General features: G+C 39.7%; 53 protein-coding genes and 1 pseudogene (1 of these 54 only partly in view). 43 read left to right on the plus strand and 11 right to left on the minus strand.

The window, feature by feature from the left end; genetic code table 11:
* From KHA99_RS20660 to KHA99_RS20690, 7 genes are all read left to right on the plus strand, one after another.
* Positions 1–546 carry the 3' portion of an ABC transporter permease gene (locus KHA99_RS20660; protein WP_213119367.1) on the plus strand. It extends 357 nt beyond the left edge of the window, so only the last 546 of its 903 coding nucleotides appear in the window; its start codon lies beyond the left edge, outside the window; its stop codon occupies positions 544–546.
* A 49-nt stretch (positions 547–595) separates the two neighbouring features.
* A complete protein-coding gene (locus KHA99_RS20665) occupies positions 596–1,597 on the plus strand; it encodes an ABC transporter ATP-binding protein (RefSeq protein WP_213119368.1) in 1,002 nt (333 codons plus the stop codon).
* Positions 1,587–2,642: an ABC transporter ATP-binding protein gene (locus KHA99_RS20670; RefSeq protein WP_213119369.1), complete on the plus strand. Its 1,056-nt coding sequence runs from the start codon at positions 1,587–1,589 to the stop codon at positions 2,640–2,642. Before KHA99_RS20665 ends, KHA99_RS20670 begins: the two co-directional genes overlap by 11 nt.
* The gene (locus tag KHA99_RS20675; protein WP_307852113.1) at positions 2,624–4,003 is read left to right on the plus strand and encodes an amidohydrolase; all 1,380 of its coding nucleotides are present in this window, start codon (positions 2,624–2,626) and stop codon (positions 4,001–4,003) included. The genes KHA99_RS20670 and KHA99_RS20675 overlap by 19 nt, the downstream gene beginning before the upstream one ends.
* Positions 4,004–4,038: 35 nt before the next feature.
* Positions 4,039–5,397: a CapA family protein gene (locus KHA99_RS20680; protein ID WP_213119370.1), complete on the plus strand. Its 1,359-nt coding sequence runs from the start codon at positions 4,039–4,041 to the stop codon at positions 5,395–5,397.
* A gap of 15 nt (positions 5,398–5,412) precedes the next feature.
* Positions 5,413–6,873, plus strand: coding sequence for a M20 family metallopeptidase (locus KHA99_RS20685; RefSeq protein ID WP_372447622.1), 1,461 nt, complete (start codon positions 5,413–5,415; stop codon positions 6,871–6,873).
* 172 nt (positions 6,874–7,045) lie between these two features.
* Positions 7,046–8,269, plus strand: coding sequence for a threonine synthase (locus tag KHA99_RS20690; RefSeq protein ID WP_213119372.1), 1,224 nt, complete (start codon positions 7,046–7,048; stop codon positions 8,267–8,269).
* Positions 8,270–8,292: 23 nt separating this feature from the next.
* Here the strand turns inward: KHA99_RS20690 and KHA99_RS20695 are convergent, their stop codons facing one another.
* On the minus strand, positions 8,293–9,189 hold the full coding sequence (locus KHA99_RS20695) for a LysR family transcriptional regulator (protein WP_213119373.1): 897 nt from the start codon (positions 9,187–9,189) through the stop codon (positions 8,293–8,295).
* A gap of 128 nt (positions 9,190–9,317) precedes the next feature.
* On the opposite strand from KHA99_RS20695, the gene KHA99_RS20700 reads away from it, so the two are divergent.
* The 4 genes from KHA99_RS20700 (at position 9,318) to KHA99_RS20715 (ending at position 15,369) form a co-directional block, all read left to right on the plus strand.
* Positions 9,318–10,889, plus strand: a complete 1,572-nt coding sequence (locus KHA99_RS20700) for an ABC transporter substrate-binding protein (RefSeq protein WP_249366794.1) — start codon at positions 9,318–9,320, stop codon at positions 10,887–10,889.
* A 108-nt stretch (positions 10,890–10,997) separates the two neighbouring features.
* Positions 10,998–12,800 (plus strand): S9 family peptidase, encoded by a 1,803-nt coding sequence (locus KHA99_RS20705; protein WP_213119375.1) that lies wholly within the window; start codon positions 10,998–11,000, stop codon positions 12,798–12,800.
* A 12-nt stretch (positions 12,801–12,812) separates the two neighbouring features.
* Positions 12,813–14,153 (plus strand): M20/M25/M40 family metallo-hydrolase, encoded by a 1,341-nt coding sequence (locus KHA99_RS20710; RefSeq protein WP_249366795.1) that lies wholly within the window; start codon positions 12,813–12,815, stop codon positions 14,151–14,153.
* Between the two features lie 46 nt (positions 14,154–14,199).
* Entirely contained in the window at positions 14,200–15,369 is a 1,170-nt protein-coding gene (locus KHA99_RS20715) for a M20 family metallopeptidase (protein WP_249366796.1), read from the plus strand.
* A gap of 408 nt (positions 15,370–15,777) precedes the next feature.
* Here KHA99_RS20715 and KHA99_RS20720 read toward each other — a convergent pair whose 3' ends face one another.
* Positions 15,778–15,939 (minus strand): hypothetical protein, encoded by a 162-nt coding sequence (locus tag KHA99_RS20720; protein ID WP_213119377.1) that lies wholly within the window; start codon positions 15,937–15,939, stop codon positions 15,778–15,780.
* Positions 15,940–16,451: 512 nt separating this feature from the next.
* Here KHA99_RS20720 and KHA99_RS20725 point away from each other — a divergent pair.
* Together KHA99_RS20725 and KHA99_RS20730 are read left to right on the plus strand one after the other, a co-directional pair.
* Positions 16,452–16,604, plus strand: coding sequence for a Fur-regulated basic protein FbpA (locus KHA99_RS20725; protein ID WP_213119378.1), 153 nt, complete (start codon positions 16,452–16,454; stop codon positions 16,602–16,604).
* 783 nt (positions 16,605–17,387) lie between these two features.
* A complete protein-coding gene (locus tag KHA99_RS20730) occupies positions 17,388–17,591 on the plus strand; it encodes a zinc ribbon domain-containing protein (protein ID WP_213119379.1) in 204 nt (67 codons plus the stop codon).
* A gap of 151 nt (positions 17,592–17,742) precedes the next feature.
* Here the strand turns inward: KHA99_RS20730 and KHA99_RS20735 are convergent, their stop codons facing one another.
* Positions 17,743–18,321: a hypothetical protein gene (locus tag KHA99_RS20735; protein WP_213119380.1), complete on the minus strand. Its 579-nt coding sequence runs from the start codon at positions 18,319–18,321 to the stop codon at positions 17,743–17,745.
* Between the two features lie 338 nt (positions 18,322–18,659).
* Here KHA99_RS20735 and KHA99_RS20740 point away from each other — a divergent pair, with 338 nt between their 5' ends.
* The 8 genes from KHA99_RS20740 (at position 18,660) to KHA99_RS20775 (ending at position 22,021) form a co-directional block, all read left to right on the plus strand.
* Positions 18,660–18,908 carry a hypothetical protein gene (locus KHA99_RS20740; RefSeq protein WP_213119381.1) on the plus strand — a complete coding sequence of 83 codons (249 nt, stop codon included), beginning with the start codon at positions 18,660–18,662 and terminating at the stop codon, positions 18,906–18,908.
* A 107-nt stretch (positions 18,909–19,015) separates the two neighbouring features.
* Complete coding sequence (locus tag KHA99_RS20745; RefSeq protein ID WP_213119382.1) at positions 19,016–19,528, plus strand: hypothetical protein; 513 nt, start codon at positions 19,016–19,018, stop codon at positions 19,526–19,528.
* 230 nt (positions 19,529–19,758) lie between these two features.
* Positions 19,759–20,292, plus strand: coding sequence for a spore germination protein (locus tag KHA99_RS20750; protein ID WP_213119383.1), 534 nt, complete (start codon positions 19,759–19,761; stop codon positions 20,290–20,292).
* Positions 20,293–20,320: 28 nt separating this feature from the next.
* Positions 20,321–20,566 carry a hypothetical protein gene (locus KHA99_RS20755; protein ID WP_213119384.1) on the plus strand — a complete coding sequence of 82 codons (246 nt, stop codon included), beginning with the start codon at positions 20,321–20,323 and terminating at the stop codon, positions 20,564–20,566.
* Between the two features lie 125 nt (positions 20,567–20,691).
* Positions 20,692–21,075 carry an Hsp20/alpha crystallin family protein gene (locus KHA99_RS20760; protein ID WP_213119385.1) on the plus strand — a complete coding sequence of 128 codons (384 nt, stop codon included), beginning with the start codon at positions 20,692–20,694 and terminating at the stop codon, positions 21,073–21,075.
* A gap of 14 nt (positions 21,076–21,089) precedes the next feature.
* Positions 21,090–21,272 carry a hypothetical protein gene (locus KHA99_RS20765; protein ID WP_213119386.1) on the plus strand — a complete coding sequence of 61 codons (183 nt, stop codon included), beginning with the start codon at positions 21,090–21,092 and terminating at the stop codon, positions 21,270–21,272.
* A 16-nt stretch (positions 21,273–21,288) separates the two neighbouring features.
* The gene (locus KHA99_RS20770; protein ID WP_213119387.1) at positions 21,289–21,642 is read left to right on the plus strand and encodes a hypothetical protein; all 354 of its coding nucleotides are present in this window, start codon (positions 21,289–21,291) and stop codon (positions 21,640–21,642) included.
* Between the two features lie 16 nt (positions 21,643–21,658).
* On the plus strand, positions 21,659–22,021 hold the full coding sequence (locus KHA99_RS20775) for a hypothetical protein (RefSeq protein ID WP_249366797.1): 363 nt from the start codon (positions 21,659–21,661) through the stop codon (positions 22,019–22,021).
* Between the two features lie 226 nt (positions 22,022–22,247).
* Here the strand turns inward: KHA99_RS20775 and KHA99_RS20780 are convergent, their stop codons facing one another.
* On the minus strand, positions 22,248–24,506 hold the full coding sequence (locus tag KHA99_RS20780; RefSeq protein ID WP_213119388.1) for a beta-glucosidase: 2,259 nt from the start codon (positions 24,504–24,506) through the stop codon (positions 22,248–22,250).
* A 315-nt stretch (positions 24,507–24,821) separates the two neighbouring features.
* On the opposite strand from KHA99_RS20780, the gene KHA99_RS20785 reads away from it, so the two are divergent.
* Both KHA99_RS20785 and KHA99_RS20790 read left to right on the plus strand, forming a co-directional pair.
* A complete protein-coding gene (locus tag KHA99_RS20785) occupies positions 24,822–25,826 on the plus strand; it encodes a DUF3231 family protein (RefSeq protein ID WP_213119389.1) in 1,005 nt (334 codons plus the stop codon).
* A 220-nt stretch (positions 25,827–26,046) separates the two neighbouring features.
* Positions 26,047–26,481 (plus strand): CBS domain-containing protein, encoded by a 435-nt coding sequence (locus KHA99_RS20790; RefSeq protein WP_213119390.1) that lies wholly within the window; start codon positions 26,047–26,049, stop codon positions 26,479–26,481.
* A 227-nt stretch (positions 26,482–26,708) separates the two neighbouring features.
* Here KHA99_RS20790 and KHA99_RS20795 read toward each other — a convergent pair whose 3' ends face one another.
* On the minus strand, positions 26,709–26,846 hold the full coding sequence (locus KHA99_RS20795; protein ID WP_213119391.1) for a hypothetical protein: 138 nt from the start codon (positions 26,844–26,846) through the stop codon (positions 26,709–26,711).
* Between the two features lie 434 nt (positions 26,847–27,280).
* Between KHA99_RS20795 and KHA99_RS20800 the strand changes: the two genes are divergently transcribed.
* Complete coding sequence (locus KHA99_RS20800) at positions 27,281–27,841, plus strand: hypothetical protein (RefSeq protein ID WP_213119392.1); 561 nt, start codon at positions 27,281–27,283, stop codon at positions 27,839–27,841.
* Between the two features lie 366 nt (positions 27,842–28,207).
* Positions 28,208–29,185 (plus strand): M20/M25/M40 family metallo-hydrolase, encoded by a 978-nt coding sequence (locus KHA99_RS20805; RefSeq protein WP_307852115.1) that lies wholly within the window; start codon positions 28,208–28,210, stop codon positions 29,183–29,185.
* A gap of 708 nt (positions 29,186–29,893) precedes the next feature.
* Here the strand turns inward: KHA99_RS20805 and KHA99_RS20810 are convergent.
* Both KHA99_RS20810 and KHA99_RS20815 read right to left on the minus strand, forming a co-directional pair.
* Positions 29,894–30,115 (minus strand): YdbC family protein, encoded by a 222-nt coding sequence (locus KHA99_RS20810; protein ID WP_213119393.1) that lies wholly within the window; start codon positions 30,113–30,115, stop codon positions 29,894–29,896.
* 227 nt (positions 30,116–30,342) lie between these two features.
* Entirely contained in the window at positions 30,343–30,639 is a 297-nt protein-coding gene (locus KHA99_RS20815; RefSeq protein ID WP_213119394.1) for a hypothetical protein, read from the minus strand.
* A gap of 318 nt (positions 30,640–30,957) precedes the next feature.
* Between KHA99_RS20815 and KHA99_RS20820 the strand changes: the two are divergent.
* Positions 30,958–31,725: pseudogene (locus tag KHA99_RS20820) on the plus strand (SDR family oxidoreductase).
* Positions 31,726–31,802: 77 nt separating this feature from the next.
* On the opposite strand, the gene KHA99_RS20830 reads toward KHA99_RS20820, so the two are convergent.
* Positions 31,803–33,119 (minus strand): neutral/alkaline non-lysosomal ceramidase N-terminal domain-containing protein, encoded by a 1,317-nt coding sequence (locus tag KHA99_RS20830; protein WP_213119397.1) that lies wholly within the window; start codon positions 33,117–33,119, stop codon positions 31,803–31,805.
* A 312-nt stretch (positions 33,120–33,431) separates the two neighbouring features.
* On the opposite strand from KHA99_RS20830, the gene KHA99_RS20835 reads away from it, so the two are divergent.
* The 13 genes from KHA99_RS20835 (at position 33,432) to KHA99_RS20895 (ending at position 51,559) form a co-directional block, all read left to right on the plus strand.
* Complete coding sequence (locus tag KHA99_RS20835) at positions 33,432–34,838, plus strand: alpha/beta hydrolase domain-containing protein (RefSeq protein WP_213119398.1); 1,407 nt, start codon at positions 33,432–33,434, stop codon at positions 34,836–34,838.
* A 662-nt stretch (positions 34,839–35,500) separates the two neighbouring features.
* Positions 35,501–36,307, plus strand: coding sequence for an IclR family transcriptional regulator (locus tag KHA99_RS20840; protein WP_213119399.1), 807 nt, complete (start codon positions 35,501–35,503; stop codon positions 36,305–36,307).
* 262 nt (positions 36,308–36,569) lie between these two features.
* Positions 36,570–37,310 (plus strand): 3-oxoacyl-ACP reductase FabG, encoded by a 741-nt coding sequence (gene fabG / locus KHA99_RS20845; RefSeq protein ID WP_213119400.1) that lies wholly within the window; start codon positions 36,570–36,572, stop codon positions 37,308–37,310.
* Positions 37,311–37,429: 119 nt separating this feature from the next.
* Positions 37,430–38,596: an acyl-CoA dehydrogenase family protein gene (locus KHA99_RS20850; RefSeq protein WP_213119401.1), complete on the plus strand. Its 1,167-nt coding sequence runs from the start codon at positions 37,430–37,432 to the stop codon at positions 38,594–38,596.
* Positions 38,596–39,768, plus strand: a complete 1,173-nt coding sequence (locus KHA99_RS20855; RefSeq protein WP_213119402.1) for an acyl-CoA dehydrogenase family protein — start codon at positions 38,596–38,598, stop codon at positions 39,766–39,768. The genes KHA99_RS20850 and KHA99_RS20855 overlap by 1 nt, the downstream gene beginning before the upstream one ends.
* A gap of 69 nt (positions 39,769–39,837) precedes the next feature.
* On the plus strand, positions 39,838–41,007 hold the full coding sequence (locus KHA99_RS20860) for an acetyl-CoA acetyltransferase (protein ID WP_213119403.1): 1,170 nt from the start codon (positions 39,838–39,840) through the stop codon (positions 41,005–41,007).
* A 2-nt stretch (positions 41,008–41,009) separates the two neighbouring features.
* Complete coding sequence (locus KHA99_RS20865) at positions 41,010–41,414, plus strand: Zn-ribbon domain-containing OB-fold protein (protein ID WP_213119404.1); 405 nt, start codon at positions 41,010–41,012, stop codon at positions 41,412–41,414.
* 382 nt (positions 41,415–41,796) lie between these two features.
* On the plus strand, positions 41,797–42,987 hold the full coding sequence (locus tag KHA99_RS20870; RefSeq protein WP_213119405.1) for a TAXI family TRAP transporter solute-binding subunit: 1,191 nt from the start codon (positions 41,797–41,799) through the stop codon (positions 42,985–42,987).
* Positions 42,988–43,105: 118 nt separating this feature from the next.
* Complete coding sequence (locus tag KHA99_RS20875) at positions 43,106–45,013, plus strand: TRAP transporter permease (protein ID WP_213119406.1); 1,908 nt, start codon at positions 43,106–43,108, stop codon at positions 45,011–45,013.
* A 3-nt stretch (positions 45,014–45,016) separates the two neighbouring features.
* Positions 45,017–47,167 carry an acetate--CoA ligase family protein gene (locus tag KHA99_RS20880; RefSeq protein ID WP_213119407.1) on the plus strand — a complete coding sequence of 717 codons (2,151 nt, stop codon included), beginning with the start codon at positions 45,017–45,019 and terminating at the stop codon, positions 47,165–47,167.
* Positions 47,168–47,244: 77 nt separating this feature from the next.
* Positions 47,245–48,015 carry a citryl-CoA lyase gene (locus KHA99_RS20885; protein WP_213119408.1) on the plus strand — a complete coding sequence of 257 codons (771 nt, stop codon included), beginning with the start codon at positions 47,245–47,247 and terminating at the stop codon, positions 48,013–48,015.
* Positions 48,016–48,125: 110 nt separating this feature from the next.
* Positions 48,126–49,937, plus strand: a complete 1,812-nt coding sequence (locus KHA99_RS20890) for an acyl-CoA dehydrogenase family protein (RefSeq protein WP_213119409.1) — start codon at positions 48,126–48,128, stop codon at positions 49,935–49,937.
* A gap of 227 nt (positions 49,938–50,164) precedes the next feature.
* Positions 50,165–51,559 (plus strand): hypothetical protein, encoded by a 1,395-nt coding sequence (locus KHA99_RS20895; RefSeq protein ID WP_213119410.1) that lies wholly within the window; start codon positions 50,165–50,167, stop codon positions 51,557–51,559.
* A 239-nt stretch (positions 51,560–51,798) separates the two neighbouring features.
* Here KHA99_RS20895 and KHA99_RS20900 read toward each other — a convergent pair whose 3' ends face one another.
* From KHA99_RS20900 to KHA99_RS20910, 3 genes are all read right to left on the minus strand, one after another.
* Positions 51,799–52,671 carry a LysM peptidoglycan-binding domain-containing protein gene (locus tag KHA99_RS20900; protein WP_213119411.1) on the minus strand — a complete coding sequence of 291 codons (873 nt, stop codon included), beginning with the start codon at positions 52,669–52,671 and terminating at the stop codon, positions 51,799–51,801.
* Positions 52,672–52,901: 230 nt separating this feature from the next.
* Positions 52,902–53,384, minus strand: coding sequence for a hypothetical protein (locus KHA99_RS20905; RefSeq protein ID WP_213119412.1), 483 nt, complete (start codon positions 53,382–53,384; stop codon positions 52,902–52,904).
* Positions 53,385–53,929: 545 nt separating this feature from the next.
* The gene (locus KHA99_RS20910) at positions 53,930–54,418 is read right to left on the minus strand and encodes a LysM peptidoglycan-binding domain-containing protein (RefSeq protein WP_213119413.1); all 489 of its coding nucleotides are present in this window, start codon (positions 54,416–54,418) and stop codon (positions 53,930–53,932) included.
* Between the two features lie 562 nt (positions 54,419–54,980).
* On the opposite strand from KHA99_RS20910, the gene KHA99_RS20915 reads away from it, so the two are divergent.
* The 4 genes from KHA99_RS20915 (at position 54,981) to KHA99_RS20930 (ending at position 57,275) form a co-directional block, all read left to right on the plus strand.
* On the plus strand, positions 54,981–55,412 hold the full coding sequence (locus tag KHA99_RS20915; protein ID WP_213119414.1) for a hypothetical protein: 432 nt from the start codon (positions 54,981–54,983) through the stop codon (positions 55,410–55,412).
* Positions 55,358–56,056, plus strand: coding sequence for an adenosylcobinamide amidohydrolase (locus KHA99_RS20920; RefSeq protein WP_213119415.1), 699 nt, complete (start codon positions 55,358–55,360; stop codon positions 56,054–56,056). The genes KHA99_RS20915 and KHA99_RS20920 overlap by 55 nt, the downstream gene beginning before the upstream one ends.
* Positions 56,056–56,325: a cobalamin biosynthesis protein gene (locus tag KHA99_RS20925; protein ID WP_213119416.1), complete on the plus strand. Its 270-nt coding sequence runs from the start codon at positions 56,056–56,058 to the stop codon at positions 56,323–56,325. Before KHA99_RS20920 ends, KHA99_RS20925 begins: the two co-directional genes overlap by 1 nt.
* Positions 56,326–56,417: 92 nt before the next feature.
* Entirely contained in the window at positions 56,418–57,275 is an 858-nt protein-coding gene (locus KHA99_RS20930) for a GHMP family kinase ATP-binding protein (protein ID WP_213119417.1), read from the plus strand.
* Positions 57,276–57,671: the final 396 nt, after the last annotated feature.

Genomic DNA, 57,671 nt, shown 5'->3' on the forward strand with positions numbered 1-57,671 from the left:
TATTCCGCTTATTATAAGGTGTTAGATCATGTTTTAATGAGGATTTGTGATGGATTAATGGCTTTTCCTGCTATTTTATTAGCAATCGCATTAATGGCAGCATTAGGAACGAAAATTGATAATGTCATTATTGCATTGGCCGCAGTATTTACCCCTTATGTTGCTCGGGTAGTACGTTCAGCAGCTTTAGTAGTAAGAGAACAAACCTATATTGAAGCGATGAAGGCACAAGGGGCTTCCTCCATGAGAATTATTTGGGGGCATATAGCACCTAATACTCTATCCCCATTAATTGTCTACTCTACCTTTATCTTCGCTGATGCGATTATTATTGAAGCCGGTTTGAGCTTTTTAGGTGTGGGTGTTCCGGCACCGGATCCAAGCTGGGGCAACATCCTTTTTGATGGCAAATTGGTTATTTTTAATGCTTGGTGGATGACCTTTTTCCCAGGGGTGGCCATTATTTTAAGTGTATTAGGCTTGAACCTGTTTGGTGATGGGTTGAGAGACTTGTTAGACCCGCATACAAACCATGCCAAGAAATAATCGAACAATCTGGGTTTGAAAAGCTAGTTTTGAAAGGAGGATACGAATAATGGGCGACCACTTATTAGAAGTAAACAACCTTAAAACTCATTTCCGAACTGAAAGAGGGAAGGTTACAGCAGTTGATGGTATTTCCTTTCATGTCGATCGTGGTGAAGTGTTAGCCATTGTTGGGGAATCTGGATGCGGAAAGAGTGTGACAGCACAGTCGATTTTACGATTGTTTGAAGAAAAAGGGGTAACGTCTTACGATGGTGAGATTAATTTTGAAGGAAAAAACCTTTTAAAAATATCGGATTCTGAAATGAGGAAGATTAGGGGAAATGACATTTCTATGATCTTTCAAGATCCCTTAAGTTCTCTCAATCCTGTTTTTACGATTGGAGATCAAATCATGGAGCCGATTATGCTCCATCAGAAACTATCGAAGAAAGAAGCCTACGAACGAGCGATTGAAATGTTGAAATTAATTGGCATTCCAGCACCTGAACAAAGGGTTCATGAATATCCTCATCAAATTTCAGGCGGGATGCGGCAGCGGGTCATGATTGCCATTGCCCTTGCTTGTCAGCCCAAACTGTTGATAGCAGACGAACCGACCACCGCATTGGACGTGACGATCCAATCGCAAATTTTGGAACTCATTGACAGTCTGAGACAGAAATTAGATATGGGAATTATGCTGATTACCCATGATTTGGGTGTGGTGGCCCAGCATTGTACACGCGTAGCCGTTATGTATTTAGGGGAAGTCGTGGAAGAAGGAGATGTGGAATCCTTATTCGAAAATCCGCTTCATCCATATACACAAGGGTTAATCAGCTCGATACCTCAGCTTTTTGGAAATCGAAATAAAAAACTCTCCATTATTAAAGGAATGGTTCCATCCCTTAATGAAATTCCAAAGGGATGCAGATTCGCTCCAAGGTGCCCCTTTGCAGATGCAAAATGCATGAATGAAAAGCCAGAATTAGAAACGCTGGATCACAATAAAAGAATTAAGTGCTGGCATCATCAAACAATAAAGGGGGCTGTATCGAATGCAACATGAAGCATTGAAACTGGACAGTGACCATGGGAACGGTTCTTATGGAACCGCCGCCTTTGAAGCCCGGCCAATAATAGGGAATGCAAGAGAGAAGCTTCTTGATATTAAAGGAATCAAAAAATACTTCCCCGTGAAAAATACGATCGGGGTCACCAAAAAATATGTGAAAGCAGTCGATGATGTGACCTTTCATTTATATGAAGGAGAGACATATGGATTGGTGGGCGAGTCTGGCTGCGGTAAAAGTACTCTTGGTCGTACGATTTTACGGTTGACTGACCCGACGGATGGCGAGGTGTTTTTTGGAGGAACTGACATTTTTAAACTATCAAACTCAGAGTTTAGGAAACAACGGCAAAATTTACAAATGGTGTTTCAGGACCCGTATTCCTCGTTGAATCCCCGAAAAAGAATTGGAGACAGTATCGCTGAACCGATGGTGATTCACAATATCGGCACCAGTCAAGAACGGATGGAAAGGGTCTTCGACATTCTTGAAAAGGTAGGCTTACATGCAGACACTTATTATCGCTTTCCCCATGAATTTTCTGGCGGTCAGCGGCAAAGGATTGGGCTGGCGCGTGCATTAGTAGTGAACCCAAAGCTTGTCATCTGTGATGAACCAGTCTCGGCACTGGATGTATCCATTCAATCACAGATCATTAATCTTCTCGAAGATTTACAGGAAGAATTTGGGCTGACCTACTTATTTGTAGCACATGACTTAAGTGTAGTAAGACATATTTCCGATCGAATTGGTGTCATGTACTTGGGGAAAATGGTCGAGGAAGCCGAAACAGATGAACTTTTTGCCAATCCGCTTCATCCGTATACTAAAGCTTTGTTATCTTCCATTCCGCATCCAAATCCAAAAATAAAACAAGAAAAGATTATTTTAAAAGGAGAAATTCCTTCTCCTATTAATCCTCCTTCAGGGTGCAACTTTCATACTCGCTGTCCTTTAGCAACGGACATCTGTAAACAAGCCGTTCCAAAAAGAGTAGAGAAGAGACCAGGACATTTTGTGGCATGCCATTTAGCAGAGTAATCGCAACTAAAAAATTATCTGAAACGGGTGATGAAATGAACGCAGAGATGAATGGTTTAATAGAAGAAATTTTTTCTGAGATGGTGGAATGGAGAAGAGATTTTCATAAACATGCCGAATCGGGCTGGCTTGAGTTCCGCACGTCTTCATTAGTTGCAGAAAAGCTGGAAGAATGGGGATATGAAGTGAAGATTGGGAAACAAGTCATTGACACCCAGGCAAGAATGGGTGTCCCTCCAGAAGAGATTTTACGGCAGCATGAGCAACGGGCGCTGGTGCAAGGAGCGAATGAAAAATGGCTGGAACATGTAAAAGGCGGCCATACCGGTGTGGTTGGTATTCTGGATACCAAGCGCCCTGGTCCAACAATTGGCCTGCGATTTGATATGGATGCGCTAGATTTAGTGGAGGCCAACGTTCCTGAACATGTACCTGCTGCAATGGGATTTCGTTCGGTGAATGAAGGAATGATGCATGCATGCGGCCATGATGCCCATACTTCAATCGGATTAGGGTTGGCGAAATTATTTTCGCAAATTCGGGATCAGCTTTCAGGGAAAATTAAGCTGATTTTTCAGCCGGCAGAAGAGGGCGTCCGCGGAGCAAAATCAATGGTGGCTGCTGGTGTTCTAGATGATGTGGACGTTTTCCTTGCCAATCATATTGGCACCGGTGTGCCGCTGGGAGAGTATGTGTGCGCCAATAACGGCTACCTATCCACCACGAAAATCGATGTCACCTTTACTGGAGTCGCATCCCATGCAGGCAAATGTCCGGAAGAAGGCAGAAATGCCTTACTTGCTGCGGCATCGGCGGTGCTTAACTTACACGGAATTTCCCGCCATGGCGACGGTAATTCACGTATCAACGTCGGTGTTTTAAACGCAGGAACAGGAAGAAATATTATTCCGTCCTCTGCAAAGCTTAAGATTGAAACCCGAGGTGATACCCCTGAAGTGAATGAATATATCTTAGCCAATGCTATCAATATTCTTAAAGGAACAGCAATGGCACATCAGGTGGAGGTAAACATTGACATCGTCGGGGAAGCCAAATCAGTAGATTGTAGTCAGGAATTGGCAGAATTTGTTCAAGAATCCATTCATACTATAGAAGAAATCAGTCAAGTTCATTTGCTTTCAAATGAAAGTTCTGGTTCTGAAGATGCAACCTACATGATGGAAAAGGTCAAAAGCAACGGGGGATTGGCAACATACGGTGTCGTCGGAACAACCCTTGCAGCCGGTCATCATAATGAAAAATTTGATATTGATGAACTTGGTATGAAGATTGGCGTAAAGGCATTAGCCCAAGTGGTATTAAACTCTACTAAACTCAATATTAAAAAGGCATTAGTATAAGTTTTTTCCTAACTAAGGATAAGGGGTGTCAAACGATGAAGAGTACGATTTCATTTGCAGCCACCGGTGATTATCTACCTACACGACGAATTCCAAGTTATCAGGAAGAAAGTTTTCAAGCGATTGAAAAAGTGATCAAGCAAGCGGATGGAAGAATCACAAATCTTGAAATTAGTATTTTGCAAAATGAAGGTACCCCTGGAGCCATTCCAGGCGGTACTCACATCCGAACGACACCCGATCGTTTAGACGATCTAAAAGCCTATGGTTTTAATCTAGTTGGCACTGCAAACAACCATGCCTTTGACTATGGATATGACGGACTCGAAGCAACGAACCGTCATCTGGATGAAGCAGGCATACTCCATACAGGAACCGGAGAGAACTTATATGAAGCAGGAAAGCCGATTTTCCTGGATACAACCGCTGGCCGTATTGGATTTATTTCCGTTTCGGTTGTTTCTCATTTAACCCACATGGCCACAGAACAAAGGCATAATATCAAAGGAAGACCTGGAATTAATGGTCTTCGCCATGTTCGTAAACATATGATTAGCTCTGAAGAACTCGCGGTGTTAAAGAACATTGCCGATAAAACAGAGGTAAATGCCTTCACCCAAATGTCCATCAATGAAGCCTTCATTCTGCCATTTCCTGAAGGGATTGTACCTTTTGGAAGAGATCAATACGGTTACCCGATGTTATTTGAAGTCGGGGAGGAACAGGGCCTTGTAACTGAACCTAATGAAAAAGACATGCAGCGTATTGAAGGGGTTATCGATGATGCACTAAGACAAGCGGATTATGTACTGGTTAACTTTCATGCCCATGAAATGAAGGGGACGAATAAACGAATCGGAGCTGATTTTGTAGGAAAAGCTGCGAAACGATTTATTGATGCCGGTGCCCATAGTGTCATTGGCCATGGGCCGCATACATTGAGGGGAATTGAAATATACAAGGGAAGACCGATTTTTCATAGTCTAGGAAACTTTATTTTTCAAAATGAAACCCTGGATGCCCTGCCGCAGGATTTTTATGATAACCATAATATTCCGAACGAATATGGCGTGATGAAGGCAATGGACAAGAAATCCCATAACGGTACAAAAGGATTATTGAGTATACCGGAAATGATGGAGTCTGTCCTTCCCTTCTGGACCATGAAAGACGGAGAGTTAGTCGAAATAATCTTATATCCGATTGAACTCTCTCATGGAAAGAAGCGCCATCAAAATGGATTCCCGGAAATTACAAAGAATGAATCCATACTCAAAAGGCTTCAAGATTTATCGGAACCGTTTGGTACCAACATCATCATCGAAGATGGAATTGGCCGGATTTATGGGCAAGCAACCGCTGAGAGAGAGAAAGCAGAAGTGAAATTTGTCTAGAAAAATTAGCGGTAAATGGAGGGAGAAGTGGTTTTGAAGCAAGTTGATTGGGTCAACGAATATATCGACCAAACACAGGAGAAATGGAAGAAAATCAGTGGCTTTATCTGGGAAAATCCTGAAACAAGATTTCAGGAATACATCTCCAGTAAGTATCTATGTGAGCAGTTAGAGAAAGAGGGATTTAAGGTAACAAGCGGTGTTGTAGGAATCGAAACAGCTTTTATCGGTGAATTTGGTGAAGGGAAACCAGTAATAGGTTTCTTAGGAGAGTATGACGCATTATCCGGATTGAGCCAAACATGTGATGTAGACTTTCAGGAAGCCGTTCAGCCTGGTGGCAATGGGCATGGTTGTGGTCATAATTTATTAGGGACCGGTGCTTTAGCAGCAGCTTCCGCATTGAAAAAATATATCGAGGAGAATCAATTAAAAGGAACGGTTCGCTTCTATGGCTGTCCTGGTGAGGAAGGCGGATCAGGAAAAACCTTTATGGCCCGTGAAGGGGTATTTGAAGATGTGGATTTTGCATTGACATGGCACCCAAATAGCCGTACCGGTGTTCAGGGGTGCAGTTCATTAGCCAACATCCAAGTCTATTTTAAGTTTAAGGGTAGAAGCGCTCATGCCGCAGCCACTCCCCATCTAGGAAGAAGTGCTTTGGATGCCGTGGAACTCATGAATATTGGGGCTAATTATATGCGTGAACATGTCAGCCAAGAAGCACGGATCCACTATGCCATCACCAACTCTGGCGGTATTTCACCAAATGTGGTTCAGTCAGAGGCTGAGGTACTATACCTTGTGCGTGATCAGAATATGAACAAAACCAAGAAAATCTATGACCGACTATGTAAGATTGCTAAAGGGGCCGCTTTAATGACGGAGACTGAGGTTGAAATTCATTTTGATAAAGCTTGCTCCAACTATAATCCAAATTATACGTTAGGTAAAGTATTGGAACAATCTCTTCAAGAGGTGGGGATGCCTTCCTATTCGACAGAAGAATATCAATTTGCCAAGCAGATTTGGAATACATTAACGGATGCGGAAAAACAAAATGGTGAGTATTTCCAGGCAGTTAGTTCTAAAAGATTCCCGATTCATCCTGAAGGTCCCTTCCTATCTGCTGAGCCTATTCCTTTTGACGGAAAGGGATTCCTCTCCGGCTCCACTGATGTAGGCGATGTAAGCTGGATTACGCCAACGGCCCAATGTATGTATACGACTTCTGCTTTGGGGACAGTGCTTCACAGCTGGCAAATGGTCACCCAAGGAAAGTCTTCCATTTCCCACAAAGGGTTGCTGCAGGTTTCTAAAGCATTGGCGTTAACAGCCATTAAAGCATTGGAAAATCAGGAAATCATCGAGCAAGCCAAAAAGGAATTACAAGCACAACTGGCGGAACACCCATACCAATGTCCGATTCCGTCTGGAGTAATTCCTACTATATTAAAGGAAAGTCTATTAGTGTAAAGTTGTGGGGCTGCTTAATGATAAGTTAAGCGGCCCTCCTTTATAGCTGGTAGCCAGTTAGAAATGATGTCATTAAATTTCTAAATGATTTCCATTAATATTATTAATTTCAGTTATCAAAAACAATCAAGTATGATGTTTTACAAGAACGATAGAGACTGGAGTGAGCCCTATGAAATACAGTTACATATCTCATTTATATTGTCCCAAATGCAGCAACACTTTTTCACACGAACAGAAAAATCAGTTATGTACCTGTGGATCACCGTTATTAGTGGAATACGATTTAGAACAACTAGGCAAGGAACTTTCCAAAGAAGATTTAGTTGGTAGAGTATCCAGCTTGTGGAGGTATCATGAACTGCTTCCTGTTGGTGATGAGAGTGATGTCGTTACATTAGGTGAAGGGATGACTCCGCTTATTAAGATGCCTGCTATGGGTGAAGATATGAAAATAGCAAACTTGTGGATGAAAGACGAGGGAATCATACCGACGGGAACATTTAAAGCTCGTGGAGCAGCAGTAGGAGTATCCAAAGCAAAAGAGTTAGGTGTAACAGAACTTGCCATGCCTACCAATGGAAATGCGGGAGCTGCTTGGTCACTTTATGCGGCAAGAGGAGGAATCCAATCTACCATCGTTATGCCAATTGATGCACCCAAAATTACTAGAAATGAATCAGCGATCTCGGGTTCAAACTTATATCTTGTTGATGGACTAATCAGTGATGCAGGAAAAATTGTGGCGCAGTCGGTTGCAGAACATGGTTTATTCGATGCATCGACCTTAAAGGAACCATACCGGATTGAAGGTAAAAAGACGATGGGACTCGAGATCGCCGAACAAATGGATTGGAAGCTGCCCGACGTCATTTTATATCCAACAGGCGGCGGCGTAGGGATTATTGGTATTTATAAGGCACTTACTGAACTGAAAAAGTTGGGCTGGGTGGAAGGAGAACTTCCTCGCCTGGTCGCTGTTCAAGCAGAAGGCTGTGCCCCGATCGTTAAAGCATGGGAGGAAGGAAGGTCAGAATCAGAGTTCTGGAATGATTCTAAGACGGTTGCATTCGGAATTAATGTTCCAAAAGCATTGGGTGACTTTTTAGTCCTTGAAGCCATTTATCAAACAAATGGTTGTGCTGTTGCGATTGAGGATGAGGCGCTTTTGGCGGAACAAAAGACCCTGGCCAGCCTCGAGGGAGCATTCGTTTGCCCCGAGGGAGCTGCAACGTTTGTCGCAGCTCGCAGATTAAGAGAACAAGGCTGGATTAAAGAGCAAGAGATCGTTGTTGCCCTGAATACCGGAATGGGAATTAAGTATCCCGACACCATTACCGTTGAGGTGCCGATCTTACAAAAAGGGGACACAATTAAGAAGAGTATTAAATCATAAGCAAATCATGCTGATAACTAAAATTAAACGAAAATGTCTAAGGTTGAGTAGTTTTCTAGGAAGGATAAAAATAAACTAACGGATCTAGGTTGAAGGTCGGTCTTAGGGATGACATAGCAAAAATTACGAATCATCGGGTTGTTCTTGATTCTTAAGGTATGTAAGGATTTGAGTTCCATTTCTTTACGAATGGTATGAATGGATAAAATAGAAATTCCTAAACCGGCTTCAACCGATTCTTTAATAATCTGAGAGCTTCCAAAGGAGCGAATTTCGCTAGGTGCGAAGTTATTTTCTGAGAAAAGTTGATTGATAGCCTGACGGGTCGCAGAACCTTTCTCCCGAATAATCCATGTTTCATCTTTTAAGTCATGCAGTTCCACTTCTTGTTTTAATGCAAGTGGATGCTTAGGTGAGACAATCAGGACCATTTCATCTTGGGCAAATGGTTGAATATGCAATTTAGGATTCTCTACTATACCTTCAACAATGCCTAAATCCAATTCGCCACGAAGCAGCTGTGAAATAATACGATGGGAGTTCCGAATGGCGATATTAGGCTTAATAAGTGGAAATTCCTCTGTAAATTCTGAAATGATTCTCGGAAGTAAATATTCCCCAAATGTATAGCTGGAACCAATCGTAAGAATCCCGCTTGCTGAATGAGTCATTTCATCGATTAACCGATTCATTCGGTCATATAGAGATAGAATTTGCTTTGCATGCTGATACAAGATTTCCCCAGCCTTTGTTAATCGCACATATTTATTACTTCGGTCAAGCAACTTTAACTCATATTGTTTCTCCAGTACTTTAATGGATAAAGTAACAGCTGATTGAGAAATATGTAGTGCTTCGGCTGCACGCGTAAAGTTTTTTTTCTCGGCAACTGTAACAAAAGTGAGAAGATGATAATCCATTTTTACCTCCTTAAGTCTTATTATTATGAAAATTTACAGAATTTACATCCTATTAAGAATGTTACAATAACGATTTTATGATAGGAATAGGTAAAAGGTTCTATAACCATAAATTTGAAAGGATGAAGATGGTGAAAAAATTTTCAATTCTCATGGTGGTTTTATTGGTTTTACTGGCTGGCTGCAGCAGTGGAACTACGAGTAAAACGACGAAAAAAACGGCTTCTGACGAACAAACAGGCGGAGTTTTAAAGATTGCACTGAATGCCCAGCCTCCAACACTAGACACTCATTTAACGACACAAACCGTTGCCCTCGAGGTTACCAGAAATATTTATGAGACATTGGTTACCCAAAATGCAAAGCAGCAGCCAGTTCCGATGTTAGCCGAGTCAATTGATAAGAGTGACGATGGTTTAATTTACACGTTTCACTTAAGGAAGGGTGTTAAATTCCATAATGGGAAGGAAATGAAGGCTGAGGATGTGACGGCATCGATGAATCGATGGCTGAAACTGTCATCCCGGGCAAAATTACTGTTAAGCGGTGCAAATTTCGAGTCGAAGGATGATTATACCGTAGAACTAAAATTACAATCGGTTGCTTCAGATGTGTTAGATATTATGGCAGGACGTGGTCAATTTCCAGCCATTATGCCAAAGGAAATCATTGAATCTGCTGGAAAAGATGGCGTAACCGAATATATCGGGACCGGTCCTTTCGAATATGTTGAATGGAAACAAGATCAATATATTCGATTAAAACGCTTTGATGATTACGCAGCTGTCGATGAGGAACCCAGTGGTATTGCCGGAAGAAAAACGGCCTATGTCGATGAAGTCTATTATTATATTGTAACGGACCCGTCAACTAGAATGGCCGGAGTCCAAACGGGCCAGTATGATATTGCGACCTACATGCCTTATGACAATTATGAACAGTTGAAAAGTGATAAAAATCTAAAAACCTATGTATCTTTTGATGGAGGTACATTAAATGTATCCTACAACAAAAAGCATGGATTGTTCACGAACCAAAAAATCAGGGATGCTGTCAATACTGCATTAGATTTGAACGCTATCATGCTTGCAAGCTTTGGACATAAGGATTTATTCAAATTAAGTCCAGGTTATATGAGCACGGAACAAGTAGACTGGGCCACTGGCGCAGGAAAAGAGTCTTATAATCTTGCCGATCCTAATACGGCCAAAACCAAGCTAAAGGAAGCTGGTTATAAGGGAGAGGAAATCACCCTGTATTCTACACGAGATTACGATTATATGTATAACTCGGCGGTTGTGATGAAAGAGGAGTTAGAACAAATTGGGATGAAGGTGAAGCTGGAAATATTTGACTGGCCGACTCTTATCGAAATAAGGGAGAATCCAGATAACTGGGATATCATGGTTGTGGGAACAGGATATGTCACCACTCCATCACAGTTATTGGTGGTGAATCCGGATTACGTTGGCTGGACCAATGACCAAAAGATTACGGACTTGCTTGCTAAGATTAGAACTTCAGCTTCACAAGAAGAAGCGAAAGGGCTCTGGGAAGAATTACAAACCTACATGTGGGATGACTATTTGCCGTTTACTCTATTTGGGCATTATTCAACCATCATGACTACCAGCAACAAACTTGAAGGCTTTACTCCTTTCCAAGGAGCTATTCCTTGGAACGTAAAAAAGAAACAGTAGAAGCTCCATAAGAGAAATACTCCTCCCAATTATCCATGGCTGATTAGCGGGTGGAGTATTTCTTTAACGGAAATATCCATCATTCCATGATTATTAGGAGGAACCGTAATGAATAATCAAAACATCTTGGATGACTTTTTAAATGTACCTTCAGCCTTTAAATCACAATTCATTCCTGGTAAGGGGACATTTACATTTGTTTCTAATTTGACAGGCCTTCCGCAAGTTTGGACTCTTGATCAGGAGCAAAAGCCAGTGCCATACGTAAGCATGGAAGAGCGTACGCTTGGGATTTATCATGCACCTAACGGAAAAATGACAGTTATTGGAATGGACTGGAAGGGGAATGAAAAACAGCAGTTATACCTATACCGCGAAGGGAGTTCATCGGTAGAACCATTGGTTCAATCGCCAGAGCATTTTCACTATGTAGGAGGGTGGTCACCAGATAATAAGTATGTTTCCTTTACGAGCAACCGCCGTCAACCAGGCTATTTCGATGTATTTATCGTAGACTTTGAAACAAAGGAATCAAAGACGGTCTTTCAATACGACGGAAATTGCGATGTGCTTAGCTGGATTGATAATGAAAATATATTAATCAGCATTACGGAATCCAACCTTGACAATGCCATCTACCGATTCAATCTGAAGACACAGGAAAAAACCAGAATCGGAAATGACAAACAAGCAGCTGGTTACAAAAATGTAGTAATGAAAAAAAACGGAGATGGAGGCTATCTGTTAACAAATTTTGGAGCAGAGACCTATTATATAAGCAGCTTTTCTTTTGCCGCCCCCGAGAAATTAAAGAAACTTGTCCATTGGCCTGAATGGGATATTGAAGAAATCAAGAAGTCTCCTGAGGAACAAAGACTGGCCTTAACGGTAAACGAAGCGGGCTACTTGCGCTTATGGTTGTATGAACCTCATTCGAATAAAAAAGAAGAAATTACTGGGTTTCCTGCAGGTGTGATTGAATCCATTTCCTGGATGAATAATGAGGAGTTTATCTTTACATTGAAGACACCTTCTATGCCGGGAGACATCTGGAAATATTCGATATCCTCTAGAAGCGTTAAACGATTAACGAATATCAGTGAATCTGATACAGTTTCTCGCCACTCTGTTGAACCCCAATTATGTTCTTTTACCTCTTTTGATCAATTGGAGGTTCCTTACTTTTTCTATAATCAAGAGAATGAAAAAAATAAGCCTGCTGTTATTTATGTTCACGGTGGACCGGAAGGACAGACGAAAGCAGAATTTAACCCTGTGATTCAGTATTTGGCCAGTCAAGGCTTTGCGGTGGCAGCACCTAATGTCCGTGGCAGCAGCGGATATGGCAGGACCTATATTCAACTGGACGATGCCCGTAAAAGAATGGAATCTGTCAAAGACCTTGTATGGCTGGTGAAGGATTTAATAGAAACCCATCAAGTCGACCCGGACAACATTGGTATTATGGGACGAAGTTATGGTGGATTTATGGTATTGGCAGCGATTACTCATTATCCTGATGTATGGGCAGCTGGCGTTGATATTGTGGGAATCTCGAATTTACGAACCTTGTTAACCAATACAGGTGCATGGAGGCGCAGGCTAAGAGAGTGTGAATATGGTTTTCTAGATCAAGACAGTGATTTCTTTGATGAAATTGCTCCTTTACATCATGCCCATAAAATAAAGGTTCCGTTGTTGGTATTCCACGGACTGAATGATACTCGTGTACCAGTCAGTGAATCAGAGCAGCTTGTGACGGATATGAAAGCACGGGGTCAAGAAGTGGAACTAACGGTTTTCGATAATGAAGGACATCAGACTGAAAAACGAGCAAATCACATTGTGATGCATCAAAATACCATTGAATTTTTTCTCAAGCATTTAACAAAATCAACCATGGAAAAGTAAGGGGGCGTTCTTTTGATAGAAGATATCTATCAATATATTGAAGATCATAAAGAAATGTATTTGGATTGGTTAATGGAAATTTGCAGGCAGCCAAGTGTTGCTGCTCAAAACCGTGGTACTGAAGAAACCGTTAATCTAGTAGAACAGTACTTACAGCGATTATCCTTTGCAGTAGAAAACATACCAACGTCGGGAAATCCCATTGTTTATGGAGAATTAAATTCCGGCAAAGACAGAACCCTTACTTTCTATAATCATTATGATGTTCAGCCGGAGGATCCAATTGAATTATGGGAAAGTCCGCCTTTTTCTCCAGAGATTCGAGACGGAAAATTATTCGCACGAGGGACGGCTGATAACAAAGGGACCTTACTTTCAAGAATATGTGCCATTCATGCTTATCAGCAGGTATATAAGGAGTTGCCAATCAATATTAAATTTATTATTGAAGGGGAAGAAGAGATTGGCAGTCCTCATCTTTCCGAATTTACCGAAAAGCATCCTGATAAATTAACAACGGACGGATGCATTTGGGAAAATGGCTTTAAAAGTACCGATGGGAGGCTGCAGATCACACTTGGATGTAAAGGAATGCTCTATGTAGAATTGCATGCAAAAGGGGCAAATGTAGATCTGCATTCAGCAAAGGCAGCGATTGTCACAAACCCTGCTTGGAGATTGGTATGGGCATTAAGTACGTTGAAGAATGAACAGGAAGAAATCTTAATAGACGGTTTTTACGATCGGATTCAAGAGATGACCATTGAGGAAAAAGAATTAACAGAGTCCATCGATTATAAAGAAAAGGAAGAATTAGAGCAGCTTGGACTCAAATCATATTTAAATAACTTAACAGGTTTCAATCTCAAAGAAAAACTAATCTTTCAACCTACTTGTACGATTTGTGGAATGGAATCAGGGTATACCGAACAAGGAGCAAAAACGGTATTACCCTCTGTGGCAAAAGCAAAAATTGATTTCCGGTTAGTATCCGAACAAGATCCTGATGAAATTTTGCAGCTGTTAAGGAAACACTTGGATAAACATGGATTTGAGGATATTGAAATCGTCCGCTTGAAAGGGCAGCGGGCTGCTTTGACAAAATTGAATGACGCTCTTGTTCAGAAAGTGGTCAGCAGTGCAGAGAAATTCTTCGAAAAGAAGCCGCAAGTCATGAGGTCACAGGCAGGTACTGGTCCAATGTATACCCTTTGTCAAAAGTTTGGTATTCCAGCAGTAGGATTTGGAGTTGGTCATGCTGGCTCTCACAATCATGCTCCCAATGAGAATATTTATATCGATGACTTTATCGAAGGAATCAAATTTGCTGCACTAGTCATCCATGAATTTTAAATGATGCTTGCTTTTTATTGGTAATAAAATGTTAGGAGTGGAGAAGTTGAAAGATATAGATAATGAGAAGATGGAGGACATGCTGAATCTTTTAGAGAAGCTGGTGAATATGGATAGCGGCAGTTATTTTAAGCAAGGGATTGATGAAATAGGTGCTGTTTTATCAAAAGAATATGAATCAATCGGTTTTGATGTACATGTCCATCCCCATGAGGAACGAGGAAATAATCTGGTGATCAGGCACCCTGATGCCATCGATCCCAAAGTAATGATTGTCGCCCATATGGATACTGTTTTTCAAAGAGGGACGGCAGAAAAGCGGCCTTTTAAGATAGAGGGGAATTATGCTTATGGACCTGGTGTCGTCGATATGAAGGCAAGCTTGGTTTCTGTCCTATTTGCCATGAAATCATTGGTTGAGAGGCAAGATGATGCGTATAAGAATGTTGAAATTGTTCTCAATAGTGACGAAGAAATCGGCTCGAGACACTCAAGATCTCTTATCGAACAGATAGGAAAAGATAAAGAGTATGCCCTTATTATGGAAGCGGCAGGGAAAGATGGTTCGATTGTAACGCAGCGAAAGGGCGGAGCAAGGTACAAAATTAAAGTAGAAGGTGTGCCTGCTCATTCAGGATCTGAGCATGAAAAGGGCCGCAGCGCGATTGAAGAAATCGCTTATAAAACCATAAAATTGCATAAAATCACTGATTATAAGAAAGGCATCACCGTTAATGTTGGATTGTTAAAAGGAGGAACTTCCGCCAATACAATCGCCCCCATTGCGGAAGCTGAAGTGGATGTAAGGATCACAAAATTGGAGCAAATAAAAGAAGTGGAGCAGAAAATGAAAGAGATTTGCTCTGAACCTAACATCAAAGGGACAAAAATCAAACTAGCAGGCCAGTTAAATCGGCCTCCAATGGTGAAGACCAAGAAATCGATTGAATTGATTGGTTTAGTGCAGGACATTGGGAATGAAATGGGGATTGAAATTAAAGAGTCATTTAGAGGAGGATGTTCAGATGGCTCCTTCACCAGCTCAATGGGCATCGCAACTGTCGATGGGCTAGGACCAAAAGGCGGGAACGGCCATAGGGATGATGAGTACTTAGACATTTCATCATTACCTGAACGAACGGCGTTGCTGGCAGAAACCATCAGCAGATTGACCCATATGCACCGGACTACACAATTTAAGGAAAAACAAAAATAATCCACCTTTGAGGTAACGATTTGGATATTCCTAATATTTTACTAGATTAAACACTCACAAATGTTGTACTTCAACGTTTGTGGGTGTTTGTTTTGTACGAAAAGCTGATAAAGGTAAGAAGTGATTTTAGAGGCTTCCTCATTTTAGAGGAATATTGGATAATACTATAGAATGAACAATTATTAATGTTTATATACAATAATTTTATTATGTAAACTCAATAGAAGCTATACAATTAAATATCTTAAAGGTAAGATCTAACGAATGGATGACAAGGTAAAATTCTTCAAGTAAACCCATCATATGAGGAACTTTCAGGTTAATTATCCGAAGGGGGCTCTTCTAATGAAATTTTAAACACTTTTATACTACAATTTCAAATTAGAATGCAAAAAAGCTGAGAATCAGTTAATTCTCCGCTTTATTGCATTCTAGTATTATTTTTAAGGCCTCAATGAGCCCAGGGAGTTTTTCATAATTTGGTTGATCGTTATTATTTATGATCTCATTGATCCTGTTTTGGATTCGGGTCTCTGCCTCCTCTATAGTAAACAGAACAACTATCTCCATAGTCCACTTCCACCTCGAATCTTTACAGTAATATATGTGAAAAAATTGAAAGTGCTTGGACTTTTCCCCATTTTAAACGTAGGGGCAAAGTTTAAGTATGAACTACTGCTTGATTACAAGTCTTTCTTTTTTTAAAGAGAGTTAACAATTCAGTTAAGAGTTAATAATTCCAGATAAATCGACATATTTTTGATAGATTGCTTGTCTATAATGACAACAGTCAAGGGGAACGGAGTAGAGAAAATAACTTACTCGAAAGGAGGAATTAGTGATAGGAGCTTAAATCAGTACAGTTTAAAAAAACGAGAATTTAAAAAATAAACACAAGGCGGAAGCCAAATAAATTAAAAAATAATAGAAAGGGTTGAAACTTTATGAAAAATCGATTCAGAAGACAAAAAAGGAAATTTATAAAGGATTCTTTGGCTAATAAACTTACAGGGAACATAAAATACCATGCCTCAAACCTAATCATGATTGCCAGCTTCTTCTATAAATAGAGGTGATATAAAATGGGAAATTTACTACGAAAAGCTGTTCAGTTAAAAAAGAAGCATTTAATTAACAAGCTCATTAAACAAGGAATCTATAAAAAAAATAACAAGCATCTTTATGAGTTGACATTGAATGAACTTGAAAAAGAGGTTAAATTTTATGGGCACTAATGACCTTGTGCGTTCTGTAGGCTATGCGGAACCAATATAAAAACCATACCAATCGAGAACAAAGTACAATAATCCATTAATAAATAATCCGTTCCAAACGTGATTGGGGCGGATTATTTTTATTATCAACGGTTTGCATTAAAATGATATTTAATGTTAGAGCATGATCGGTAAAGTGATAGATGAACGTTGATCTATTACGAATGTTTTATGATAATACACTGCAGACTGGTTCGAAAGCAACTATATGGAATAGAGTTCTAAACTTTTTGCTTAGTTTTTAATATCATTTATTACTCGTAAAACAAGGATATATAGAAAATACAGCCCCAAGTAAGCGCCTGTCATAAGGAAAAAGGGATTTAGAAATACTCCATGAATATTGGTCATAAAGACTTTATCATCTTTGATAATCTCAAAGATAGCGATTGAAGAAATATTTCCAAAAATAAGTGCCGATAGGATTGCTGTTAAATCAAATATGACCTTTATTATGGACCATTTTCTTTGAAGTACAACCATTATTATAGGGAGTACAATACTTCCGATAATGAAAAGGAGCTTCATCAGTATCACCTCGCTTATCATTCTTTACGAAATAAAAGGGGATTAAACATACTTAGTAAATAGGTGAAAAGTAAAGCCTCCCAGCGGATTCTTTATTGATCCATATAGAGCAAGGAATGGCTGCAGGACAATACTCTATAAATCCACTGAAACCTTTTCAAGTTACCTTCGTATTATAGGGAAACTAAATTGGTTATTTGTGGGAGGAGAACATGTATGTCTGAAAAAGGCTGTATAAAATGCGGAAGCAAAGATGCAGGAACAAAGGAAGTGGCGATGACGGGAACAGGTTTATCGAAAATCTTAGATATTCAACACAATACCTTTATAGTCGTGTATTGTAAAAAATGTGGTTACTCGGAATTCTATAATAAGCAATCTTCTAAAACGTCCAATATATTAGATTTATTCTTTGGCTAATAAAACATTAACTATAATTTTATTATGTAAATTAAATCGAAGATATTCATTAAATATCTTAAAGGCAGGATTCAAGGGTCAGTCCCCCAGTGCACTAAAGCTTTAACGTACTGGGGGACTGACCCCATTTTACGTTTTTATGAAAAAAAATTTAGTGGTCCAATTTCGACTGTCTTGCCGCATAAAACCTTACAAAAAACTTCGTCAGCCCATAGGCAATCATTGTAATAACAATATCTATAAAAAATAGATGAACAATCGTAAATCCCTTATAGATGGAAACTAGACCCATCCACTTCTCAATAGGTGCAAAAACAAAAGCAAGTATGGCACTTAGTCCAGTAGTCCATATAATGAAAGGTTTATCTTGATTCAGGCAATATTGATAGACAAGCATAAAGGAAACAGGGATAAGGGATGCTGTAATTCCTAACGCTTGTGGCAAGAATGGCGTTAGGAAATAGCGATGGTCTACATAACCTTGTCTTATAAGTATGAGGTCTGTATATGTCCATAACATATGTACTGTGTAGCCAAAGAAAAGAATTTCAAGACTTCTATTTCGGTTAAGTTGAATTAGAAGCACAATCAGTGGAACAAGCAAGAAGAGTAGGATGACCCAGAATTGCCAGTTTCCCCAGTCAGAATGCTCATGCCAAAAAGAATGCATTAAAGACGAAACCTGCTCATTCTTATTGTTTATTTCTTTCCAATATTGTTTAACTGACATGCTATCAACCCCTCTATACGCAAAAAACCACCGATATTCGAGTTATAGAATAATCCCTTTTATATTTCCAATTCTTCCTTAGTTATCACCTGTTATTAAAATTGCCAAGCACTTTATTTTTATACAAAAATAAGGTAATACCAATGAGCACCTCTTAATTTAATAATTTTTATACAAATTAATGTAAGCAAGAGTTTCTTGTTCAGGTGAACTGTATTCGCAGATCCATTCTTTTGCTGCTGTTTTGGTGTATTTTTGAGATGTCGATTTTATGTTCCACACTTTATGGTATGAACATAAAATAATTAACAGTAACGGGAGAATAGGAGGGAATTTGGGTGGCTTCAGTTGTTAACGTAGGAATATTAAACATAAATTCTCCTCAACCTAGTTCCGCCATTTTTGTTGGTGAAGGTATTGTAAATGGGATGGATGCTAACAGGAAATACAATTTAAATTCAGGGGGAATTTACGGTATTAACACCATTAATGCCGGAAATATAAATAGTGTCGCGGATAGTTTTGAAATTATAGATGGGGTTATCTTTGATCAAGATATTAAGCCGATCATTGCAACGAATATATAAGCAAACAGTAAGACGCGGCTTTTTAGGTGAGTGCACAATCCAAGATTCATGAACATAAATTAAAGCATAAAACCTCATTCATAATGAACTAAAGTGGTGAACCATAAATGGGTAAAACTACAGATTTTACTTTTGCAGGTAACATTCATGTCCAAACAATGGAGAGACAGTGTGGTATTTTTATAGGGGAGCAAAATACTGCAATCGGCTGGAGTGCTCATGGCAAGCAAAACAGTGTGTTCGGAAGTATTGGCGGACAATCTAATTTGCTGCTTTGCAATACTTCCATCCTAATTGATCCTGACATAGTTGATACACCAATTGATGATCGGGACATTCATATTGCCCTCGAGAATTCAAGTGATGAAAACAACTTAACAAATCTTAATCTTAATAGTGTAAACGTCAATTCGATGCAGCCAGGAAGCTCGGTATTCGTTGGCAAGGGTCATGTTAATGGGATTGATGCTAATCAAAAAGAAAATACCAATCACGGTAATTTAAATGGGAATAATATTCAGCTAATGGGGAATATCAATTTAACTAATGATCAAGATACTATAGATGCAGTCATGGATGATCGTGATATCAAAATCGCAATCATTGAAAAAGAATTATGATTTAACCCTTTTTTCCTACAAAGCATTCCAAGAAACCTTCCGTTTGATTCCTACCGGAAGGTTTTTTATTATTTAAATCCCATGCGAGTAATATTTCGTGTTACCACATATTGTATGCCATCAGAATGGTGAAGAACCAAGACATATATCTAATCATATTTTATTATTAAAAACTTTTTCCAAAAACGGCACTTGCCCTTTTGAAGAAAAATGTGTGTGGGAGGCTAAGGATGCAAAAAAGACGCGTGACTAATCTTATAATCAAGGGAATTAATGTAAATTCCCTTGATACAGCATCGGGAATATTTGTCGGAATAAATACTGTGAATAACTGGTCCTCTCATCACAAAAATAATCACGGTTTTGGCATAGTGTATCATTCACAAGTCGCCGAAACGTTTAGCTTAGTGGTTGATAATGATGTCATTGACAGCCCCATGGAGAGTCATGCAGTGACTTACATGGATGGAAGGAAAGATATACAACCAATTGACGCCCCAACCGAAAATCATACAGTCACTCTCATGGACGGACAGCCAGAGGGGCCGAAACAAATTGATATTAAGGAAATAAACGTAAACAGTTTATTTACAAATGCAGCAGTTTCAGTTGGAGATAACTTCCTAAATGGATGGAGTGCCCATAGGAAAACAAATGAGGGAACAGGGAGAACGGCAGGAATTAGTCAGCTAACATCCAATACCAATATCGTGATTGATAATGATGTGATTGACTCTCCAATAAGCGATAAGTTTCAGAAATAAAAATCCCACTGAAATTGAGGTGAGAGATTTGGCGATTAGTATAGTAATTGGAGCCATTAATGTAAATCATCAAGATACAAACTCTGACGTATCAGTTGGGGAAAACCAATTAACCGGTTGGTCAGCTCACAGAAAGACGAACAACGGATTTGCTCAGCAAAGTGGTATTATTACTAATATACAAAATTTCAACCCGATTATTGATAATGATGTAAATGATGGAAATATGATTGATCCAGATGTTATACCTGGTGCTCAGGCGCAGGTACTTTAAGTTTAAATTTAAAGTATCTGCCCATTTTTATTTATTACAGATTTATTGGCCTTTTAGGCATGACCTTTCTAAACAGAACATAATGATATATATAAGACTAGCCGTAGTAGGGAGGTTTTCAATGGGTGATAAAGCCTCATTTGCGTTCTAACGTCAAACAGATGTTAGGAGAGGATTTCTCCGAATTATTGCAGGAAATCTCACCATTTGTGGAACCAAGGATGGATGTATACAAATTAAACCAGAACTTCATACTTTCCATTGAGCTCGCCGGGGCCAGGAAAGAGGACTTGTCTGTAAAACGAATGAATCGTATCTTAACAATTGAAGGAAACATTAACAAAGATTATATAGATGATGATATGAAAGTAATCAGCAGCGAACGGTTTTACGGTTTTTTTCGAAGGGAGATAACGATTCCAGAAGAGTGTCATTTGGAACAACTTCAGGCCATCTTTGATAGGGGAATTTTATTAATAACAATCCCTTTTTTAAAAAAAGAAAAATAATAGGGAGATCGATCATGACATCCATTAAATACGGTTCATTAAAAATTAACGAGATAAAAGATTCTTCAGGATTATTGGTGGGAACAAACATCATAAAGGGAAGAAAAAACGAAGTTGTGACGAACGAAGGGTTCGGGACCATAAAAGGAAATAATAAGGTCAAATCAAATGCAGGATTGATAGAAAAACACTCTTAAAAGGGAATGGAGATTGATGGACCAAGAAAATCTACTAAAAAAACTTGATGAATTGTTCCAAAAGATCAGCACACTTGAGAAATCCCTCCACGATAAAAACAACCCATCCGTCATTGTTAAAATGGACGTGAAGGATCTTCATCTACAAGAATTAAACATTGATGAACTAGCATTCCAGCTTGAAAAGTTGGATATTAAAGAGTTGAGCGGCATGTTGAATCTTGGAAATACGTTCTCTCCCAACGTCAATCGCAAGCAGCTTCCTAAAAATCCGGCTGTTCAAAAGAATCTACAAGAAGGACAAATAGATAAAAGGGATGACATTCAAATAAACATAAATGGAAAGCCAGTGTCTTATACCATGAATTAGGGAAAGGATGTTGATATTGAAACGTTTTTCCCCCGCTTTTTTTATTGGATCGATTTCAATTGGAACGGTAGAGGGTGCATCCTGTGTTAATCTTGGAAACAATCTTCCAAGCGGTTTTGTCAATTATAAAAAACAAAACCAAGGATTTGGCTCGATAACCGGTGATCATAACGATATCCACGAAATTATAGCATCAATCGATGAGAATGCGATTAGTGATATATTCCATTATGATTTATTGGAACAACAACAAAATGGACAGGCATTAGATAAAATTCAACAAGAGATGTTAAATTCAGAACTTCATATTGAAGAAGTGAATGATGAGAATGAGGAAAATAGTAATAATGCTGTCAAAGATGATACCAATTCCATCTGATTCAGAATCTTGGAGTCAGCCCCTCGAAAGCAGTGGATTTCACAATTGAAATCGCACTGCTTTGAGCATTTTTACGAGTGATTATTGTAAACAGACATATTGGTAGAACTTCAATTATAGTTATAAATGCCTGGTTTCATGGAAAAGTCATAGCTATCAGATTTAAACAAAAAAGAAGCTGGCGAAAAACAGAAGGTTTCGCCAGCTTCTTTACTTATTGACTACCCTATTTACTATGGCCCGCTGGAGTCCGGACGTTGATGGAATCTGTCAAAGTAATGTTGTCAGAAGAGTTGCCAACGTACACTTTATACTCGCCATCTAATGTTTTCCAAGTATCAGCATTGGACTCCCAGATGGACAGCGGGTGGTTGCTTGCTGCTGGGTCAATGGTAACCGTCACACGTTTCTTTTCACCTGGTTTGAGCCAGACTTTTTCAAATCCAACAAGACGTTTAGGCGGCTCATTCGCCACTTTAGGCAGACCTAAGTATACTTGCGGCACTTCCGCACCCGCTACTTTACCGGTATTTTCTACAAAGAAGGATACCTGAATTTTCTTAGTCCCGTCCGTTGTCTTAGGCGTAACAACTAATTTAGAGATGTCAAAGTTGGTATAAGACAGACCATGACCAAATGCGAAGAGAGGTTTGATGCCTTTTGCATCGTACCAGCGGTAACCCATCTCAAGACCCTCAGAATAGTACACTTGCGGAATCTCTTTGCCCGTGCTGTCGAGTACACCTTGATTAACGCCTGGGTAGCGCTCTGGAGTGCTTGTTGGTGTGTCCGCTTTGGAAACTGGATAAGTCACTGGAAGCTTTCCGGAAGGGTTGGCAAGACCAAATAACAGGTTTGCAACAACATTCCCATCTTCCTGACCTGGATTCCATGCTTCTAGGATCGATGGTACTTCATTAACCCATGGCATAAGAACAGGATCCCCATCTTTAAGGACTAAAGCCGTTTTCTTGTTTGCTGCCGTAACAGCTGAAATCATTTCATCCTGGCTGTCCGGCAAGGACAAGCTTGGGCGGTCACGGCCCTCGCTGGTTACAACACCAGCCATCAGGATGACGATGTCTGCATTCTTAGCCGCAGCTACTGCTTCGTTGAGATTGCTATTGTCATTTGCCACTGTTACCTTGGTAATCGCTGCGTTAGATCCTAGTTTATCTAAAGTATTTTGAAGTCCCTGCTGAGGTGAAACGGTATATAGCGGACTTACCCGTGAACTGCCGCCTCCTCCGGCAACGGCTGCGTCAACATAGGTTGCCTTACCGATTAAGGCAATGGAATGAACCGATGGGTTGAGCGGAAGCAGGTTACCCTCATTCTTCAGCAAGACGGCTGTCTGTTCTGCAATTTCGCGCGATTTTGAACCATTCGTCTGAGCATCAATCGTACCCCGAACAATCGGACGGTCGAAAATACCATATTTGAACATTTGGACATACCGGCGACTGAGAGCTTGGTTAACAGTTTCGATCGTTAAGCTGCCTTCAGCAAGTGCGGCATTAATGTTGGCAGTGTTGAAGAATCTGGCACTCTGCATTTCAAAATCCAATCCGGCGTTTAGCGCTGGGGCAGTCGAATGGGTGGCACCGAAATCAGATTGCACATACCCTTTAAATCCCCACTGATCGCGCAAAACGGTATTCAACAGATAGTCGTTCTCACAGGCGTAGGTTCCGCTTACTCGGTTGTAGGAACACATAATCGAACCAACGTTACCATCCTTTACTGACATTTCAAATGGGAGCAGGTAAAGCTCATGAAGTACATTTTCGTCGATGTTAACGTTCACAGACCCACGGTTTTGTTCTTGATCATTAAGGACGTAATGCTTTGACATGGCGATAATATCATTATCTTGGATTCCCTGAATCTCTTTAGAGGATAAAACGCCAGCAAGATAAGGGTCTTCACCCATGTATTCGAAATTACGGCCATTCTCGCCTAAACGTGCAAGATTCATGCCTGGTGCTTCGAGTTCGTGCAGCCCAAGCGTGCGGGCCTCACCACCCATTAAGTCACCGAAAGCATAGGCAAGATTGGGGTCAAAACTTGCTGCAAGCCCAATTGCAACAGGTAATGCAGTTGCCTTATCCTGCGGGCTGCAGTCACCGCCGCCAAGTCCTACAGGACCATTGGTAATCCTGAACGTTGGGATCCCGAGTTCAGGGATTCCAGGAACGTGCCTGCCTGGGCTTCCGCATTGCGGCAGCTCCGGAATTGGTCCACTTTTCCCAGCAAGCTGCTGGATTTTCTGGTCAAGCGTCATCGCATTGATAAGCAGTTCGGTACGTTTTTCAGGCGAAAGCGACATATCCATCCAAGGCAGCCGGGATGAAACAGCGGCCTGTTCAGCGTTCGCCTGTGTTGGCTGTGCAGAAAATGCTCCGCCCGCTAAGGCTGCCACAGCTACACTCGATACAAATGTAGACCACACAAGTTTCTTGAATTTTTTTCCTACTTTAAACACCTTACCAACCTCCCCAAATTGGAATAAAGATTTTACCTTTAACTCACTTCTCACCTCCGTACTCTCTCTCTTGAAAACGTTGTCACAATGATGTCAATTTCATTATAATGAAGCATCCCAAGATTCCATTTGTGGTATTTTTATAACTTTTTGTGAAATTTTTATCTGACTATTAAAAAAATTAAAAATAATTATTTGGTAATGGGTAATATTTCTTATTTGTAATTTATCAAGGGCGGAAGCAACTCTCTTCTTACATTAAAAACAAATCATATATCTTCTGAAATCAGGAAATAATACTAGGGAGGTGAAAATATGGATACGGAAAAATTAAAATTGTCATCTTCTGAAATTGGTTCTTTGTGGGGCGAGTATGTAAACGGAACAGCGATAGATATAGTAAATAAATATATGTACTCAATTATTGAAGATAAAGCAATAAAAGCGGTTTTTAATGATGCTCTCAAGACATTCGAAAAACAAAAGAGACAAATTATCACTTTTATTGAGAATGAAGGGTTTCCTGTTCCAATTGGATTTAATGAATCCGATTTGTATTTAGGAAAACAGAGATTGTTTTCAGATGCATTCTGCCTAAACTATTTACATGTAATGACTTTACATGGATTATTGGGGCATACCACTGCATTAAGCATTTCTGTTAGAAAAGACTTAAGGGATTTTTACGACTCATGTGATAACGATGCGAAAAAGTTGTATCACCAAACGATTGAATTATTGCTTGATAAAGGACTTTTTCAGAGAGACCCATTATTTTACGCAGATGAACACCCTAAATATATTTCAAGCAATGATTTCAAAGACGGTATTTTTGGGAAAGGTAGAACTCTTACTGCTATAGAAATCATTTCTATTTCTTTTAACCTGAAAAAAAGTATTATGGCTAAAACCCTTTCTATTGCATTCAGCCAGGTGGCGGAATCCAAAGAAGTAAGAAAATTTTTAACTGAATCTGAGAAAACAGCTGATGGACAAATAAAAGCATTAGCAAAAATACTCCAAGCGGATAACTTACCAGTTCCAAAATCATTGGAAACTGAAGTGACAATTTCAACTGATTCTCCATTTTCTGATAAGTTATTAATGTATCACACGGGATTTTTGTTTCAAACTGCACAAACCTATTATGGGGCAGGCCTTGCATCAGCCATGCGAACAGACCTAGTTACCACTTATGAGGGTACTATTTTACAAAATCTTATGGTTACAAATAATTGGTTTAATATTATGGTGAAAAATAAATGGTTAGAACAGCCTCCGCTTGCACCTAATAGAACAGAAATTGCAAAACAAAAATAACAAGAAATGCCCTTCAATCGGTAGGGCATTTTATTTATTGGAAAATCCTTCATCAACTCCTTTTACTTTAATAAGCGAAGGAGCTATCATCACGACAAAATCCTTTTATCGTTCAAGCACCGGTTGTTAAAAGGGTTTAGAAATATTTGAAAAAACTTCCATTAATAATATCGCCAGTGTTCCCTATCCTATAAAGGTAAATATGATTGGAGGAATTTTCATGGCACAATTAAGAGACATTATGACATCAAATGTTGTTACAGTTAATGAAACACAGACCGTACAGGAAGCTGCAGCGTTAATGAGCGAATATAATATCGGAGCGATCCCAGTAGTAAATAACAACAAACAAATTGTTGGAATTGTAACAGATCGGGATATAACACTTCGTACGACAGCTCAAGGTGAAGATGCACAAACACCAGTATCTGAAGTCATGACTGCACAGCAAATCGTCCAAGGTACACCTGATATGGATGTTCATCAGGCAGCAGATTTAATGGCAGAGCAGCAAATTCGCCGACTGCCGGTAGTCGAAAACGGACAAATAGTAGGAATGGTTGCTTTAGGTGATTTAGCCGTACAAAATCAATATGCAAACGAGGCAGAAGAGGCATTACAAAGTATTTCAACTCCTTCTGCACCACAACAATAGTAAGTGGATACTTTTAAAAGCACAGATCCAGACCAGGGTCTGTGCCGCCATTTTTATAATAGAAGTGATTGGCGGTTTATTAATCAATTATGATGAATGCCAATTCAAATATATAACCGGCAGTGTAGTGAAATTAATTTCAAAAACTAAAAACAGAGTATGGAAATTTCCCATACTCTGTTATTATTGTGATCCTCGCCAAATATGGTCCAACAGGTCTTAGGTGCTTAAAACGGCTCGATAGCTTTCTCGTTTTTACCGGTTTGAGGCTGATTTTCAATACTTCTTGCTTCGACTTCCTTGGGAATTTCTTTAAGGTGATTATTTACTTCTTCTACTTGATTCGTATTTCTCATTTCATCCATTTTCCAAAACCTCAATTCATTTAAATATTTAATAAATATAGTATGCAGCAGTGACGAAGATTTTATGTTCGATGAATGGGCTAGAAATAAGTTTTAACCTTGCCTCAGGATAAAAGTAGTGTTATGTAAACCCGGAGAAGATGATCAAAAGCTTACGCATCCCTGGCCAAAGGGATGTGGAGGCAATCCAAAGGAATGGTTTCAGGAGGATGTGCATTATAAAACAGAGGTACAAATGTAGAGGACTTTCATCCATTTTCTAAAGAATGATTGTAGCTGCGATTTCCACGAATATTTTGATACTTAATCCATATGTATCTAATATGTTCTTAATCTTACGAAATGGGGGAATGAACTGGGAAATAAGTCTGTGAAAATGCCTGATGACACGGTCAATGGATGTGAAGGAAATACTGCCTAAGGAAGGTGTTGTTATGACATCACAGAAATTGGTAAATGCTTTGGCACTTTTTTCTGTTTTGGGTGGTTTACTAATCATTGTAACGCAGGCTTGGTTTTTTGTGACTCCCGACTCCATTTATGCCACATATTTAGATCAGGTTGGGTACATTTTCATACTGCTTGGAGCAATCGGACTTTATTTTGGCCAGTTTAAAAATCTCGGAGCGTTTGGATTGTTTAGTTTTATATTTTTAATAATTGGATTATCTCTCTGGTTAGGTGTGAAATGGTATCAATCATTTTTAATCGAAGATTTGCTAGCTTTTGATTCCAAAGTATTAGATTCACTGCCGACCGGCTTTATAGGTCATATGTTCTCGGTCTATTTGTTACTATTTGGAGTATTGCTATACGGAATTGCGAATGCATGGAAAGGTGTCCGATGGGCGGGGTGGCTTTTAATCATAGCCTCTGTTGCCGAAGTGATTCCATTTGGCACCTATGTTGCGCAATTAATTGCCGGAATCGGTTTTGCATGGTTAGGCATTACAGTAAGGAAAAACGTGAAGGAAGAGCCTGGGAAATTAGTATAAGTCCCTTTGATAAAACTTGGAGAAGCCCAGTGACGGGCTTTTTTTATTGGCTTTATATTCGCTGTTAGGTTCCCGAACCGCCCCGGTACCCTTTTAAACAAATAGGAAGCCTAGAGGAATTTCTTGGGTACTTTCTATTGTTAATTTTCCTCGTAACAACATTTTAACTAGCCTCGTCCTAGTGATGGGCATTTTTTATATTAAACCTGCTTTATCGAAAGGCCTGGATTCAATTAACAGTCAGTTCTAAATAGTATCATCACTCCATGAATGTTGCTTTTTAGATGGGGAAATTTTACATATCTATTGTTTCTTTAATAAGAATCTATTATCCTATATAAATAACCATATGTTAGGAGTGATTTGGTGAAGAGTAAATTCTTGTTGTCCTTTGTTACATTGCTCTTTGGATTAATGACCATTGCTGGAGGTGTTTCTGCCCAAACCGTTACATATCAACCATCGCTCGCACATAAAAATGGTGCGATGGCCTATGAACACATGAAATACCTTGCATATGAAATCGGTCAAAGGGTAGCTGGAACCGAAAAAGAAAGATTAGCAGAACAGTATATTAAAAGTCAGTTTGAGCGGATTGGGTTACAGACTGCTGTTCAAGAATTCACTTATACAAGAAGTGGAAAACAAGTTTCATCATCAAATGTGATTGCCTATAAGCCTGGTAAATCTACCAAACAAATCATCGTAGGGGCTCACTATGACTCCGTTTCTAAAGGACTCGGTGTGGATGATAATGCTTCAGGAGTTGGTGTACTTTTAGAAACGGCTGAGGTTTTAAAGAATATTAATACACCTTACTCGATTTTATTTATCGCATTTGGAGCTGAAGAAACTGGATTACGAGGGTCTAATTATTATGCGAACCATATGACTTCAAATGAGATTGCCAATACAGTTGGAATGATCAATTTAGACAGTCTTGCTGTAGGTGATAAAATGTATGTTTACGGCGACGAAGGTGAGGCTGGCTTCATTCGTAACCAAGCGTTAGAAATCGTAAAGAAGAAAAAGTTAAACGTGGAAACTAACCCAGGAGTAAACGCTGATTATCCAGCTGGCACAACTGGAGACTGGAGCGACCATGCACCTTTTAAAGCGAAGGGTATCCCTTACGGATATTTAGAAGCCACTAACTGGGAAATTGGTGATTTAGATGGCTATACTCAAACGGTTGATCATGGCGAAGTATGGCATACAACTAAAGATACACTTGAGTTTATCGAGAATGCATATCCAGGGAGAATTAAGGAACATTTGTCCACCTTTAGTATTTTACTAACTGATATATTAAAATTTATGGACAAGACAAGCACTTCCAAATAATCCCATAAAAAAGAAAGGCTGCCTCACTCAAAGTGTGAGAAAGCCTTTCTTATTTTTTTATTATTCAAATAAAAGCGAAGACGAAGAAACCAATTTTGCCCTCGTTTTTTCTGTTATATAGTTTGGAGGACCAAGAGTGCTACTTTTATTAGGATGGACGGGCTACATATGCTGCATATTTTTATCGGTTCAGCACATTTCTTGTGCTCACGGGCAAAATAGAATGCTCATTTTTACCGATTCGGCACTTTTTTAGTGCCCACAGGTAGAAAAGACCAATTTATTATTACCAGTGAGACACTTTTTTTGTGCTCACGGGCAGAATAAATGGCTTATTTTTACCGGTGCGGCACTATTCTTGTGCCCGCGGGCAGAAAAGACCGGTTTATTTTTACCGGTGCAGCACATTTCTTGTGCTCACGGGCAAAATAGAATGCTTATTTTTACCGGTGGGGCACTTTTCTTGTGCCCACGGGCAGAAAAGACTGATATATTTTTACCAGCAAGAGCCATCTCTTGTGCTCACGGTCAGAATAGAAGGCTTTTTAAAGAAATTCACCCTCAACCGAGGCCGTTTTGTCTTTAAGAACTTATACTTAAGACTGTTTTTCAGCGATCTCAGACAGTTCTCATGACTCACGTCGGCCCCCTATTAAACCAAAAAATAAGGGCTGACTTCTTTAGCTAGTCAGCTCTGTCTAATCAGAATCACAATTCCATCCCGTTTAATATATCCTTCAAAGCCTGCAGTTCCTCTTTTGTAAGTGTGATGCCTTTTCCCATCTTTTCATGGTCCGGTGCCCAATCCCGCAAATCATACTTGGGTTCTTTTCCGTTCCAGCTAACAAGATTCAATTCCTTATTCCAGCCTTTAGGCGATTCGGATAGTTTGCCTATTGATTCAGTTATCTCATATTTAATCTCTGCCATACTGATCCTCCATTTCCTTTGCTGTCTATTATTATGGTCAAGCCAGCTTTGCGATAAACTACTCTATTTACCTATTGATAGTGCTGTAATGACGAGAAAAAGCAACGCCTCGTTACCTATCTAGATCTTGTCCTGCTGCCCAAAACAACTTTAGATCATCATAAGAACGAAATCGCTACGCAATGGGATTTTAAAAGCCCACTTCGACCGATATAAGTGGTAGATACTTAAATTTTCCGTCTTCTTTCATATTGGATAAGGGTAGGGAAATCCTTTTGATTTACAAACTTATAGTATTTGCGAACTGCATTGCCATAGCTACCATTGGCACTTATATCGAGTGTATCCCTAAGTTTTTTTAATATCTCATAAGTAGCTTGATCATCCATAACAACTTCATCTAAATTAACGCGAAATTCCTCTTCGACTCTTCTAGCTTTACTTAATCTTGATTTAACAGCCTTACTTTTACTCTCAATGTTACTATCTTTTTCTAAAAATGAAATGAAATTTTCTTCTCTCATTTTTTATTCACCTCAATATTTTTCTTAAGTTGATTTTAACCTAAAAATGGTAGTTGTCTTTGAGATTTTACCGGTTAAAAACCGTCAATAACAATGATCGATTAAGCAGGGCTGCATGAACAACGCAGAAAAAAGTTCCGATTCATAATTTTATTATGTAAACTAATTCAGGAAATTAATAAACCTCGGTATTTCGAGCCGATGGGGAAATTTCCACCAAATCGAAATAATTCACCACTACAGCAGCAGGTGTCCTTTGAAAAAAGATTTATAATGAAGATGATCGATTTTTTTCATGGAAATGGGGTTTGCAAGAGTATGAAGCATGTTGTCATCACGGGAAGTACAAGAGGAATTGGTTATGGATTGGCCCGGGAATTTTTACTGGCGGGATGTAAGGTAACGATCAATGGACAATCCAAGGAAAGTGTCGATCGAGCATTGCAAAGCTTAAAAGAAATTAATCCTGATACTGTTGAAGGATATGCAGGAGCAGTTGATAAACGAGACGATTTGGAACAATTGTGGAATTATGCCGAAAAACATTTTGGCACTATTGATATTTGGATAAACAATGCAGGAATTGACCAGGAGCGCAAGTATTTTTGGGAAATGGGCGAAGACGAGTTCTATCAGGTTATTCACACGAATCTTAAAGGTGTTATGAACGGCTGCCATGTTGCCTTTAGTCATATGTTAAAACAAGGATTCGGCCAAATTTACAACATGGAGGGCTTCGGCAGCAATGGAATGATGCGCGAAAAGATGACGTTATAGGGGACATCCAAAAGTGCCGTCAGCTATTTTACCCGCTCTTTGGCAATTGAGGCCAAGCAGACTAATATAAAAATAGGGACGTTAAGTCCTGGAATGGTCGCGACCGATTTTCTGCGAAAATCCCTTGATGAACACAACCGGAAAATCTTCAACATCTTGGGCGATAAGGTTGAACCAGTAACGAAATTTCTGGCCTCGAAAGTGCTCGAAAATCAAGACAATGATGCAAAAATCCAATGGCTGACCAAACCAAAGGTAATGTGGCGATTTGCCAAATCTATGATTAGTAAAAGGGATATTTTTAAATAAATATGGCAGCCACTTTTTTAAATAGGGTTTCCAAACCAATGATTCGGGGTGTGGAAACCCTTAGGATGGCCTATAGATTAATACAATCCTTCAATCGTTCTTCTAACAATGTCCCCAGCTTCTCTTCCTAATGAAACGGTTTCTTCATAACCTGTGGTGCTCCATTCTGATTCTGGAATGAGGTAGCCTAACGTATCATGGGTTAGGCCCAGAAGCATTTTATGGTTACCTGGCATAAGGTCTCGAATATTCAGACCCAAATTAGTCACCGCTTCACCTGGCAGGGTCACCATTTCAACGGCGTTCCTACCTTTGCCAAGCGTAATTCGAGAAATCTTGCTATCGAAAAAATATTGGAGTCCTTCCTGTCTCATTGCAGCATAGCCATTAAATAAACCCATATTTTTGGCGAAGATGAAGGATGGGTTTTCCACCGGGAAGGTGGCATTCTGTGTTTGGAAAGCAATGCCCGGAGGGACCGTCTTGCTCTTTTCTATTGCTTCAAAAACGTATTTTGATAGAGATTGACCATAATCCTTAGCTAACGTATATTGTTCAGAAACCGGCACCTTCCAGTTTACATTGGGTTCAACATCCCCTTGGGCACCATTTACAAACATGGCAGTGCCGCCGTATTGTGACTCAATTTCCTTCTCGAGCGAACCGACGAAATCGGAGGAAAGAAGTTTGTTATCATCCCTTAGTACAACTGGATGGGCAGCGAAATTTACCAGTGTTGCCAATGTCTTGTTTCCGGACTGTACCTGTAAAATCCCTAATGCATGATCGGTATATCCTAGGCCCCGGCGATTTTTGACTAACTCCTGCGGTACCGTCGTGGAACCCGTTCTAATAGTGGCATGCTTCATTTGATTTGTCGCTTTAACCACTGCCTTGATTGAATTCTCAATGAACAATTGTTTATAATCGGCTGGCACGCCACCCCATAGTCCATTCAAATCTGGCCCGGCATGCGTATGGGTAGCGCTTATGACGATATGGTCTTCTGGAATCCCGGTCTGGCTTGATGCACCTTGACGAATGGCATCGAGAATGACATTGCCGATAACTGTTGTATCAATGGTAAGGAAGACAAGAGAATCCTGACCAGACTTTACTGCCAGCGCACGTGCATAAATGCCATCGTTAGACACACCTTCAGCAGGTCCTCGACTCATATAGCCGCCATAGCCGCCCATGTATAACTTTTTTCCAGCCAATTGGCTCTGAGTTGGTGAAAGACTTACCTTAGCGACACCTGCTGAGAAATCTGCGCTGGTTCCTGCCTGTGCAAACCCATACGATGGTGAATACACAACTCCACCCAGCAAAAGAGTTGTCATCACCATTATGTAAGTAAATAATGATTTGAATCTACTAAACTTTTTAACCATCCAAACACCTCCAATATCTATTATTTTATTGTGAAGTCGACGCAGTACTAAATGCAATGATATTTAATCTAAAAATTGCGACAATTAGTTCGAGATTCTATCATAGTAGGACTGATTTCACCGGTTTATAAGGAGTGAATCGTTAAAATTAACGTCCGATAATGTCGAATGAAAATTCGGGATTCGAAATATCTATCATGCTATTATTTAATTAGCTATTCAAATTCGTTTAGCTGTCCAAATCTAATGAAAGGAGAAAACAAAGAGAGGAATGAACAGAAAACCTATTGGAATGAAAAGGAGTGAACATTATTGAAAGCGCTCTCTAAAGGTCTGTCTTTACTTTCCATCATTGCACTATCTACATCTTTGTTTGCGGCTTCAGCTTCAGCCGATACTTCTTCGAGTATTTCAACCGTACCCAACCCAACTATTACAGGACCGATCCTATCGGTTACTCCAGGTGACCCGTCTCATAATTATACGTTTGGGGCAACCAATATGGATTTAGCGAATAGAGGATATGTGGAAGAAGAGTTCTTCGTGGAAGGTACTGCCCGGCAATATACAACCCCTTCTCTAGAAACAGGAACGTCAATTGAAAATGGTGATAAAGAATATAAAACTAGAATCGTGGTCCGTCGCCCAGCAAATCAAAAGAATTTTAATGGTACGGTCCTACTAGAATGGTACAACGTTACAGCAGGGTTAGATATTGAGTTTGACTGGATGCTCTCTCGTGACTACATAACCCGTGCAGGATATGCTTGGGTGGGAGTCTCTGCACAGCGTGTTGGTGTTGATCGTTTAAAGGGTTGGAGTGAACGTTATAAAACGTTAGATGTAACGGATCAAGGGAAAATAACCAATGATGCTCTGTCGTATGATATTTATTCTCAAGTTGCCCAAGCACTTAGGAATCCAAAGGGAACAAATCCACTGGAAGGGCTGAAGGTAAACAAAATCATTGCAACAGGTCATTCTCAGTCTGCCGGTTATCTTGCACGTTACTATAACTCCATTCATCCGATTCATAATGTGATAGACGGTTTCGTCATCCGTGGAACATCTGTGCCTTTAAGAAAAGATCTCGACACCAAAATCTTCCGTATGATGGCTGAAACGGACGTAAGACAAGCGACAAGCTCTACAACCTATGCTGCAAGCGATGAGGCAGATTCCAAAAACCTCCGCCGTTGGGAGGTAGCTGGAACATCCCATGTGGATTGGATACAGAGAGTGGGGTATGAACCAGTCCTAATTCGGGATTTAGGCGGAATCACGCCTATTCAGAGTTCACGTCCTCCATTTAGCAGAATACCATTTACTTATGTGCAAGATGCTGCCTATGACTACATGGTAAAGTGGATTGATGGCCAGGCGGTTCCACCAACTGCTCCTCGTTTTTCGTGGATGGCAGATGGTGTGACGAAAGCAAGGGATACTTACGGAAATGCCTTGGGAGGAATTAGATTGCCAGAACACGAAGTTCCAACTGGCGTTAATACAGGAGATAACTCGGGACCAGGATTTGAGCGTTTATACGGCTCTTCAGAACCATTTAAGCCAGCACTTCTAAGTCAGCTATATCCTAATCATGGCTCCTATGTCTCTAAAATGAACCAAGCTACCAATACTATTCTTAAGCAAGGTTTTATACTTAAGGATGATGCAGAATTAATAAGAGAGGCAGCTGCTAAGAGTTTAATTGGTAAATAGAATGAAAATAATGGATTTACTATAATGGTATTTTTTCAAAATAAAACCGAATCAGCAGCACCTTTATGGGATGCTGCTGATTCGGTTTTTTAAGTGTGTTTAATAATTCGGCCATGTCGTATCGTACAATATAAGGAATTATTTCAATGGTTATGCCATGAGGGGAGTGAGCGGCGCCGCTTGGTTATCCTTTTTTATTTAGTTTTTCGTAAATCCAAATATTGAACGGTCTTACCATCACGATCAATCTGAACAATCAATTGGCATTTATTAAATGTATAAATCATTTGTTCACATCTAGCATTTTCATAGCAGGTAACGATCTCTACTTCATTTGGGTATCTTTTTTGAAGGAGTTGATTGTAAGTAGATACTAGAGTGATTCCGATTCCACATAAAAGGTTGAATATTCAGGACATCTATTGAATTACGAATTTGATAAATTCAATCAGGAAGCTTAAAAAGTTAAAGAATGGCTATTAAATTTGAGCCAATAAAAAACGTGAACAGAAATATTGGAGAAAAGGAAAGATGTTTTCTTTGACAAAAAAAATTTTTATATATAAAATTATTGAAAATTGGTAATTTAAAGATCTCGAAGATATGGTCAATAAAATAGCTTTACTTAGTGCCTATTATTATAAAATTAAAGGGGAATTTGAATGGAAGATAATATGAATGGTATTGAAGAAAAGAAAAAGCCCAAATACAACGTTCCAGCTCTTGATAGTGCGTTTAAAATATTAACTTTACTAAGCCGAAAAAAATTTAGTAAAAGTAATTTAACTGAGATTTCTAAAGCGCTTTCCCTTACCCCAACTACTTGTTTTCGGATATTGCAAAAGTTAGAGGAACTATCGATTGTTCGTTTTGATAAAAGTTCAAAGCGGTATAGTCTTGGCCCGTATCTGGTTGTCTTAGGAGAAAGAGCAAAAGAAAATCAATTTGATATCTCTGTCATTATTCCGTACTTGGAGAGTCTTTCAGAAAAAACGGGACTAACCGCTTTTCTTGTCAGCAGAATTGGTAAAAACCGTTCAACCATTATTGCTAAGTCTGAAGGCGAAGAGTTTGGAATTAATGTATCAGTAGGAAGACACTTTTCAGTCATTGATGGTTCTTATGGTAAATGTTTACTAGCTTATTTGGAAGAAGAAGATGCTGTCGAACTTTTACATAGCAATGAAGGACTGCGATCAATGTCTTCAGAGGAGATTCAAGAACTGATAAAAGAATTGCCAACCATCCGTGAGAATGGATATGCCACAACCTTTGGAGAGTACATTGATGGAATCGTAGGGATCTCGGCACCTCTTTTTAATACTGACGGATCAGTGGATATGGCCATTTCAATTATTGGTATGACCGCCCAATTTAACGATAAAGAAATTGTAAAAATGGGCGAACTCATTAAAAGAATTGGACAGGAAGTTAGTTTCAAAATAAGCGGTTACGAAAGTAAAAAATAAGTCTTTTTTATAAAAAATTCATAAATCTAAATAATCATCTAATGGAACGTATCCCCATCGAACGTTCCTTTTTTATTTTTTTCACTAAACTCCCTGGAAGAACCAAATCGTAAAGGTCTTCCTTCCTCAGTATAACCAATGGCCTAATTTTCTAAATAATACAATATTTCATTGACAAAAAAATTTTTTAAATATAAAATCCTGATTAGATTAACAAATGTTTCCTTTCTTTCATCATCTTAAAATATAGGAGTGACTTGAAATGGAATTAAACGGAAAAATCGCGGTGGTAACCGGGGCAGGACAAGGAATTGGCAGAGAAATCTCGTTATTTCTAGCAAAGCATGGGGCAAATGTGGTGGTTGGAGATTTAAATTTAGAATCCGCCCTGCAAGTTGCGAGGGAAATTGAAAAACTGGGAACAAAAGGCTTAGCTTACCAGGTAGATGTTTCGCGAAAAGAAAGCGCTTACGGACTAATCCAAGCAGCGATTGACACATTTGGAGGTTTAGATATTCTGGTAAACAATGCAGGAATTACAAGGGATGCCATGTTACACAAGATGACGGAAGAACAATTCGATCAAGTAATAGCAGTACATATGAAAGGAACCTTCTTGTGTATGCAGGCGGCGGCAATTCATATGAGACAGGAGCAAAAAGGTAAGATCGTTAATATTTCATCGATTGCTGGAAAAGTGGGAAATATGGGCCAAGTGAATTACGCCGGAGCAAAGGCTGGGCTTGTCGGAATGACGAAGGCTGCAGCAAAAGAACTTGCTAAATTCCAGGTAAATGTGAATGCGGTGCAACCTGGCTTTATTGACACGGATATGACACGTGCGGTGCCAGAGAAAGTTCGGCAAATAAAGATTGCTGAAATCCCAATGAATAGAATCGGCGAACCATTGGACATTGCCAAAGCTGTGGTATTCCTTTGTTCCGATTATTCAGATTACATGACAGGTAATGTTTTAGAAGTGACTGGCGGCCGTTTTATGTAATAACAGAATAATAGAATTTTTTTCGGTTAGCAATGAACAATGAGGGAGTATTCAAGGTGTAGGGCACCTTTGAAGCTGTGTGCCATCAAAATATGAGCAATGAAAGGCGGGTAAGCTGAATGAATTTTGAGTACTCACAAGAGGCGGAGTATTTTCGCGAGTCTTTTCGTACCTGGTTAGTGGCAAACTTTCCGAAGGAGTGGAATTATGAAGTAACTGGCGAGGAATTGGTGGAAAGACGGAGAACGTGGGGCAAAATGTTGGGTCAGGGAGGATGGGTAGCACCTGCTTGGCCAAAAGAGTATGGCGGCCTCGGATTAACCCTGGAACAACAGTTAGTTTATATTGAAGAATTAGTACGGATCAATGCACCCGAAGTGTTAAATTCCAATGGAATTGGCATTTTTGGAATGACATTAATTCGCTATGGAACAGAAGAACAAAAGAAGCACTATCTACCCCGGATGCTTTATCATGACGACATATGGTGTCAAGGTTTCTCAGAACCGATTGCCGGCTCGGATTTAGCTGGTCTTCAAACAAAAGCAGAACGTAAAGGAGACCATTATGTATTAAATGGTCAAAAAGTATGGACATCTTATGCTCCCTATGCAAATAAATGCTATATCTTGGTCCGAACGGGAGAATCCAGATACAAAGGCATTAGCCTGATGATCTTAGATTTGAAACAGCCAGGAGTCACAGTACGGCCAATAAAAAATATTGCCGGTGAATCAGAACTAGCTGAAGTTTTTCTAGATGATGCCGTTGTTCCAATCGAGGATGTCGTTGGAGAAATAAATAACGGGTGGGAAATGGCTAATTATTCGCTTGCCAACGAACGTGGAATTCATTTTGCGCAGCGCGCATTAAAAATGCAGCAAGAATTCCAGCAGCTAGTTTCGCTTTTTCAAAAACAGATGGACATTGGCAACTCGCAAGCAATCAGCTCCGTCCTGCAAAATAAATTAGTACAGTCCTATTTATCCTGTGAAATATTAAAAAGTATCTCCTTACGGAATATTGCCCTTATTGCTCAAGGTGATGATAACGGTGCCATCCCCGCCATAGCCAAACTAGTTTGGAGTGAAAGTCATCAAGATTTACTTAATTTAGGCGTGGAAGTTCTAGGAGAAGAATCGTTAGTTAAAGGAGAACATGAAGTTTGGTTACAGAAATTCCTTATCTCACGAGCCGAAACGATCTATGCCGGAACGACACAAGTTCAAAAAAATATTATCGCTAAATCTCTGGGACTGCCTAGCTCAAAGGGGGGGAGAGCATAATGGAATACCGCTTTTCTGAACAGCAGCAAATGTTAAAAAAGGCTCTGCAATCATTGTTAAAAAAAGAAATGACACTAGAACATTTTAAAGAAATAGTCGAAAAGAACCACGGCTTTTCAAAGGATGCATGGGGGAAACTGGCAGATAATGGCTGGCTGGGAATACTGGCACAAGGAAAATGGCAGGTCTTTGAGGATATGACAACTCTTGACTTGATGTATCTGTCAGAAACGTTTGGAGAAAGACCGTTTCCTGGCCCTTATTTGTTAACAGCTGGATTCATTGTCCCGCTCCTAAGTCAATTAAATTTATCGTCTGTTCAACAACAACAATTAGACCTATTGCTATCTGGAGAAAGCCTCATCACCACGGCCTTACCTCGGCTGGCAAAGTCCAAAAACGGAATAGACTTCAATTGGCCATCTATAAAAATAGCAAATCGGGAAAGCAGCCGAATTCAATTGACAGGTGAAATCAAACATATCCCGTTTATCCAGCACGCAGATTATTGTCTATTGCCGGTAAGTGACAGTAGCGGGGGTGTTTCTCTAGCATTATTAAATACCAGACTAGAGGGCGTAACGGTTTCAGCCGAGGAATCAGTGGAACTGGCCAAACCGCAAGGAACGATCCAGCTTGATCATGTTTGGATTAATAAAGTGGATTTTATTCAAGGATTCGACACTGACCACCAAGAATTGTTAAATGAGCAAGTTATCCAGTATTTACTTTGTACTAATGGAGAAATCATAGGCGGTGCAGACGAAGTCTTAAAAAGAACCATTCATTACGTGACCGAGCGGAAGCAATTTGGAGTTCCAGTGGGATCCTTCCAAGCTGTAAAACATATGATTTCAGATATGCATATCGCTATTGAAAAAGCGCGAAGCTACAGTTTTTATGTTGCAGCTCGACAAGAAACAAATCAGGATGAATACTTATTGAATGTGATTGCAAGCCGTTATTTTAGTACAGAAATGTATAAAAAAGTCTGTGAAGCTGCAATCCAGCTTCACGGTGGAATGGGCTTTACATGGGAAGAAAGCATTCATTATTGGTATAAATCTTCCATTTACCAGCTTTACCACATTACCCATCCGTCGCTTATGATTGAATTTGTGATGCAAAACTTGCTTTCACCTTCTGAAAAAACTCAAGGAATAACAATTTAATCATTTACTAAATAAAGGAATGAGAACGACTTCAGTGCGTAACAAAAAAAATAAAGGGTAGGTGAAAAGATGTCAATCAAACGGGCCGCTGCTATTGTCGGCGTTGGAGATGTTGAACTTGAGAAAGGAAAAGTAAAACACGGTCATTCGGTTTTACAAATACAGGCGATTGCTGCAAAAAGAGCATTAGAGGATGCCGGATTATCAAAGGATGATGTCGATGGGATTTTTGTTGCCGGACTTTGGGGATTACCTGGCATCGGTTCCTTTCCATCTGTTGTGGTATCTGAATACTTAGGGATTCAACCGAAGTATACCGATTCCACTCAAATAGGCGGATCAGCCTTTGAAGCCCATGTCGGCCATGCGGCTGCAGCCATTCAATCAGGATTATGTGAAGTAGCTTTAATCCTCTATGGAAGTACGCAGCGTTCTGAAAAATCCCGTACATTGGCTGGACGACCGCCAGTCTTAACGGCCCAATACGAAACTCCATATGGATTGCCGTCGCCTGCAGGTGCTTACGCTATGGCAGCCCATCGCCATATGCACCAATATGGGACAAGGCCTGAACAATTGGCGGAAATTGCAGTAGCTACCAGAAAATGGGCGCAATTAAATCCACACGCTACGATGCGTGATCATTTAACGATTGAAGATGTTTTAACTTCGCCAATGATCTGTGACCCATTACATTTACTAGATTGCTGTTTAGTTACGGATGGAGCGGGTGCGATTGTTTTGGTCTCAGCTGAACGGGCCAAAGACTGCCGAAAAAAACCGGTATGGGTTCTAGGACAAGGAGAGTCTCACAGCCATTGGTCCATTCAAGCAATGCCGGATTTAACAGTAACTTCAGCGGCTGTCTCAGGAAAGAGAGCATTTGAGATGGCAGGAGTCACTCATGATGAAATTGATGTTGTTCAAATCTATGATTCTTTCACGATTACCGTTTTACTTACACTAGAGTCTCTAGGTTTTTGTAAATCTGGAGAGGGAGGGGATTTTGTTTCGAATCAGCGGACAGCTCCAGGCGGGGATTTTCCTTTGAACACAAATGGCGGGGGGCTTTCCTATGCTCACCCTGGAATGTACGGAATCTTCTTGTTAATTGAAGCTGTGCGACAGTTGAGAGAAGAGGCGGGAGAGAGGCAAGTGAAAAATTCAAAAATTTCTCTTGTGGCGGGAACAGGCGGAACGCTTTCCTCTACATCCGTGGTTATTTTAGGGAGGGATTAAAAATGATAGAAAAACCGCTGCCTATACCTGATGGAGACTCTGATGTATTTTGGCAAGGGTGTAAAGAGCATAAACTATTGATTCAAAAATGTGAGGACTGCTCCAGCTACATTTTTTATCCACGGGTTTTATGTCCAAATTGTTTTTCTGAAAAAGTCGAATGGGTGCAATCCTCTGGAGTTGGAAAGGTTTATTCCTTTACCATAGCAAGGCGCCCAGGGGGCCCGGCATTTAAAGATGAAGTTCCGTACGTTGTCGCATTGATCGAATTAGAAGAAGGGGTTCGTATGCTTAGTAATATCATTGATGTAGATGTAGATAAAGTAGACTGTGATATGCCGGTTGAAGTGGTCTTTCAAGTAGAAGGAGATTTTACATTACCGAAATTTAAACCAAGAGCTATCTAACATGAACACTAGGGGAACATCAAATATTGATGCTCCTCTAGCCTTAAACCAAGAAGGCATGGAATCCATAACGGAAATAGTTTTGGTTTAAAGCGAAAACTATTCTAATAGTTTAAAAACCTCATCTGTTAAGATCCTTTCACAATGTTTCAACTTTGCAAACACTATGAGGAATTCCTATCAAAACGATCAATATCTCCTTTTTTCATTAGATGGATATATGTTAACGAAAAATACTGAATTTTATAAAATTTCATTGACGAAAATAAATTTTATATATAAAATAAATTTGGTAGAAATATGAAAACGGTTTCCTACCTGAAAAAGTAATGATGTAACATCTTTTTCAGGTAGGAAGGCTTTAAATGAAGGGGGATTATGGATGTTGAAAAAACCGCTAAAATTCTTAATGGCTATCTTTTTACTCTCCATTTTATTGGTGGGCTGCAGCAGTAATGGATCACTGAAAAGCAGCGGAACTGAGAAAAAACCAGCTTCAAACAAAGGTTCTTCTACAGCTTCTAGTGCTGTCTCACTTCCCAAACAAATGACATGGAGCGTATACGATGTTGGATCCGGTGGATACGCAGAAATGTCAGCAATTGCAAACACATTGACTAGTAAATATGGAACACAAATTAGGATGCTTCCATCCGCCAGCGGGGTAGGACGAATGCTGCCATTAAAGAGTAATCAAGCTTCTATTGGAAAATTGGGTGATGAAATTCAATTTTCTTTTGAAGCAATGGAAGAATTTGCGAAACCCGATTGGGGTCCTCAAGATGTAAGGGCCATTTGGGCACCAATTAGTCAATTTGGGTTTGCGGTTCGAAAAGATTCAGATATTAAATCGATTGCAGATTTAAAAGGAAAGAGGGTTCCTAGAATTACTGGTAATTCCTCCGTTAATATTAAAAACGAAGCAATATTAGCCTTTGCCGGTCTCACATGGGATGATGTAAAACCGGTTGATATTACTTCCTATGCAGGACAAGGTGATGCGCTGCTACAAGGGCAAATCGACGTAGCCGGAATTAATCCAACCGCTTCCACCATGTTTGAAGCAGACAGTAAGGGCGGAATTCACTGGCTTGAAATGGATCCTAATGACAAGGAAGGCTGGGCACGTGTAGAAAAGACGGCATCATGGCTGTTCCCATATACAATGGATAACGGTGCTGGTATGAAAGGCGCAACAAACGTCATGGGTCATGGATATCTTATCGGCGGTTATGCCAGCCAGGATGCAGATACTGTTTATCAGTTATTAAAAGCCATGGATGAAAACTTTAATGACTATCAAAAGGCGATACCAAACTTGGCCCTATATTCTAAAGATAAAGTGTTGACAGAGCCACGCGGTATCCCATTCCACGAGGGGACGATTAAGTTCTTAAAAGAAAAAGGTTTGTGGAGTGATGAAAAACAAGCGAAAAATGATGCATTGGCCGAAAGATATAAGAAACTAAAAACTGCCTGGAATAAGGTAGTCGATGAATCTAAAAAGGAAGGCATTTCTAATGATAAGTTTCCAGCCTATTGGTTAGAGAAAAAGGCGGAACTTATAAAATAAGTTTCTATATAAAAAAGAAAGTCAGCCGATGAAAGCTGGCTGACATTCTTTTTTATCAAGATCTCAGCAATGGAGAGACTGTCAAAAATTCGATAATAATAAGATTGGGGGATCTCGCTTGAAAACAGAAAGGCTTAATTTTTTTTGGAAAGTAGTCGTGGCAGTTTCCACTGTTATTGGTGTTTTTCTTTCTATTAATATGTTGTTTTATATCCATTTGTTTGGAATTAACCCCATCCAGAATGCTTACCTCATCTATTTGCTAGGCTGTTTTATGCCGATTTCATTTTTAATTTTCCCTGCCAAGAAAACTCAAACATCCGTCAAATGGTATGATGTTGTCTTTTTTGCTGTTTCGGTCATAATTACTGTTTACCTTGGTTTACAAGGAAAGCGTATCATCGAAGAAGGCTGGGATTGGAACGCTCCAACCATTCCTACATATTTCAGTATTGTGTTATGGGCCTTATTACTTGAAGCACTTCGTCGAACTGCAGGCCTAGTCTTATCCCTTATTTGCTTGGTGATTTCCCTTTATCCCCTCGTTGCTTCCAATGTACCTATCAGTCTATTACAGGGGCAATCCTATGACTTTTTAACATTAGCTAGAAACCATATTTTAAGTTCCAATAGCGTCTTTGGGATTGCTTATACTACGATCGGAAACTTGCTTCTTGGTTTTCTTGTGTTTGGCGTAGTGATCACTCGAACCGGCGGCGGAGATTTCTTCTTTAACCTGGCCCTATCTCTATTCGGGAGAACCCGAGGTGGCTCAGCAAAGGTAGCCGTTGTTGGAAGTGCTTTTTTTGGTATGTTAAGCGGAAGTGCTGTTTCAAATGCAGTAACTATTGGTGCTATGACGATTCCGGCAATGAAAAAGTCTGGTTATAAACCGTACTATGCAGCTGCGATTGAAGCAACTGCCTCGACAGGCGGAACCATTACCCCGCCGATTATGGGTTCGGCTGCATTTATTATGGCATCTTTTTTGGCAACACCTTACTATCATATCGCCCTTGCAGCGGCAGTGCCTGCCTTCCTTTATTACTTTGGGTTATTTATTCAGATTGATGGATATGCCGCAAAGAATCATTTAAAAGGATTGCCAAAATCAGAGGTACCATCTTTTTGGAAGACATTGAAAGATGGCTGGTATTATATCTTTGCTATTCTCATTATGATCGCCTTTTTAGGATTTTTAAATTCTGAAGGCCAGGCACCTTACTACGCAAGTGTCGCCTTACTGATCATCGCTATGATCAAAAAAGAAACACGTATGAGCAAGAAGCAACTTTTTGACATGTTGTTAGAAATTGGAAAAGTATTAGCCGATATCGTCGTGATCATTGCAGGGGTCGGTTTTATCGTCGGAGCTTTGTCAGCTACAGGAGTATCATTTTCACTTTCAAGAGAACTGGTTGCTGCAGCGGGAGACAGCACCTTCCTTATTTTAATTGGCGGAGCGCTTACTAGTTTTATTCTAGGGATGGGGATGACAGTTTCTGCCGTATATGTGTTCTTAGCAGTTATCATGGCACCGGCCTTGATAGCCGTTGGTGTGGATCCTATTGCCGCCCATTTATATGTGGTCTACTGGGCAACTGTTTCTTATATCACACCGCCTGTTGCATTAGCAGCGTTTGCCACTGCAAGTATCGCTGGTGCCAGTCCGATGAAAACAGGTTTTCAGGCGGTGCAGCTCGGCTCTGTAAAGTTCATAGTGCCTTTCTTTATGATTTACAACCCGGCCATCTTAATTGGACGCGGCGAGCCTTTAGAGACAGTTCTTAGCATAGTTCTGTCAATTATAGGGATATTTATGATTGCTTCATCCCTCGAAGGATACCTTTTAGGAGCAGGAGCGTTAAAAATTGTAGAACGGTTATTGTTATTTGCTGGAGGGTTATTGATGTTTTTCATGAATCTATATTTGCTGATTATCGGACTCGTTGTCTTGGGATTAATCTATCTCTTTAAAAATAAAGTTTCACTAAATGTCAACAAGGAAAAAGGACAGGAGGTTTAAAATATGTCAAAAATAAATGCGATTGACCGCTTTTTGAATCCCCAATCGATCGCGATTGTTGGAGTATCGAAGGACTTCACCTCTATAAGTGGTAAACCAATAAAAAACTTAATTCATCACAATTATAAGGGGAAAATTTATCCTGTTAATCCAAAATATGATGAAATTGAGGAAATTCCTTGTTATCCAAGCCTATTAGATATTCCCGGAGAGGTTGATGTAGCCTTAATTGCAGTTGCCTCCAAACGGATGCTGCAAATTCTGGAAGAATGTAAAACGAAAAAAATCCACCATTTAGTTCTATTCGGCTCTGGTTTTGCTGAGGTTGGTGAGGAAGGAAGAAAGCTGCAAGAGCAAGTTTTGAAAAAAGCTAAGGAAGCGGGGATTCACATACTGGGTCCGAATTGCGTAGGCTTATTAAACGTTAAAAAGTCAATCCCTATGGGTTTTGCCACCTCTTTTGAAACAGAAAAAGGATTCCAACCGGGCAATGTTGGTTTTGCCTCCCAAAGTGGTGCGATCGGATTTTCCTTATTTGGATTAGCTCAAGAGGAGAATATAGGTTTTTCTTATATCGTCAATACAGGAAACCAAATGGATATTCATTCGCTTGATTGCATCGAATATATGCTCGAGGATAAAGATACACAAGTCGTGGCTGGTTATCTTGAGGGCATACCTGATGGGGAAATGCTGATTGGAATTTCCAAAACCTCTAAAAGGTTGAATAAACCAGTTATTTTATTAAAGTCTGGCCGTTCTGAAATTGGCAGGCAAGCCGCTTTATCCCATACGGCTTCCTTAACTGGATCAGAAGAAACGTTCCAAGCTATTGCCAAACAATATGGATTCATTTCCGTAAATGATGTCGATGACATGATTGATGCCATGAAGGTTTTTAGGAGAGGCAAGAAGACTGCTGGCAACCGTGTTGTCACTATATCCAATTCGGGTGCAGCAGGAATTGCCATGGCAGATTATAGCGAAGTGCTAGGATTGGAAATGGTTCGTATGTCTGCTGAAACAGCAAGAGAAATTAAAGCCATTATCCCCCCATACGGTTCAGCGCTTAATCCAATTGATGTTACTGCTCAAGCACTAAAGGAACAGCATATTTTAACGGACACACTTGAGATTCTAATTAATGACCAAGACATTGATGCCATAGTCTTTCAAACTACGTTTGGCGGCGAGCTAGGGAAGAAGATCTGTCAAAAAATAGCTGAGATTGATAAATTAACAGACAAACCGATTCTTGTCACAATCACAGGAACCAGTGAGTTGACCGGTGAAGGAAGAGCCATTCTGCAAGAAGCTGGCATTCCCGTTTTCTCTACCTCTTATAAAACAATGTTGGCTTTAAAATATTTAGTCGATTTTTCGGCATTCTGCAGGAAAGAAGATGCAGGGCTGCAAGTGCCGGAAAACCAGCCTAATGCAAAGTCTGGAGACATGTCAGGGATTTGGACAGAGGAACGTGTCAAGGAAGAGCTTTCAAAGCTGGACATCCGCGTTCCAAAGGGCACGCTCATTAAAGATCGCAGCCATTTAGAAGCAGTAGAAGAACATCTCCAATACCCGGTTGTATGTAAAGTGATTTCCCGTGATGTTCTGCATAAAACAGACGCAGGCGGTGTGAAGATTAACATTCAAAATTCTCTTCAACTAGAGAATGCCTTTGACGGAATCTTGCAATCTGTTAAACAATATGCTCCAGATGCAAAGATCGAAGGAATTCTAGCAGAGGAGATGTTTCAAGATGAAGGAATCGAAATGTTTATCGGGGTAAAACAAGATCCCCAATTTGGACCTTTAATTGTCTGCGGTCTTGGCGGAATTTTCATCGAAGTGCTAAAGGATGCTTCGATTCGCCGGGCACCAGTTAGTAAACAAGAAGCCTTTGATATGTTAAAAGAACTAAAGGGTTATCCTTTGTTAGAAGGAACCAGAGGTAAAAAGAAAAGAGACGTTTCTGCCCTGACGGAGGCCATTGTGCAGGTTTCACAGTTTGCTGCACAGCATAAGGAAAAAATTAGTGAGATGGACATAAATCCATTATGGGTGTTCGAAGATGGGAAAGGCATTGCTGCCCTAGACGGAATTATTATCTGGAAAAACGGTGTGGAATCTACTGTTTCAGCAGGAACTATTTAATCCAATAGAATAGGACAGGAGTTAAAAACATGCTAAGTTTTTCAAGAATATAAAAAATTTTGGAGGTACGTTTAACAATGGAATTTCAGACGAAAATTGGTAAATCGACCCGTGATCAAATTTTTGTTCACGGTTATGACCTAACAGAAGATTTAATCGGAAAAATTACTCTGGCTGATATGGCATTTCTCGGAGCGATGCATCGGAAACCGACAGAAAATGAATCCAAGATGCTTAACGCACTATTAGTAGCCATCTGCGAGCATGGGTATACTCCAAGCTCTATTTCAACAAGGCTAACTTATTTAGGAGCACCTGAATCTGTTCAATCAGCCGTTGCGGCAGGCTTACTTGGTGCGGGAACTGTTTATCTTGGGGCAATGGAATATGTTGCAGAAATGCTTCAGGATGCCTTTCAAAAATATGGAGAGGAAAGAGTTCTACAAGAAATCGCCTCTCTTGTCATTAATGAGAGGCAGGAAAGCGGAAAGCAGCTTCCCGGATTTGGTCATCCCGTTCATAAACCCGAAGATCCACGAACAACCCGGTTATTTGCGATCGCTGAGGAGCTGGGCTTCAATGGAAAGAACTCACAGCTTCTTAAAGAGATTCATAGACAAATTTGCGAGAAAAAAGGAAAGACGATTACCCTCAATGCTGTTGGAGCCATTGGTGCTATCATGGCCGACATGGGAATTGATTATCGGGTTGTCAAATCGTTTGCGGTTGCTGCGAGGGCTGTCGGTTTAGTCGCTCATATCGTAGAGGAAGTTGAGGTGGGAAGAAAAGAGAGTTTCGGTCAGCAATTGTTCGACTATATCGAGGAACATACGGACTATCGAGGATAATTTAAGTATTTATAGTTCATTCCGGGCAATCAGGAATGAACTAATTTTTTAGAAAAAGAGAAACAAATTTTATCTTAAAATAATCATTTATGGGAAAGAGGTTTTTATTCTTGAAGAGGAATCATTTACAAAGCCTGGAACCTAAACTGGGTGGAATGCCAGAGGCGGAGGGACTTAATTTTTTCCTTGATGATCTAAACTTAAATTTATTGATGCGTTTCTATGTTTCGGAGGATGAATATGAAAAAGTACTTCCGCTATTATCAAAAATGGGGGAAGTGGCAGGTACTGAGTTAGATGAATTATCTCGTGAAGCAGACCAAAATCCCCCGGAATTAATCTCTTACAATCGACAGGGGGAAAGGGTTGATATAATAAGATATCACCCGTCCTATCATCGACTGGAGGAAATCGGTTATGGTGAATTTGGGCTAGTAGTCATGTCCCATCGACCAGGTGTGATGGGGTGGCCGACTCCTTTTTCTAGAGTGTTAAAATATGCATTTTGGTATCTATTTGCGCAATCCGAGTTTGGACTTTGCTGCCCAATGAGTATGACCGATTCAGCGGCCCGAGTCATTGAACAATATGCAAGTCCTGAAATAAAGAACAAATACATACCTAGAATGGTCAGTACCGATACAAGTGAACTTTGGACTGGTGCACAATTCATGACAGAAAAGCAAGGCGGATCTGATGTAGGAACCAACTTGGTTACAGCTAAAAAGGCAGGTGACCATTGGGAGCTTTGGGGTGATAAATGGTTTTGTTCTAACGTATCTGCTGATGTTGCGCTGGTGTTGGCACGTCCAGAAGGAGCGAGTGCGGGTACAAAAGGTCTGGCCATGTTTTTAGTACCTAAAAAACTGGAAAACGGTGAGCGAAATCGATATCGAATCAACCGGTTAAAAGATAAGCTAGGAACAAGGGATATGGCCTCCGGAGAAGTTACTTTCGAAGGAGCGGTTGGTTATGTCATCGGAAATATAGACAGTGGCTTTAAACAAATGATGTCGATGGTCAATTCCTCCCGGCTTTCCAATGCCGTACGTTCTGCAGCCATGATGAGACGAAGTTTTACAGAGGCGCTGGTGACAGTAAGAGGAAGAAAGGCATTTGGTCAGGCCCTAATAGATTTGCCTTTAATGAGAGAGAGCCTGTTTGAACTGCTCCTTATCACGGAAGCAGCCTCATCGGCCATTTTTTACACAGCCCATGTGTTTGATCAGGCTGAGGGTAATCATGAAGAATCGAAAAAACTGCTTCGGATTTTAACCCCTCTACTTAAAGGGACTGTTTGCAAACAGGCCCGATATGTAACTGCAGAGGCAATGGAAATTCGCGGGGGCAATGGCTACATTGAAGAATGGGTAAATCCAAAGCTCGTTCGAGATGCACATGTCGGCTCCATTTGGGAAGGAACAACCAATATCGTGGCTTTGGATGTGTTAAGAGCCATTCACAAGGATGATGGAGGAAGGGCATTTATTAGTGATTTAGAAAAGCGGCTGTCAGGTTTAAAAAATGCTCATGTGCAACGTGCAGCCGAACTTTGCCGAGGGAAAATGGAAAAATTCAAAGAACAAGTAGAGCAAATTGTCCAGGGAAGATCACTTGAACAAGAAATTTCCGCGAAACGGTTTATGGTCCGTATGTACCATCTTTTTACGGCAAGCCTGCTGCTCCAAGAAGCAGAATTTCAGCTTTCGTCGAACGGCGGTTATCGAAAATTATATCTATTTATCCATTATTTTCAACGATACTTACACCTGGAGGATGATACGGGTATTTTTGATAAGAACGTAAATGAATGGCTTGACGCGATTATCGATTGGGAGAGCATTCCTGAAAATATTATCGATCCATTATTGACCGTGATGGAGAAGAATGTGAAAGTATCATCTAAAGCGCCAACTAAGTAAAAGAGTAGAGGAACCGCAATAAAAGCAAGAGATAGGATAGTTGATGCTCCGCACCCAAAAATAGGTTCTTTCAAAAAATATAATAGTCCCCATTTAAAAAGCAGCCAAAACTTCCAAGTGTTCCTAATGGGGGCTATCCCTTTTATCGGTGATTCATTTCCTTAGTCGCGCTGATGAAAAAGAAATTTTATTTGACGGAGTTGAAAAAATTGTTGGAAACCAGGTTAATGCCTAGAGCAAAAGAAAATATACATGTGAAAAGTTTACTGATCCTTGCCATGTGTTTGCTCTATATTCTTCACAATTTTACCCATTCCAATATCTTTGATTATTTTCTCACAGCCTTCACCATCGTTGTTTTTTTATCCAACCTTAAACAAGCCGAGCCTCTTCCTCGTTATTTTAGTATTTGTATGTTTATGCTTGGATTTTTTATAAATATATATAAAGGTGCAGTGATTGAGGGGACAGTGAAAGGCATACTCTCCTACCTTCCTTTATTAAGTCTTATTATTTTGGTTCCTCTGTTAACAATTCCTATAAAACTCGGCGGTTATTATCATTCCATTCAATTTTTTGTAGAGAAATTAGCTCATCAATTAAGAAAATTATTTGTCAGCATTTCGATCTTATTGTTTTGCCTAGGACCGGTATTGAATATTGGTACCATTCGAATCCTGCATGAATTGATTGGAAGTTTTAAACTAGCCCCTGAAATACTTGCAAAATCTTATTTGGTGGGGTTTTGGTTTTCATCTGTAATCTTATGGTCTCCCTATTACGCATCGGTTGCGCTAGTACTTTACCAACTAAAAGTTCCTATTTTGCATTACATACCGTTAGGTTTTACCCTTGCCATTATCCAGTTAGTCACCGGAAATTTATTATTTTGGATTTGGTTAAAACGAAGAAAAGATAGTGATGTCATCGCACGGTTTGTGACATCTAGTGATGAACAAAATATTAATGTACAACAAGGAAAAAAACATCAAAAAAATATGCTTAATCTAGCCGGACTATTTTCTCTGATTATTGGAATGACATTTCTCCTTGAATTTTTAACTAAGTGGTCAATGTTGTTTTTAGTGAGCTTAGTATCAATTACCTTTCCTGTTCTTTGGGCTGTAACAAAAGGGAAATGGAGTGATTTTACAGGACAGTTTATTATTTTTAAAAATACATCTGTTGTTAATATGAAAAATGAGATTGTTTTATTTATCAGCGCTGGCCTTTTTTCTAAAGCATTGACTGGAACAGCCGCGGCTGACAGTATTAAACTTTTCCTAGCTCATACAGCCTCCATTTCTTTTTTGCTTTTTATCCTCTTTGTCGCCGGAACGATCCTGGTCCTTACCTTTATTGGGGTTCATCAATTAGTCGTCGTTTCAGCCCTAGTCACCCAAATGGACGCGAACATGCTCGGAACACGGCCCGAGGTACTGGCATTATTGTTGATGCTATCCTGGTCTTTGTCTTCCGTATTAAGTCCAATTAATCCTATTAATTTACTTGTAAGTAGATTATTGGGGAAATCTAGCCTTTCCGTGGGGTTACGGTGGAACGGAGTATTTTTGTTAACCATGCTTATAATTGGATCAACATTTGTTTATTTGATTCATTAAAAGTAGAATTGGCTATTGTTGAATATTAGAAGTTATTAATACCAGCAGTGGCCGGATTGGGCTTGTTACAACTATAGACCATTCGAAAAGCAATTGAAGCTATTCATACCAATTCGGGAAGTAAGAAAGGACTCAGTAATTTTTACTGAATCCTTTAATAAATATGACTGTAATGAACGGATTCAAGTTGAAACATAAAGATGCCAAGAGAAGAGTGAACGTCCTTCAGTTGAATTTTATTATTTGGTTTTTCGTAAATCCAAATATTGTACGGTCTTACCATCACGATCAATCTGAACAATCAATTGGCTTTTATTAAATGTATAAATCATTTGTTCACAACTAGCACTCTCATAGCAGGTAACGGTCTTTATTTCATTTGGGTTTCCATAAGCATCGAGGATTTTGTTTTTGTCAGTGGGGATGGAAGTGGTTGTTAGAAATTCCGGATATACCTGCAGTTGTTCAATGGAATCATTGGCTGCATTAAAGTTAATACGGACCCCGGCTCCTTCGTTTTGATAATAAAGCGATCTAGTATTCTTATCATCCTCTGTTTTGGTTGGCTGACCGAATTTTTTAAGGAGCTGATTGTAAGAAGATCCTAGTGTGATTCCGTTTATATGGAGTGGCTTCTCAGATAAAAGAAAAGCATCTTTAATACCGATATCCTTTACCTTCTTTTTCATTTTCTCTGCATTGGATTTATTCGAAAAAACACCCGCTTGAACACGATATAAGTTTTTACCATTCATGACTTTTTTAACTACGATTGCATCAATTCCTTTCTTTTTCAAAAAAGCAACCCGCTTATCTGCATTCGATTTCTTGCTAAATGATCCAGCGACGACAACATATAATGGTTTGGTTTGTTCAAAATCTGGAATCATTAACTTTTGGCCAGCAATAATCTTGTTACTGGCTAGTTGGTTGTATTCCTTTAAATCTTCAACGGAAATATGGTATTTTTTCGAAATGCTATATAATGTATCTCCTTTCTTTATAACAATATAATTGTCCTTAGCGAATGTAGTCGCCTGACCAAAATAAAACATCGAACCGACCAACAATGTACAAAGGACTGCCTGCAAGAATCGTTTAAATTTTTTCATTTATTTTCACCTCATTTATACTGACGAGGGAAAGAACTTTTTGATTCTGATAAATAAGCCCAATTATTTTTGAAAAATAAAAAATGAGTACATTTTTGTGTATGGATCATTACCACAAAGTGGAAAGCTGAAGGAAGTCGTGGATTATGAATGGTTCATGAAAATTAGAAGTGTTAGGCGCGGAGTTAGTGTAAGTAGGCTGAGGACTAACTATTCCCGGTTAGTCCTCTTTAAATTTTATCAATTAACTTATTCAGCAAATCTCTGTCTTTTACTAATTCAGAAAGTGTATGTTGATTTTGTGTGACAAGTTCCATTAATTTACTGATATCCTTCGATTGTTCCAAAATAGTTCGTTCTAGTAAATCTAAATGTTCTTTTAACCCTTGTTGTGTTGAAATACTATCCTGTTCCAAATTAAGAATTTGTTCAAGTAATTCATGATTTTCCGCAGGTGTAAAAGCATCTATATGTGGGGTATAGGTAGGAGAATCAATTAACCCATGGCTTTTTTGGAACTTCCAGATACTGGCGTTTATATTAACTTCTTTGTTTACTTCAATTTCGCCTGAATCTAACCATTGATATTTCAGCATAATGACATTATTTTCTAAGAATCGATCAAGGATTTGAAATTTCCCCGAACCATTCTCATGTATGGTTCCGTTGGCAAATTTCCTGGAAGGTTTCATTCCAAATACTGGTTCACTCATTATTCTCTCTCCTTTTATATTTTACCTTCTCCTCTTATACTACATAATATTCTTAATGTTTAAGATTTCTATCGACCACTTTAGCTCTAGTTTGTGTATATTCAAATTTTTTGGTTGAGGAGGTAACTCGTGAAGACGCAGCTAAAAAAAATTAAAAGCGATGTACGAATTCAGTGAGACAGGTCCAGAAGGATATGGGAGGAAAACGGTTCGAGTGGAAACTATTCTATCCTCTGATTTAGTGCGTAAAATCGCATAATTGGAGAATCAGGAGGCTTTCCGTGGCAGGATGAATTTTCTCTTACAAATGAAGAACAAATCCTGTAGATCAGTATCCCGTTCCGGCATTAGGAGGAATAGCTTTTAGATGTGGAGCAAGATGCTTTCTTGTTAAACTAAATGACAAAATAAATTGGCACCTTCTACAATAACCGGAAGGTGCTTTATTAATCATCAAGAGTTTTCTATGAACTCCGGAATAGGATGGTTTATGGGTTAATACAATCCATCAATTGTTCTTCTAACAATGTCCCCAGCTTCTCTTCCTAATGAGTCGTTTTTTTCATAAGAAAAGCATCTTTAATCCCGATATCCTTTACCTTTTTTTTCATTTTCTCTGCATTGGATTTATTCGAAAAAGCTCCAGCTTGAACTCGATAGAAGTTTTTACCACTAATGGAACTTTTAACGACGATCGCGTCAATTCCTTTCTTTTTCAAAAAAGCAACTCGTTTATCTGCATTCGTTTTCTTGCTAAAAGAACCAGCGACGACAATATATAATGGTTTGGTTTGTTCAGAATCCGGAATCAATAACTTTTGGCCGGCAATAATCTTGTTGCTGGTTAGTTGGTTGTATTCCTTTAAATCTTCAACGGAAATATGGTATTCTTTCGAAATGCTATATAATGTATCTCCTTTCTTAATAACAATATAATTGTCCTTGGCGAATGTAGTCGCTTGACCAAAATAAAATACCGAACCGACCAACAATGTACAAATGACTGCCTGCAGGAACCGTTTGAATTTTTTCATTTTATTTTCACCTCATTTATTTTGACGAGGAAAAAATCATTTTGATTCTGATAATTAAGCCCAATTATTTTCGAAAAATAAAAATGGGTAAATGGGAGCTTTTTGACCTTGAATGCTGTGTAGGGATGATACCAATGTACCCTTCTTTCGACCATAATGATTCTCTTATTACCAATGGAAAAATTCTGTTTACTTCCATACAAAAAAAAGGTGGGATGGAGAATACCGTCATTAAAGGAAGGAATCAGTGAAACAAGCTACATCGTATATTTGGGATATTGTAACCGTACTCGAAATTCGGTTTAATAATGTATTGTTGCGGGTTATGGATTGAAGATAAAAAATAGTGGGAACGATTTTTTTTATTTATTAGATCATCAAGTAGCTAAAGATTTCGGAAGTAGAGATCAGAGGATTCACATCGGTTTAAGTTGAACACCTGATGCATTTAAGAAGGAAAGAGGAAACACAACGCAGAAGTAGTAAAGGTTAGGAAATCATAACAATACGTTAAAGGGAAAAGGGATCTTAGTTTACAGAACTCCAAAAAGGAGAAATCGAAATGGGGCAGTGGACACTCTCGAAAGAGGAATACGAAAGATTGCTAGCCTATGTCGGTTGCGGGAATTTCCTGGATGCAGATATCATCGTATTTGGGAACGAAGAGGGAACTGGCGGATATAGTGTGGAAGCCAATGTTAAAGCGCGAGCTTATTACAATGGGCGTAACTTACTTGAAGGAGATTACGTTGCGTGTGTAACAAATGATGATTGGAAAAAAGGATTACATGATTCTAGCACTTACGGGGGTGAAAATAAAGTGGAACACTACTTGCCACACGAAACGAAGCAAAACGGTGGGTATTCAGCAGGTGTGTTTAACCCGTCTAACCCGAACGTTCATGTTAGGAAATATGCTATAAAAGTGAGGAGAAGAAGGTGCAGCCATTTCGCCATCAGAACCAATTTACACCGAGAATTTGGCCTGAATTAAGGATGTATAAAAAAGGGGACCATCTGTTAGTGGAAAATGAACGGCCGCTCGATACCTTCAGCAGCGCTGTCCATGGTGGAGGGTTCCAAAAGATCAGCCATTTTGTCAATTGGCAGGTGCCGCTCGATTATGCCTCAAGTGATCCGATTCAATTAATGGAACAAAAAATTGCTGAATGGGAATATCCACTAAATCAGACCGCAGGCTTACAGACCGCTGCGAAAATACATTGTGCTTCCATCCTCGAAGAACAAGGTGATGAATTTCGCATCGTCTGCTGTGTGACCGCAGGATTAGGGAATCGCGAACGAGCCGGAAGAAAGCGCAAGACGTTTTCTGCTTACCAATGCGGTACCATCAATACGTTTGTTTTTATTGATGGCAGGCTGACCGAGGCTGCGATGATCAATGGGATTATTACCGCTACGGAAGCCAAGGCGGCCGCGCTTCAGGATTTGCAAGTAAAGGTGGATTCAGGCGAGTTTGCTACGGGAACGACAACGGATTCTGTCGTCCTGGCAGCGAGCCAGGCCGAGCAGCTTCCTGTCCATCTTTTTGCCGGCACCGCTACCACTATCGGAAATTCGATTGGCTGCCTTGTTTACAAGGCCACGTGTGAGGCAGTAAGGAATGGGGAAGGCTGATGACGTCTACGCTTGTTCATGCCATTTATATTTTTATTGCGTATCTTATTGATCGAATCATTGGTGACCCCCGTTTACTGCCCCACCCGGTCATATTAATCGGGAAGTCTATTCGTCTATTGGAAAAAGTGATCCGTACCGTTATCGTAAAGGAAAATTATTTGAAGCTTGCAGGTCTCTTGCACCCATTGATTATCACCGGGCTAGAATGGGAGACCCGATTCGGCAGATTGAAGCAGACGATATTTTACGAACGGTGCAGGTCATGAAAATAACCTCGATGATCTGCGTCAGTTTGTTTATGCTAGTTTTCTTATTCCTCCAACAGGTTTTCAAATTGTTTGTTTAGGAGTTTAAAAGAATGAAATTAGGTATAGGAAGCTGCCATGGAACATTTGGCGAGCTTGTACAAGGGATGATTGGAGAACGTCCGTTTTTAATCACACTGCCAATCCCATCTTTTAGAACTGAAGCTCGCTTTATCCCAGACCCATCCATATCTGAAATAAGCATAACAGATTCAAAGTTCAAGGCCAAAAGAGCAGGGGAATTGCTGCTGAAACGATTTGGCATTAAGGGAGGCGGACATCTAGGGATACACTCCAATATCCCTATTGGCAAAGGGCTGGCCAGCAGTTCCGCTGATATTGTCGCAGCTTTAAGGGCGATTTCTGATAGTTATTCTCTTCCCATTACGAATGAAATCATATCTGCGATTGCCGCAATCGTTGAGCCCACGGATGGAGTGATGTATGAAGAGGTTGTTGCCTATGATTATATTCATGGCCAACTTCTCGAAAGCTTTGGGGAATTGCCGCCATTTATCCTTGTTGGGATCGACCTTGGAGGCACCATTGATACCATTGAATTTAATCAGGTTCGGAAATCCTATAGCCGCGAGAATCAAAGGCAACTTTTAGAAGCCTGTCATCTGGTTAGAAGGGGCTTTATGGAAAGAAATTTAGCTACTATTTGCAAGGCAGCTACGATAAGTGCACGGATAAACCAAGAAATATTGCCAAAACCTGCTTTTCATCATTTGGAAAAATTAGCTGATTCCTATCAGGGAGGAATGGTTGTTGCTCATAGTGGAACTGTTTTGGGACTTTTATTAGATAGGAATATCCCTGATCTTCATAAAGTGTTATCACATATATCAAAGGAAATATCGATTCTTTTCAAGAATGCGAATATAAAAATTTTTAATAATCGTCGTTAGGGTCTGCTAATTCAATTCTCGAACATAAAGGTCAGTCTACGTTTTGTTGATAAATTTATTTAACACTCTTCCACTATTATCACTGTTTAAGTGTAAAGATTCAAAACGCCTTTTATATTGTTCTATTATGATAATAAGAAAGGCTCCCTAAAAGCGAGCTTAAAGATTTATTGAAAGAAATGAGCGGTGATTTAAGAAACGATTTAAAACAGGAATGCATCTGCCTGTGTTACCAGATAAACCACATGAACATGTTACTGAAAAAACACCCTAGCATTCATATACTCCTCTTAAGGCAGGCAGACTAAAAAATCTGGCTGCTTTAAGGGAAGTATTTTTGTGTTTAAAAGAGTTCAAGTACATATTAACGAAAGTAAATTATGAATTTGATGACCA

It is taken from the genome of Neobacillus rhizophilus (assembly GCF_018343535.1).
Lineage (GTDB): Bacteria > Bacillota > Bacilli > Bacillales > Cytobacillaceae > Neobacillus > Neobacillus rhizophilus.

Excerpts from the sequence above, each read along its gene's own strand:
- KHA99_RS20745 (WP_213119382.1), top strand. The coding sequence starts at position 19,016 with ATGGGTAAAACTACAGATTTTACTTTTGCAGGTAACATTCATGTCCAA.
- KHA99_RS20865 (WP_213119404.1), top strand. The coding sequence starts at position 41,010 with ATGATAGAAAAACCGCTGCCTATACCTGATGGAGACTCTGATGTATTT.
- KHA99_RS20800 (WP_213119392.1), top strand. The coding sequence starts at position 27,281 with ATGACATCACAGAAATTGGTAAATGCTTTGGCACTTTTTTCTGTTTTG.
- KHA99_RS20790 (WP_213119390.1), top strand. The coding sequence starts at position 26,047 with ATGGCACAATTAAGAGACATTATGACATCAAATGTTGTTACAGTTAAT.
- KHA99_RS20880 (WP_213119407.1), top strand. The coding sequence starts at position 45,017 with ATGTCAAAAATAAATGCGATTGACCGCTTTTTGAATCCCCAATCGATC.
- KHA99_RS20905 (WP_213119412.1), bottom strand. The coding sequence starts at position 53,384 with ATGAGTGAACCAGTATTTGGAATGAAACCTTCCAGGAAATTTGCCAAC.
- KHA99_RS20870 (WP_213119405.1), top strand. The coding sequence starts at position 41,797 with ATGTTGAAAAAACCGCTAAAATTCTTAATGGCTATCTTTTTACTCTCC.
- KHA99_RS20910 (WP_213119413.1), bottom strand. The coding sequence starts at position 54,418 with ATGAAAAAATTCAAACGGTTCCTGCAGGCAGTCATTTGTACATTGTTG.
- KHA99_RS20670 (WP_213119369.1), top strand. The coding sequence starts at position 1,587 with ATGCAACATGAAGCATTGAAACTGGACAGTGACCATGGGAACGGTTCT.
- KHA99_RS20860 (WP_213119403.1), top strand. The coding sequence starts at position 39,838 with ATGTCAATCAAACGGGCCGCTGCTATTGTCGGCGTTGGAGATGTTGAA.
- KHA99_RS20770 (WP_213119387.1), top strand. The coding sequence starts at position 21,289 with ATGGACCAAGAAAATCTACTAAAAAAACTTGATGAATTGTTCCAAAAG.
- KHA99_RS20675 (WP_307852113.1), top strand. The coding sequence starts at position 2,624 with ATGCCATTTAGCAGAGTAATCGCAACTAAAAAATTATCTGAAACGGGT.
- KHA99_RS20815 (WP_213119394.1), bottom strand. The coding sequence starts at position 30,639 with ATGAGAGAAGAAAATTTCATTTCATTTTTAGAAAAAGATAGTAACATT.
- KHA99_RS20850 (WP_213119401.1), top strand. The coding sequence starts at position 37,430 with ATGAATTTTGAGTACTCACAAGAGGCGGAGTATTTTCGCGAGTCTTTT.
- KHA99_RS20680 (WP_213119370.1), top strand. The coding sequence starts at position 4,039 with ATGAAGAGTACGATTTCATTTGCAGCCACCGGTGATTATCTACCTACA.
- KHA99_RS20705 (WP_213119375.1), top strand. The coding sequence starts at position 10,998 with ATGAATAATCAAAACATCTTGGATGACTTTTTAAATGTACCTTCAGCC.
- KHA99_RS20720 (WP_213119377.1), bottom strand. The coding sequence starts at position 15,939 with ATGGAGATAGTTGTTCTGTTTACTATAGAGGAGGCAGAGACCCGAATC.
- KHA99_RS20830 (WP_213119397.1), bottom strand. The coding sequence starts at position 33,119 with ATGGTTAAAAAGTTTAGTAGATTCAAATCATTATTTACTTACATAATG.
- KHA99_RS20930 (WP_213119417.1), top strand. The coding sequence starts at position 56,418 with ATGAAATTAGGTATAGGAAGCTGCCATGGAACATTTGGCGAGCTTGTA.
- KHA99_RS20750 (WP_213119383.1), top strand. The coding sequence starts at position 19,759 with ATGCAAAAAAGACGCGTGACTAATCTTATAATCAAGGGAATTAATGTA.
- KHA99_RS20895 (WP_213119410.1), top strand. The coding sequence starts at position 50,165 with ATGCCTAGAGCAAAAGAAAATATACATGTGAAAAGTTTACTGATCCTT.
- KHA99_RS20840 (WP_213119399.1), top strand. The coding sequence starts at position 35,501 with ATGGAAGATAATATGAATGGTATTGAAGAAAAGAAAAAGCCCAAATAC.
- KHA99_RS20855 (WP_213119402.1), top strand. The coding sequence starts at position 38,596 with ATGGAATACCGCTTTTCTGAACAGCAGCAAATGTTAAAAAAGGCTCTG.
- KHA99_RS20795 (WP_213119391.1), bottom strand. The coding sequence starts at position 26,846 with ATGGATGAAATGAGAAATACGAATCAAGTAGAAGAAGTAAATAATCAC.
- KHA99_RS20665 (WP_213119368.1), top strand. The coding sequence starts at position 596 with ATGGGCGACCACTTATTAGAAGTAAACAACCTTAAAACTCATTTCCGA.
- fabG (WP_213119400.1), top strand. The coding sequence starts at position 36,570 with ATGGAATTAAACGGAAAAATCGCGGTGGTAACCGGGGCAGGACAAGGA.
- KHA99_RS20925 (WP_213119416.1), top strand. The coding sequence starts at position 56,056 with ATGACGTCTACGCTTGTTCATGCCATTTATATTTTTATTGCGTATCTT.
- KHA99_RS20685 (WP_372447622.1), top strand. The coding sequence starts at position 5,413 with ATGGAGGGAGAAGTGGTTTTGAAGCAAGTTGATTGGGTCAACGAATAT.
- KHA99_RS20690 (WP_213119372.1), top strand. The coding sequence starts at position 7,046 with ATGAAATACAGTTACATATCTCATTTATATTGTCCCAAATGCAGCAAC.
- KHA99_RS20900 (WP_213119411.1), bottom strand. The coding sequence starts at position 52,671 with ATGAAAAAATTTAAACGATTCTTGCAGGCAGTCCTTTGTACATTGTTG.
- KHA99_RS20885 (WP_213119408.1), top strand. The coding sequence starts at position 47,245 with ATGGAATTTCAGACGAAAATTGGTAAATCGACCCGTGATCAAATTTTT.
- KHA99_RS20765 (WP_213119386.1), top strand. The coding sequence starts at position 21,090 with ATGACATCCATTAAATACGGTTCATTAAAAATTAACGAGATAAAAGAT.
- KHA99_RS20730 (WP_213119379.1), top strand. The coding sequence starts at position 17,388 with ATGTCTGAAAAAGGCTGTATAAAATGCGGAAGCAAAGATGCAGGAACA.
- KHA99_RS20700 (WP_249366794.1), top strand. The coding sequence starts at position 9,318 with ATGGTGAAAAAATTTTCAATTCTCATGGTGGTTTTATTGGTTTTACTG.
- KHA99_RS20810 (WP_213119393.1), bottom strand. The coding sequence starts at position 30,115 with ATGGCAGAGATTAAATATGAGATAACTGAATCAATAGGCAAACTATCC.
- KHA99_RS20725 (WP_213119378.1), top strand. The coding sequence starts at position 16,452 with ATGGGAAATTTACTACGAAAAGCTGTTCAGTTAAAAAAGAAGCATTTA.
- KHA99_RS20785 (WP_213119389.1), top strand. The coding sequence starts at position 24,822 with ATGGATACGGAAAAATTAAAATTGTCATCTTCTGAAATTGGTTCTTTG.
- KHA99_RS20915 (WP_213119414.1), top strand. The coding sequence starts at position 54,981 with ATGGGGCAGTGGACACTCTCGAAAGAGGAATACGAAAGATTGCTAGCC.
- KHA99_RS20735 (WP_213119380.1), bottom strand. The coding sequence starts at position 18,321 with ATGTCAGTTAAACAATATTGGAAAGAAATAAACAATAAGAATGAGCAG.
- KHA99_RS20695 (WP_213119373.1), bottom strand. The coding sequence starts at position 9,189 with ATGGATTATCATCTTCTCACTTTTGTTACAGTTGCCGAGAAAAAAAAC.